Consider the following 57,138-nt stretch of genomic DNA (forward strand, 5'->3'; position numbering starts at 1 on the left):
AAGAAGAAGTAAGGAGGATTTGAGAAATGGCAAGTGCAAATAATGCCAAGAAGGGCGCTAATGTCCGCATGAAGCGCAAAGAGCGCAAGAACATTGCTGCTGGTCAGGCTCATATCCAGTCTACCTTCAACAATACTGTTGTCACCATCACCGACCTGCAGGGTAATGCAGTGTCTTGGTGCTCCTCCGGCTCCCTGAACTTCCGCGGCAGCCGTAAGAGCACTCCGTTCGCAGCCCAGTCTGCTGCTGAGACCGCAGCCAAGGTTGCTATCGAGCATGGCATGAAGACCGTTGAGGTCTACGTCAAGGGCCCCGGCGCTGGCCGTGAGTCCGCTATTCGTGCGCTGCAGGCTACCGGCCTGGAAGTCACCCTGATCAAGGACGTGACTCCCATCCCCCACAATGGCTGCCGTCCCCCGAAGCGCCGTCGTGTCTGATCGAAGGAGGAAATTGAATTATGGCAAAGAATACGCAGCCTATCGCAAAGCGTTGCAAGGCCCTGGGCATTTCTCCTGCGGTCATGGGCTATGCAAAGAAGAATACCACCCGCAACTCCAATGGCAACATGCGCAAGAAGCAGTCTGAGTACGCATCTCAGCTGAAGGAGAAGCAGAAGGTCAAGTTTATCTACGGCGTTCTGGAAAAGCAGTTCCACAATGCTTACCTGCGTGCTGAGGCCCGCCCCGGCAAGACTGGTGAGAACCTGCTGCAGATCATGGAGTGCCGTCTGGACAACGTCGTGTTCCGTCTGGGCTTTGCTCAGACCCGCCGCGACGCTCGTCAGCTGGTGTCCCACGCTCACTTCACCGTCAACGGCAAGAAGGTCAACATTCCTTCTTACCAGGTGAAGGCTGGCGACGTGATCGAAGTGCGCGAGTCCAGCCGCAGCTCTGCAAAGTTTGCAAAGCTGACCGGCCCCGAGGCTCCCGTTGTTGCTCTGCCCGCATGGCTGAACCGTGAGACCGGTTCTCTGAAGGGTGTTGTCGCAAAGCTGCCCGAGCGCAGCGATATCGACTACGAAGTCGCAGAGCACCTCATCGTCGAGCTGTACTCCAAGTAATCCATTAAGAAGGCTGGGCCTTCCCCGTGGACGGCTCACTTTCGCATTCTTTTCTTTGAAAGAATTTAATAATGGGCCGGCGGCAGCGCCGGTTTGACAAGGAGGGCATAGATATGATGGAGATTGAACGTCCCAAAATCGAAACGGCAAGCCTGTCCCCGGACGGCCGCTACGGCAAATTCGTGGCAGAACCGCTGGAGCGTGGCTTTGGCATCACACTGGGCAATAGCCTGCGTCGTGTGCTTCTTTCCTCTCTGCCCGGTGTCGCCGTGACCAGCGTCAAGATTGATGGCGTGGTTCACGAGTTCTCCACCATTGAGGGCGTCAAGGAAGACGTTACCGAAATTGTCCTGAACCTGAAGGGTATTGCTGCAAAGCTGTACACCGATGGTCCGAAGACAGTGCGTGTTGAGGCAGTCGGCCCCTGTGAGGTCACCGCTGACAACATCAAGCAGGGCGACGACATCGAAATTCTGAACCCTGAGTGGCACATCGCAACCCTGGGCGAGGGCGGCAAGCTCGTCATGGAGCTGACCTTCGATAAGGGCCGCGGCTATGTGCCCGCAGAGCGCAACAAACAGGCTATCATCGAGAAGAACGATATCAACACTCTTCCCGTTGACAGCATTTACACCCCTGTGCTCAAGGTGAACTACAACGTCGAGAGCACCCGTGTTGGCCAGGCGATCGATTATGACAAGCTGACCATTGAGGTTTGGACCGATGGCACGATCAATGCGCAGGAAGCCGTTTCTCTGGCTGCCCGTGTGCTGACCGAGCACCTGAACCTGTTCGTCAACCTGTCCGATGAGGCAGCCGGCGCTGAGATCATGGTGGAGAAGACCAACGACGACAAGGAAAAGGCTCTGGAAATGACCATTGAAGAGCTGGATCTGAGCGTGCGTTCCTTCAACTGCCTGAAGCGCGCAGGCATCAACACGGTGGAAGATCTGGTCAGCAAGAGCGAGGACGAGATGATGAAGGTCCGCAACCTCGGTCGCAAGAGCCTGGAAGAGGTCATGGCAAAGCTGGATTCTCTGGGCTTCAAGCTGAACACGGATGACGATAACTAAAAATAATTAAGGAGTGAAACGGGATGCCCGGTACCAGAAAGCTCGGTAGAACCAGCGACAGCCGCAACGCTATGATGCGCGCTATGGTTACCTACCTGTTAGAGAATGGCAAGATTGAGACCACTGTCACTCGCGCTAAGGACGTTCGTTCCATGGCCGAGAAGATGATCAGCCTTGGCAAGGCAAGCGACCTGCACACCAAGCGTCAGGTTTATGCCTATATCACCAAGGAAGATGTTGCAAAGAAGCTGTTTGATGAGATCAGCCCCAAGTACGCTGACCGCAACGGCGGCTACACCCGCATCATCAAGATCGGCGCTCGCCGCGGCGACGCAGCTGAGATGGCAGTTCTGGAGCTCGTCTGATCTGCTCTGACTGTTTGATACAGCGTTCAAAAGCCCTTTCCCAGCAATGGGAGAGGGCTTTTTTTGCGTGGCATTTTCATTGCTTCTGAATGTTCCCGGGAATAGCGGGCCAAACCGCAAACATTTCAACAAGTCCACTAAAAACTCGAACCTATTTTCTAGCAAAATGCCTCTTGATATGTTGTATGGGGGGGGGGGTAAACTTAAAATGCAGACGGTGCCTTTTGGGGTGGGTGCCTGCAAAATAACAAACGAAAAGAGGAAGAGAACATGAGAAAAAAGAGTACGAGACTTCTCAGTGCAGCCCTTGCGGTGTGCATGACGGTGACTGTTCTCCCCATGAGTGCATTTGCTTCCGGGGTGGCAGAGGTAAGTCCACAGGAAACTGCCGCCGCACAGAGCGAGGAGACCGGGGACGTGACCAGGGACGTTGCGATCGACGAAGAACATTTTCCGGACTCGAACTTCCGCGAATTTGTAAAAAAGTATGACCGCGACAAGGATGGCAAACTGAGCCAGATCGAACTTGCGAAGGTCACAGATCTGAATTGCGACAAGAGTTATTCCGGCGTGACGGACGATGAAAAGATCAAAAGCCTGAAGGGCATTGAATATTTTACCTCGTTGAAGACGCTGAGCTGCCGGCGTAATCTGCTGACGGAATTGGACGTGAGCAACAATTCGGAGCTGAAGTCGCTGGACTGCGATGAGAATCAGCTGAGTGCACTGGATGTCAGCAACCATCCGGCGCTGGAGGATCTGAGCAGCTATCATAATCCGCTGACTGCACTGAATGTCAGCAACTGTCCGGCGCTGAAGACGCTGAGCTGCGAGGGTGATCGGCTGCTGAGTGAACTGGATGTCAGCAGCTGTTCGGCGCTGGAGAAGCTGTACTGCGATGCGTGTCAGCTGAGTGTACTGGTCCTGGGAAACCACCCGAACCTGATGTATTTGAACTGCAGTGAGAACCGGCTGACCTCGCTTAATATTATCGGCAGCAACGCCATCGACCAATCTCGTTACGACCGATTTCATACCTACTCTAACAGTTATGACATCGTAGTGGCTGACAACCGCTATCGACTGAGCAAGCTGCCGGGCAACTTCGATGCATCCAAGGTCGAGGAATCGCAAGGCGGCAGTTTTGATGCGGAAAGCAACATCCTGACCGTTGACCCAGATGCAACAGAGGTCACCTATACCTACAATTGCGGCACGTACGCCAGTGGTGATAGCATAAAGGCCAAATTTACGCTGAACGTGACCCACCACACCCACCACTACGGCGACTGGCTCCGTGACGAGACCGACCACTGGAAGAAGTGCACCGACTCCGATTGCCCGGAGCCGGAGGAAAGCGTGACAGAGACGAAGGCCGCGCACGACTTTGACGAGGGTGGCGTCTGCAAAGTGTGCGGCTATCAGCGGGAGACCGCCGTGCCCGATGCCCCTGCAGGCGGGAGCGGCACCGACAACATTCAGGGCGCAATCTCTGCTGTGGTCGTGGGTGCTGCCGTAGGCGTCATCGCTTACGAAGCCGGCACCGGCATCTACCGCGTCATCAATATGCCCGGCATCCCCATGCCCTCCAACCGTATCGAGCTGGCCGAGCTGCTGTGGGAGCACGCCGGGAAGCCTGAGCCTGTAAGCACCGCCCTCTACAGCGACATCGACGAGGGCGATACCGACGCACAAAAGGCCGCCCGCTGGGCAGTGGAGCAGGATCTGATGAAGGACGATGCGGACAACAATAAATTCCACCCGGCCTTCCCCGTCAGCAAGCTGCGCACCTGCCTGACCTGGAACGCCGCAAAAGAAAAAGGCTTGTTTGACAAGACCGAAGAATAAAAATCAGGACCCCAAAAGGGCTGCTGCACCAAATGTGGTGCGGCAGCCCCTTTTCTCGTTTTCGGGTGTTGGAATTGCGCCCGGCCCGTGGTATACTGACAATAGCATGTTTTCGGCCTTTGGCCGGACAAGTTTTCCACACAGAGGAGGCGCAGCGGTTGAAACATCCGAATCATTTTGGCTGGTGGTTGGCTTGCGTGCTGCTGTGCCTGCTTCTGGCAGGCTGCAGCATGCCCGGCGAACAGGTGCAGGTGGAGGAGCTTCTGCGTGCGCCCAAGCTTTCCGGCGATTACGGCGATGTGCAGACTGCCCTGAACGACTGGCTGGGGGAGAGCGCACAGCTCAAATATCCCATGCAGGGCGACCTGCTTTCGCCTTTCCTGCTGCAGGATCTGGACGGTGACGGCAGGCAGGATGCCGCCGTGCTTTACACCACCGCCCAAAGCTCCAACGTGTGCATTGCCATCCTGCAGAAGGATGATGCCGACATCTGGCATGTGCGCCAGAACGTAGAGGGCCTTGCGGACACGGTAGAGTCGGTGGGGCTGGCCCAGCTGCAGCCCGGCGATGCCACCCAACTGGTGGTGGGTTATACAGCGGCACAGGGCGACCATTATCTGGCTGTGTATTCCTACACCGACGGCGTGCTTTCCACGATCCTGGAGCAGCAGTACCAGCAGTATCTGGTGGAGGATATCACCGGCGGCGGCAATCAGGACCTGATCCTGATGTCTACGCTGGAGGACGGCGGCGTGCAGATCGAACTGCTGACCGTGGATAAAGAGGGCAGCTTCCAGCAGGTGGCTGTTATGGGCCTTTCCGCCAATCGGTTCGCCGGCTGCGCCTCGGTGGCGGCGGGTGTGGGTGCGGACGGCAGGCATTATCTGGTGCTGGATGGCTGGACCGGCATTTCCGGCAACAATCTGGCCAGCGTGCTGCTGCGTTTTGACGAGGACACGCAGCAGATGGTGCCTGCCGATCAGATCAGCACCGAAAAGCTTTACACCGCATCCCTGCGCAATGTGCCCAGTCTGGTCAGTCAGGATCTGGACGGCGACGGCATCGTGGAGATCCCCACCCAGCCGGACGAAGCGGGCCTGCTGAACATGAGCCAGAGCCGCCGCATGGATTTTATCGTGTGGATGGACTATACCAGCCCGCACCCGGAAAAAAGCTTCGGGCTGCTGGACGAAGAGACCAACTGCTATATCGAGCTGCCCATGGAGTGGGAGGGCAACCTCAAACTGACCGACAGCGAACAATATGATGGTGCAGTGGAGCTGCGCACGGTGGACGAAGACCAGCTGGTAATGACCCTGCGTCTGGTGCGCACCACCTCCAGCCTGAAGGGCTGGACCCGCCTTGGCATCGTGGCATCCCGCCAGATGCAGGCGAAGCTTGCCCCGGATGTGGAGATCCGTGATAAAAATTACCGCCTGTCCAAGGCGCTGTATCTGCTCAACTAAAGAACGGAGGAACAGTTCATGGTACGAGTGCTTGTCGTTGAAGATGAAGCCAACATCCGCGAGATGATCGCGCTGAACCTGCGCCTTGCGGGCATGGAGGCTGTGGAGGCCGAAAGCGCCGAGGCGGCTCTGCCGCTGCTGGAGAAGAAGCCGGGCTGCGATGCGGCCATTCTGGATGTGATGCTGCCGGGCATGAACGGCTTCTCCCTGTGCGAGACCATCCGCCGCACCGATCAGAAGATCGGCATTATCATCCTCAGCGCCAAGGGACAGGAGCAGGACAAGATCCGCGGCCTTTCTATTGGTGCCGATGACTATATGACCAAGCCTTTCAGCGTAAGCGAACTGCTGGCCCGTGTGAAAGCGCTGTGCCGCCGCGTCGGCCGTACTGCAGGCGGGGACGAAAAAGAAAAGGAAAACCCGCTGGGGATGCTCACCAGCGGCGAATTTGTGCTGGACGAAAACCGCCGCGTGCTGCTCAAGGCAGGCCAGCCTATTGAGCTGACGCAGGTGGAATTCCAGATCATGGAGCTGTTCTTCCGCAACCCCGGCATTGCGCTGGTGCGCGAGAAGATCTTGAAGGGTGTGTGGGGCGAGAACTATTTTGGTGACGTGAAGATCGTGGATGTGAACATCCGCCGTCTGCGCATGAAGGTGGAGGATGAACCCAGCCATCCCACCCATATCCTTACTGTGTGGGGTTACGGTTACAGATGGGAAGAATGAGAAGCGGGATCACCCGCCGGTGGCTGCGGGGCAACCTGCTCATCACCGTGCTGCTGGTGCTGCTGGCCGAAACCATGTTCCTGTACAACTACACACGCAGCTATTATAACAGCGTGCAGCAGACCATGTACCGGCGGTTCTCTTCGGTGTCCGGCCAGCTGAAAATGTACACCGGCGATACGGTGCAGAGCACGGCGGCTACCCGCAGCGTGGCCCTGCGCCGCATGGTGGAGCAGTTTGCCGATAAGGACAAATACGAGTTCATGCTGCTGGACAGCTATGGCGGGGTCATTGCGTCCTCCAGCGGCACAAATGCGGACGGCATTGTGACCGGCATCGACTTTGAGCAGGCGCAGGAGGCTTCTGATGGCCTTGGTGTGGCGGTCTACCGCACCCAGTCCGGTGAGCTGGTGATGGCCACCTGCTATCTGGTGCCCTATGCCGCCGAGGATGTGGCGGCGATGCGTCTTGTCACCAGCCTGACCCTTGTGGGAGCGCAGATCAAGAACGCCCTCGCGGTAAGTGTTGTGATCGCGGCGGTGATCCTTGCTTTCACCGTGATGTCCGGCCTGTACTTCATCCGCAGCATCGTGGTGCCGCTGGGACAGGTGGAGCGCACCGCAGCCAGCATCGCCCGGGGTGAGCTGGATGTGCGCCTGCCGGTCACTGGCAATGAGCACGACGAGGTGGACCGCCTGCGCGGCACCATCAACCAGATGGCCGAAGGGCTGGAAGAGACCGAGAAGATGAAGAACGAGTTCATCAGTTCCGTCTCTCACGAGCTGCGCACACCGCTCACCTCCATCCGGGGCTGGGTGGAGACCCTGCGCACACTGGACGACCCGGCAGACGAGAACTACCGCAAGGGCCTTGAGATCATCAACAATGAGACGGGCCGCCTGTACAACATGGTGGAAGAGCTGCTGGATTTCAGCCGTCTGCAGAACGGCCGCATCCGTATGGACTGCCGCCCGCTGGACCTTGTGGCAGAGCTGACCGATGCGGTGCTGTTCTGTGAAGCGCGCATCCAGCGCGAGGGCCTTGTGCTCAGCTACACCGAGCCGGAGGAGATGATCCCGGTCTATGCCGACCCGGACCGTCTGCGGCAGGTGTTCATCAACATCATGGACAACGCCATCAAGTACTCGGCCCCCGGCGGACGCATCACGGTCAAGCTGTGGGCGGGCGAATACAAGGCTTTTGCGGAGATCATCGATCAGGGCCGCGGCATCCCGCCGGAAGACCTTGAGAATGTCAAGACCAAGTTCTACAAGGGCAGCAATTCGGTGCGCGGCAGCGGCATCGGCCTTGCGCTGGTGGATTCCATCATGACTGCACTGGACGGCACCATGGACATCAAGAGCACGCTGGGCCGGGGCACAGTGGTCACACTGGGCTTGCCGCTGTACCATAAGGCGTGAAGATTTTGTCACAATTCTGTGGTAAAATGGTCGAGAAAAATATGATCCGATAGGAGAACCCAATGAATCAACCCAAAAAGGAACGTTTTAAGACTAGCGTCGGCGGGCAGGCGCTGATGGAAGGCATCATGATGCGCGGCCCGAAGCTCATCTGCTGCGCCGTGCGCAAGCCGGACGGCACCATTGAGACCAAGATCGACCCTGTGAAGAACCACGGCATCTGGACAAAGATCCCGCTGGTGCGCGGTGCCATCTCCATGATCGAAAGCCTGATCGTGGGCTACCGCTACATGATGTACTCGGCTCAGGTGAGCATGGGTGACGACTACGACCCCGAAGAGGAAGAGACTGCCTTTGAAAAATGGGTGGGCGACCACTTGGGCAAAAAGGCAGAGGACGCACTGCTGGCCTGTGCCGCCGTACTGGGCGGCCTGCTGGCGATTTTGCTGTTCACCGTGCTGCCCACCCTCATCGTGGGCGGTGTGAACCACTTTGTAACATTGGGCCGTTGGGCCAAGGTGGTGCTGGAAGCGGTGCTGAAAGTTGGCATCTTCCTCACCTATATGGTGGCCATCTCCAAGATGAAGGAGATCCACCGCGTGTTTGAGTACCACGGTGCCGAGCACAAGACCATTGCCTGCTATGAGGCCGGTGATGAGCTGACCGTGGAGAATGTGCGCAAGTACACTCGGTTCCATCCGCGCTGCGGCACCAGTTTCCTCATTCTGGTGGTCATCGTCAGCGTGTTCCTCTACAGCGTGCTGCCGTGGGGCAGCATCGGCCTGCGGGTGCTGTTCAAGCTGCTGCTTCTGCCGCTGGTCATGGGCATCAGCTATGAGCTGCTCAAGTGGTGCGGCCGGTCCGATAACATTGCCACCCGCATCATCCGCCAGCCCGGTATCTGGGTGCAGCACCTGACCGTGTTTGAACCGGACGACAGCATGATCGAGGTGGCCATTGCCGCTGTGACCCCTGTGCTGCCCGAGGACCCGGAGGATGGCAGATGGTAATTGCTGGTTTGACCCCGCGCGAAGCGGTGCGGGCCGTGGAAGCCCGGCTTTCCGCTGCAGGGTGTCCGGATGCCGATTACGATGCACGGGAGCTGTTCCGCGTGGCAGCCGGGCGGGATGCCCGCCTTTCCGACCGGGTGCTGACCACAGAGGAAGCGGAAAAGCTGGAAGCCCTCTGCACGCGCCGTGAGCAGCGGGAACCGCTGCAATACCTGTGCGGGATCTGGAGCTTTCTGGATTTTGACCTTGCCGTTGGCCCCGGTGTGCTCTGCCCCCGGGCAGACACTGAGGTGGTAGCGGAAGCGGCTGCCAATACCCTGACGGGCATTGCAGCGCCCCGGGTGCTGGATCTCTGCGCGGGGACCGGCTGTTTGGGGCTGGGCGTCAAGCGCTTCTGTCCGGCGGCGCAGGTGACCTGCGTGGAAAAAAGCCCGGAAGCCTTTGTTTATCTGGAAAAGAACTGCCGCTGCGCCCTGAAAGGGCAGGGCGGGCAGACGGAGGACTTGCTGGAGCCTACCGCGTTTGAGCAGGCAGATGCCCCGGCCTTTGACTGGGGGCCGGCGCTGAACGCTCTGCGCGCAAAGGCAAAGCCAGCCTATGCGGTGCAGCCGGTGGAGGGCGACCTGTTCACATACTGGCAGGGCCTGCCGGAAGGGCAGCTTGATCTGATCGTATCCAACCCGCCCTACCTCACCGCCGAGGAGATGCGGCATCTGCAGCCGGAGGTGGCGCAGGAACCGGCCATGGCGCTGGAAGCGGGGGAGGACGGCCTTGTGTTTTACCGTGCCCTTGCAGAGCATTACCAGAATGCACTGCGGCCCGGCGGAGCGCTGGTGCTGGAGATCGGCTGGCAGCAGCGGCAGGCTGTGGCGGCACTGCTGGCTGCAAACGGCTGGGCAGACATTGAGTGCCGCAAGGATTTTGGCGGCAATGACCGGTGCATGATCGCCCACAGACCCGAAAAATAAAAATGAAAATAGAAACAACTTCTTGTTGTAATATTTTGATTTTGTGGTATACTATACTGGAAAGTATACGGACAGCCCGCGCACGGCGGGCAGCAGGAAGAAAAGGAGCAGCACGCTATGGCAAAAAATCAGAACAACAACACCGTTGCCCCGGCGACCAAAAAGACCGAGCCGGAGGCCAAAAAGGATGCGCTGGCCACTGCGCTGGCCCAGATCGAAAAGCAGTTCGGCAAGGGTGCCGTGATGAAGCTGGGTGATAACGCCTCCATGCAGGTGGATGCCATTTCCACCGGCAGTCTGGGTCTGGATCTGGCTCTGGGTGTGGGCGGTGTGCCCCGCGGCCGCATCATTGAGGTGTACGGCCCGGAATCCAGTGGTAAGACCACGCTGGCTCTGCACATTCTGGCCGAAGCCCAGAAGCAGGGCGGCGAAGTGGCCTTCATTGACGTGGAGCACGCACTGGACCCCACCTATGCCGAAGCGCTGGGCGTGGATATCAACAATCTGCTGGTCAGCCAGCCGGACACCGGCGAGCAGGCCATGGAAATCTGCGAAGCACTGGTGCGCTCCGGTGCCATCGATGCCATCGTGGTGGACTCGGTTGCCGCCATGGTGCCGAGGGCTGAGATCGAGGGCGAAATGGGCGACAGCCATGTGGGCCTGCAGGCCCGCCTGATGAGTCAGGCCATGCGCAAGCTGACTTCGGTCATCGGCAAGACCAACACGGTCTGCGTCTTCATCAACCAGCTGCGTGAAAAAGTGGGCGTGATGTACGGCAACCCGGAGGTCACCACCGGCGGCCGCGCCCTGAAATATTACGCCTCGGTGCGCATCGACATCCGCCGCGTGGAGGGCCTGAAGGACTCTTCCGGCCAGTTCATCGGCAACCACACCCGCGCCAAGATCGTCAAGAATAAGGTGGCACCTCCGTTCCGTGAGGCAGAGTTCGATATCATGTTCGGCGAGGGCATTTCCAAGATGAGCGAACTCATTGATGTGGGCGTGAAGCTGGGCATCGTGCAGAAGAGCGGCGCATGGTTCAACTATGGCGATATCCGTCTGGGTCAGGGCCGTGACAACGCAAAGCAGTTCCTGAAGGACAATCCCGAGATCGCAAACGACATCGAGGGCCAGATCCGCGCCAATGCCGATAAGCTGTACGCATCCCGCCGCCCGGCAGGCAAGGGCGCTGCGGCCAAGGCCGAGGAACCTGCCAAGGCTGCAGATGCCAAGGAGCCGGTGGTCAAGGCTCCTGCCCGCAGCAGCGAGAGCGAACTGGATATCATGGTGGAGGACTAAATGTCCTTTTATAAACGCCGCCGCCCGAAGCAGGAAGAAGAAAAGTGCGCCGACCCGGCCAAGGCCCGCGCCCGCGCACTGGATGCGCTGGCCTCGCGCGAGATGTCCTCGGCACAGCTGTATGAACGGCTGTGCTATGGCTTTACCGAGCAGGCTGCAGCGGCTGCTGTGGCTGAGATGGTGGAGCTGGATTACGTAAACGATGACCGCTATGCCGAAGCCCGGGCACACAGCCTGCTTGCCGCCCGCAAGAGCCGCCGTGCGGCGGCCCAGAACCTGCGGCAGAAGGGCCTTTCCGGCGCGCAGATCGAGCAGGCGCTGGAAAGCGTCTATGCCCCGGACGCAGACGGCGAAAGCCCGGAGCTGGAAGCTGCCGCCGCTCTGGTGCGCAGCCGCTACATGAAAAAGCTGGCCGATGGCCGCCGCGACCTTGTGGTGGCTGCCCTGCAGCGCCGCGGCTTTGCGTATTCGGTCATAAAAGAAGCGATAAAAAGAGCGGAAGAAGAATAAAAAGCACCCCTCAAAAGAGAAAGAGAGTATCATCCCCTATGAAAATTGCGTGTATTTCCCTTGGCTGCCCCAAGAATCAGGTCGATCTGGATGTGATGGTGCACATCCTGCTGTCTGCCGGCCACGAGACCGTGGCCGATCTGGCCGAAGCAGATGTGATCCTTGTGAACACCTGCGGCTTCATCGAGAGCGCCAAGACCGAAGCCATTGAAAACATTCTGGAAGCCTGCTCCTACAAGCAGCAGAACCCGGAGCTGAAGGTTATCGTCACCGGCTGTCTTGCCGAGCGCTACCGCAGCCAGATCGAGGAAGAGATCCCCGAGGTGGACGCGGTGGTGGGCTGTGCCTCCAACAAGGCCATCGACACCATCGTGGCCCGCCTGTTCCATGGTGAGGACCATCTGGAAAGCTACGGTGCCAAAAAGGACTTTCCGCTGGGCGGCAAGCGTGTCATCGGCACGCCTGCCCACTATGCGTACTTAAAGATCGCTGAAGGCTGCAACAACCGCTGCCACTACTGCGCCATCCCCGGCATCCGCGGCCCGCTGCACAGCCGCGATATGGCCGACTGCGTGGCCGAAGCCCGCTGGCTGGCCGGTGAGGGTGTGAAAGAGCTGATCGTGGTCGCACAGGACCCCACCGCTTACGGCGAGGACTGGGGCAAGCCCGGCAGCATCTGCGAGCTGCTGGATAAGCTGAACAAGGTGCCGGGCCTCGAGTGGATCCGCATTATGTACGCTTACCCGGAGCGCATCACGGATGAGTTCATTGCCGCCATGAAGCGCAATGAGAAGGTGGTGCCCTACCTCGATCTGCCCATCCAGCACTGCAATGACACCATCCTCAAGAATATGAACCGCCGCTCCAACCGTGCCGAGCTGCTGGAGGTGATCGGCAAGCTGCGCCGCGAGATCCCCGGCATCACCCTGCGCACCACTCTGATCGCAGGCTTCCCCGGCGAGACCGAGGAGCAGTTCGAGGATCTGTGCAATTTTGTCAAGGAAGTAAAGTTTGATCGTCTGGGCTGCTTTGCCTACTCTGCCGAGGAGAACACCGTTGCTGCCAAGATGGACGGCCAGATCGATCAGGAGACCAAGGACAAGCGCGCCGAACTTGTGATGCAGATCCAGACCGGCATCATGGCCCAGAAGCAGGCCGAAAAGGTGGGCCAGACCGTGCATGTGCTTTGCGACGGCATCGACGAGGAGAGCGGCCTGTATCTGTGCCGCACTACCGGCGATGCTCCTGAGGTGGACGGCAATGTGTGTGTTTCCAGCGAGGAACCGCTGTACCCCGGCCAGTTCTACGATGTTCTGGTGGACGACAGCGACCTTTACGATCTGTATGGTACTGTTGCAAAATAACAAATTGGAGGAATCTGTATGAATCTGCCCAATAAACTTACCCTGACCCGCATCCTGCTGGTGCCCGTGTTCATGATCTTTGCGTCCCTGACCGGTCTGAGCGGCATCGCGGATGGCTCCTTCCAGCCGATGTATTACCTGATCGCAGGCATCGTTTTTGCTGCCGCCAGCTTTACCGATTTTCTGGACGGCCATCTGGCCCGCAAGTGGAACATGGTGACCGACTTTGGCAAGTTTGCCGACCCGCTGGCCGACAAGCTGCTGACCACCGTGGCCTTCATCTACATGATGCGGGACGGCGTGTGCAGCCCGGTGGTGCTGTGCATCATTCTGGCCCGCGAATTTGCCGTGTCCGGCCTGCGCATGGTGGCTGCCGGCGCCAAGGACGGCAAGGTGATCGCTGCCAACATGTGGGGCAAGGTGAAGACTGTGCTGCAGATGCTGAGCATCATCTTCTACTTCTTTGGCATGGCGATTGCGGCGAATGTGTCCTGGGATGCCACGGTCATGGTTGTGGGAGCCTCGGTGGTGCTGTGCTGGCTGGTGGCTGCCGTGACGGCCATTTCCGGCATCAAATACCTGTGGGACAACCGCAGCTTCATCAACACCGCAAAATAAAGCGTTTTTTGAAAAAGGGCAGGGAGACCTGCCCTTTTTCAAATTTTCGAGGAAATATTACAAGACGGAAAGGCTTTCCATGAAAAAATTTGCTGATACGGCGCGCCGCCTGCTCTCCATCGCACTGAATCTGTTCATCGTCTGGGCGGAGCCCATTGCCCTGCCCATGAGCTGGGATTGGGGCAAAGAGCAGATGTTCATTTTCTACACGGAGGATTCCAATATCCTTTCGGCCTGCATCTGCGCCATGGTGGCGGTGAGCCAGCTGGTGTGCATCTTTACCGGCAGGGAACTGCCGCGCTGGCTGCACACCCTCAAGTATATCGCCACCTGCTGCCTGACCATGACCTTTCTCACGGTGGTGTTCGTGCTGGGTCCCATGTATGAGGACGGCAACGGCTGGTACATCATGCTGTGCACCAGCTCCATGCTGTACCATCACCTGCTCAACCCGCTGGCGGCCATCTTCTCCTTTGTGCTGCTGGAGCGCACACCGCGCCTGCCCCGCAGCACGGTCAAGTGGGCGCTGCTGCCCACGGTGCTGTATGGCGGCATCATTTTGTGGCTGAACATCCAGCGCGTGGTGGATGGGCCGTATCCCTTTATGAAGGTGTATGACCAGAGCGTGCAGGCATCGGTGCTGTGGTGCATCGCCATCCTGCTGATGAATTACTTCTATGCATGGCTGCTCTGGAAGCTGAACGGCGGAAAGAAAGAGATAGCCTGACGATTTGAAAATGCCCTCCGCTCCGCTCTGGGCATAAATAGCGGAAATACTATTTTTTATTAGAGCAATACCGGACAGACTGCGGTCTGTCCGGTATTGCTTTTTCCCAGAAGGGGCCGCAAAGAAAAACAGCATCTGAAAGCTCCGACCCTTCCTGTGAAAAAAGCAGCTCCGAAAAGCCCGCAGGCTTTTCGGAGCTGCAAATGAAAGATAAATTTTCCTCTAAATATGCCCAGAGCGGAGGGCATTCTAAATGGTTCCTGTGTTTTTACGCTACAGTGGAATTCTCTTCCAGCCAGTCCAGCACACAGGACTGCAGGGCGTTCAGGTGCGCACGGTTCTCACCGTAGGTGTCGGCATAGGTGCTGCTGGCGTCGTCCAGTTCTTCCTGCGTGGGAGCAAGGCTCTTGGCTTCGGCCACGGCCTGAAAGATCAGATCCTGCTTTGCCAGATGCTCAAAGTAGGCATCCGAAGCGGCCAGCATGGCATCGGCATCGGTGTAGCCCTGCGTCTGGGCAAAAGCATTCAGATCCATGCCGTAGGCGGTGGCGTACTGGTTGTAGTAGTTCAGGAACATGCGGATGTAATAGTTGGTGATCTCGCTGGGCAGCTCCTTGAAGGTGGAGTTCGACATCAGGTAGTCCACGATGGCGTTCTCATAGTTGGTGGCATACAGCGCATCGTTAAAGTAGCTGCGCAGGGCATCGACGGTGTGCAGATCATCGCTGGTGCCAAAGTTGGAGTCCACCCACTCGTCGGTCAGCTCGGGGGTCACGCTTTCGGAAATGGAGTTCAGGGTCACGCTGAACACGGCTTCCTTGCCGCTGAGGGTGATCGTGTTGCCCTCGGCATCGGTGGAATCGCCGTAGCCGTCCGGGAAGGTGACGGTCACATCAAAGGTATCGCCCACATTGTGCCCGATGATCTGGTCCTCAAAGCCATCGATGAAGGAACCGCTGCCAAGGGTCAGGTCGTAGCCGGTGGCAGTGCCGCCGGTAAAGGCCACGCCGTCTACGGTGCCGGTGTAATCAATGTTGGCAACATCTCCGCTCTGGGCGGAACGGCCGGTAACGGGCTGGGAAGAGGTGTACTGGTTCAGCAGGTTGTCCACCTGCTGCTGCAGTTCATCTTCGGTGGGGGTCAGGTCGTTCTCCTTCAGGGCGATGGAGCCGAAGTCCTCCGGCAGGGTCACATAATCCAGCGCTTTGATGCCGCTCCAATAGCCGTTTTCGTCCAGACCATCGCTGTAATCAAAGGCCTCGTAGTCGAAGTCGGCAACAGAGCCAAACTGCGAGACGGATGCGGCAGCTGAAGAAGCGCTGTCGGTCTGCTTGTGCTTTGTCAGCATGAAACAGGCAAAAATGACGCACACCGCTGCGGCGATGGCCAGCAGGATGCACAGGAGTTTTTTGGTGTTGTTTTTCAAAAGAAATACCTCCATAAAAATCGGCCTGATGCACAGCAAAAGACCGGTACAGGCAGAACAGATACCCATTTATTATATACGTTCTGACGGCAAAAGGAAAGTTCTTTGCAAAATTTCCACAAATCCTGCGGCGGGTTTGTATCACTTTTGCCCGTCTATAGGCGCAAAAGTGACCAAAACCGGTGGAAATGGGCGGGCGGTTCTGTTACAATAAAAATAAGTGAGCCTTCCCGGGAATATAAGGCCCCTCCCTGAGGGGGTTGTCGAGCGTATGCGAGACTGGAGGAGTTCCTCCTTCCGTCATCGCTGTGCAATGGAGAGGGCGAGGACGGTAAGATATTGGAGGAAATTCAAATGGATTACAATAAAGCTGCTCTGGAAATGCACGAGACCCACAAGGGCAAGGTGGGCATCGTAAGCAAGGTGGAGGTCGCCACCCGCGATGACCTGTCCACCGCCTACACTCCCGGTGTGGCCGAACCCTGCCGCAAGATCAAGGAAAACCCCGACGACGTGTATAAGTACACCTTCAAGGGCAATATGGTGGCAGTCGTTTCCAACGGCACCGCCGTGCTGGGCTTGGGCGATATCGGCCCGGAAGCCGGTCTGCCGGTCATGGAGGGCAAGGCGGTGCTGTTCAAGGAGTTCGGCGGCGTGGATGCCTTCCCCATCTGCATCGATGCCCACGACGCTGCCAGCGTGATTGCAGCCTGCAAGGCCATTGCGCCCACCTTTGGCGGCATCAATCTGGAGGACATCAAGAGCCCCGAGTGCTTTGAGATCGAAGAAACACTGGAGCGTGAGCTGGACATCCCTGTGTTCCACGATGACCAGCACGGCACTGCTATCGTCGTTACTGCTGCCCTCATCAACGCCCTGCGTGTGGTGGGCAAGAAGATGGAAGATGTGCACATCGTGCTGAACGGCCCCGGTGCTGCCGGTACTGCCATCATCAAGATGCTCATGACCGCCGGTGCAAAGGACATCATTGCAGTGGACCAGTTCGGCACCCTGTACAAGGGCTGCAACAGCGCCGAAGCCCACAAGAACTGGCTGGGTGAGGTGACCAATCCCCGTCAGGTCAAGGGCGGCCTGAAGGAAGCACTGGAAGGTGCCGATGTGTTCATCGGCGTTTCCAAGCCCGGCATCCTGACCACTGAGCTGTGCAAGACCATGAACAAGGATGCCATCGTTTTTGCCATGGCCAACCCCACCCCGGAGATCATGCCGGACGAGGCCAAGGCCGGCGGCGTGCGGGTGATGGCCACCGGCCGCAGCGACTTCCCCAATCAGGTGAACAACGTGCTGTGCTTCCCCGGCCTGTTCAAGGGCGCACTGAGCGTCCGCGCCCGGGACATCAACAATGAGATGAAGCTGGCCGCCGCCTACGCTATCGCCGACCTCATCACCGATGCCGACCGCAGCGAGGAGAACATCATCCCCGGTGCGTTCGACCCCCGCGTGGCCGAAGCTGTGGCAAATGCCGTGGCAAAGGCTGCCCGCGAGACCGGCGTTGCCCGTCTGTAAGCGGAGGAAGCGTTTATGAGAACCATTTCCGCACAGGAGATCACGGATACCGTTGCACGGCTGTGCATCGAAGCCAACACCCGCCTGCCGCAGGACGTGCAGGCGGCGCTGGACAAGGCCCGACAGGAAGAGCCGTGGCCGCTGGCAAAGAGCACTCTCGACCTTTTGTGGTCGAACCTTTCCGCCGCAAAAGAAGAAAACCTGCCCATCTGTCAGGATACCGGCATGGCCTGCGTGTTTGTGGAGCTTGGCACCGATGTGCACATTGACGGCAGCTTTGAAGCTGCCATCCATGAGGGCGTGCGCCGGGGTTACACCGACGGCTACCTGCGCAAGAGCATCGTGGCAGACCCTTTGCGCCGGGGCAATACCGGCGACAACACCCCGGCGGCCATCACAGTGCATCTGGTGGACGGCGAGGGCTGCCGCATCACGGTGGCACCCAAGGGCTTTGGCAGCGAGAACATGAGCCAGATCAAAATGCTCAAGCCCGCCGATGGCGTGGAGGGCTTCAAAAAGTTCGTGCTGGACACGGTGAAGCTGGCAGGCTCCAACCCCTGCCCGCCCATCGTGCTGGGCATCGGCGTGGGCGGCAGCTTTGACAAGGTGGCGTATCTGGCAAAGAAGGCCCTGCTGCGTCCGCTGGATGTGCCGAACCCCGACCCCTATTACGCACAGCTGGAGCAGGAGCTGCTTGCCGCCATCAACGAGCTGGGCATCGGCCCGCAGGGCTTTGGCGGCAGGACCACCTGTCTGGGCCTTGCCATTGAGCAGATGCCTACCCATGTGGCGGGCCTGCCTGCGGCGGTGAATATTTCCTGCCATGTGACCCGCCGTGCAAGCGCGGAACTGTAAGGAGGGGCAAAGATGGAATACAGACTGACAACTCCCTGCACGGCCGAGGACCTTGCCCCGCTCAAGGCGGGCGACACCGTGCTGCTTTCCGGTGTGGTGTACACTGCCCGCGATCAGGCCCACAGGCGGATGACCGAAGCACTGGAAAAAGGCGAACCGCTGCCCTTTGATCTGACCGGCAGCGCCATCTACTACGTTGGCCCCACGCCGGAACGCCCGGGCCAGGTGATCGGCTCGGCGGGACCCACCACCAGCGGCCGTATGGACGCCATGAGCCCCCGTCTGCTGGACCTTGGCAACAAGATCATGATCGGCAAGGGCAAGCGGGACGATGCCGTAAAGGCGGCTGTGGTGCGCAACGGGGCTGTGTATCTGGCAGCGCTTGGCGGGGCCGGTGCGCTGATGGCAAAAAGCGTGCAGACGCTGGAAGTGATCGCGTGGCCGGACCTTGGCTGTGAAGCCGTGCGCCGCCTGATTGTGAAGGATATGCCGCTGACGGTGATCCTGGATGCCCACGGCGGCGACCTGTACCAGTCCGGCCCGGCGGCATATCTGGAAGCAAAATAATTTATCGCCTTTGCACAAAACGCGGCCGACTAAAAAACGGCAAAACAGCAGATTTGCGCAGGATAAATTTGGTTTGTTTTAACAAACTTCCGCGAATTGCTTGCACATCGGCAAAAAGTGTGATATCTTGTACTATATGAAACCGTGGTGCTTTGCATCCCGGCACAGACAGGAGGCAAACATACCATGCAGATCCACCAATCCGCAGAAGATTATCTTGAAACGATCCTTATGCTCACCCAGCGGATGGGCCGTGTGCGCTCCATCGATGTGGTCAATGAGCTGGGCTTTACCAAAGCCAGCGTCAGCATTGCCATGAAGAAGCTGCGCGAGAACGGCTATATCGCGGTGGACGGCGAGGGCAACCTGACCCTGCTGGCACCGGGCCGCGAGATCGCAGAGCGCATCTATAGCCGTCACCGTCTGCTGACCCACTTCTTTATGCAGCTGGGCGTGGACGAAAAGACCGCTGCCGAAGATGCCTGCAAGGCAGAGCATATCCTCAGTGAGCAGACGCTGGAAAAGATCCGTGAGCGCGCCATTGAGACGGATGCTGAGCTTGGCAAGACTGTCAAGTGATCCCCGCAGCATTCCAAGATCGTAAAATGATCCCGTTCCTGAAAAGGAGCGGGATTTTTTTGTATGGAAATTGGGCGGCAGATCCCTCTTGCATCCGGGGTGCGGGTGCGGTATTCTTATAAGATAAGAAGGTTTTACAGCCAAACCGGGAGGAAACAGCCATGGATGCAGACGAGATCCGCACGCTTTTGGGCGACAACATTTTTGAGCGGGCCAAGAAATACCGCAAGCGCATCCAGCAGAGCACCTGCACCGTGAACGCCGATGGCGTGCGGCATATTTCGGCCATGGTACAGGGCAGCGGCGGCAGCTATTACTATACGCAGGCATGGCTGCGGGAGAACGGCAGCTTTGTCAGTGCGTCCTGCAGCTGCCCGTATAACCAGAACGGCGAGGGCACCTACTGCAAGCATATCGGCGCATTGCTGCTGGACGATGCCGAAAAGAATGCCCCTGCACCGGCGGCAAAGCCGGATGCGATTCCCGGTGTTGTGCGCGGCGCGGCGGGCCTTGCCCCGGAACCGGCCCGGCGGGACAGCTATGCCTCCGGGCTGGAAATGCTGTTTGGAAAAAAGTGGCACGGCGAAATGCCGGTGTCGGATCACGAGGCCCGCAGGCTGCTGGATACCTACAAGGAAGCAGCCCTTGAAAACCTTGGTGTGGACGAGACCGCCCAGCGCACCGGCTTTGCCCATCTGGAACCGGAGCTGACCCTCGTGCCCGGCGCACAGCCATGGCTGCGGCTGCGCATCTCGGACGGCGGGCGGCAGTATGTGGTAAAAAGCATCCCGAACCTGATGGAAGCCGTCGAGATGGGCAAAAGCGTCAGCTACGGCAAGGCACTGGCTTTTGTGCACCGGTGGGATGCCTTTGATGAAGAGTCCCGTGCACTTTTGCAGCTGCTGCGCCGTCAGGTGAACGCAAGGCAGAGCATGGACAAAGCCGCCGTGCGGGTGTACGGCGGGGCCGAACAAGGCCCGGCGGGAGGCATGATTCTGACCGGCGAGATCTTTGATGACCTTGTGCAGCTGTACGAGCATACCGGTTTTTTGGGCGGGTACGAGCTGCGGGAAGGTCTGCCCGTCATTACCATGACCGTGGAGCGCCGCCGCGGCGGTGTGCAGGTGGAAGGCAGCCCGGCCCTTGCCAGCGTGCAGGGCCTTGACTATGATTACCTGTTCAGCGAGGATACGCTCTGGCGGCTGCAGCGGCCCGGGTGCACCCGCATCCTGCCCGCATTGCAGGCGCTGGGCGGCAAAAGCCTGTTCTTTACCAGCGCAGATGCCACGGCCTTTTGCAGCTATGTGCTGCCGGAGCTGGGCAGCAAGCTGAACATCGTGGACCCGGAACGTCTGCTGCTGAACCAGATCCCGCTGGAACCGGTGGTGCAGTTCTATCTGGACGCACCGGACAGCTTCCGCATCGAAGCACACGCGGAGTTTTTGTACGGGGAGGATAAGGTCACGCCGTTTGTGCCGTCTCCGGCAGGGCTTTTGCGGGATGTGCGCGCCGAGAGCCGGGCAAAGCGGCTGCTGGCCTCTTATCTGCAGCCCGGTGTGGGCGGCAGAGAGGAAGTGTACGGCACCGCTGACGAGGACGAGATCTACCGCATGTTGGAGGAGGGCGTACCGGCCCTGCTGGCCGAGGGTGAAGTATACCTGACGGATGCCTTCCGCAGCCTGCAGGCCGCGCCGCCTCGCATCACGGTGGGCGTTTCGGTGCACGGCAGTGTGCTGGATCTGGAAGTGGATACCGGCGAGTTCCCGGTGGCAGAGCTGAAAGACCTGCTGCGCTCCCTGCACCAGAAAAAGCGCTACCACCGCCTGCGGGACGGCCGTCTGCTGCGGCTGGACGACAGTCTGGAAGGGCTGGATGAACTGAACGATACACTGGAACTTTCCGGGGCCAAGCTCAAGAGCGGCCACGCCGAGCTGCCGCTCTACCGTGCACCCAGTCTCGACTGGGCGCTCTCGGGCCAGAACGGCCTGCGTTTCAACCGCGACGATGCGTTCCGCCGCATCAGCCGCAGCTTTCACGCCGTGAAGGACAGCGAGTATACTCCGCCGGAAAGCCTGCACAATGTGCTGCGCAAGTACCAGCGGGATGGCTATCGCTGGCTGCGCACGCTGGACGGCTACGGCATGGGCGGCATTCTGGCCGACGATATGGGCCTTGGCAAGACTGTGCAGGTGCTCAGTTACCTGCTGGCCATGAAGGAAAGCGGCCAGCGCCTGCCCAGCCTCATCGTCTGCCCGGCATCGCTGGTGCTCAACTGGCAGGAGGAATGCCAGAAGTTCACGCCGCAGCTTTCCTGCGTGGCTGTGGACGGCGACGCTGCTCACCGGGCAGAGCTGGCAAAGCAGTGGGCGGAAGCCGACCTTGTGGTGACCAGCTATGACCTGATGCGCCGGGACGAGGAGCTTTACAGCGGGCAGCAATTCTACGCCTGCATTCTGGACGAAGCGCAGGCCATCAAGAACCACACTACCCAAAAGTACAAGGCGGTGTGCGGGGTGAACAGCAAAGTGCGGTTTGCCCTTACCGGCACCCCGGTGGAGAACCGCTTGGGCGAATTGTGGAGCATCTTCTCCTTCCTGATGCCGGGGTATCTGCCGTCCTACAAGACCTTCTGCGCCCGGTTTGAAAAGCCTATCGTGCAGGAGGACGACAAAGACGCACTGCGCCGTTTGAACCAGCTCACCGGGCCGTTCATCCTGCGGCGCATGAAGTCCGAGGTGCTCAAAGAGCTGCCCCCCAAGACCGAGAATCTCCACCGCATCGAGCTGGACGAGCAGCAACGCAAGCTCTACCTTGCCGCTGTGGTGGACGCGCGGGAAAAGCTGCGCGCTGCAAAGCCGGAGGATAAAATGGCGGTGTTCGCAGTGCTCATGCGCCTGCGGGAGATCTGCTGCGACCCGCGCCTTGTGGCAGACAACTGGGACGGCGGCAGTGCCAAGCTGGATGCCTGCATGGAGCTGGTGACGGCTGCTGTGGAGGGCGGACACCGCATCCTGCTGTTCAGCCAGTTCACCTCCATGCTGGAACTGCTGGCAAAACGGCTGGACGAAGCGGGCGTGAGCCACTTTACCCTGCAGGGCTCCACCCCAAAGCCGGTGCGTGCAGAGCTTGTGCGCCGGTTCAACAGCGGCGAAGCGGATGTATTCCTCATCTCGCTGCGGGCGGGCGGCACCGGCCTGAACCTGACGGCGGCAGATATCGTCATCCACTACGACCCGTGGTGGAACGTGGCTGCGCAGAATCAGGCCACCGACCGCGCCTACCGCATCGGCCAGCGCAATCCGGTGCAGGTGTACAAGCTCATTGCGCAGGACACCATTGAAGAAAAGATCGTGGAGCTGCAGCAGGCAAAGCAGAACCTTGCCGAGACGGTCACCGGCTCGGCAGACGGAGCGATCCTGTCCATGAAACCAGAGGAATTGCTGCAGCTGCTGCAAGAGGAATAAAGAGGAGAAAACATCATGAAAGTCTGGGATCTGCACTGCGATACCCTCAGCGAGCTGCGCAAAGCCGAACATGCGGGCCGGCCCAAGAGCTTCGCGCAGAACGATCTGCATATCGACCTTGAAAAATTACAGAAAGGCGACTATCTGCTGCAGTGCTTTGCAGCATTCGTCAATCTGGGTGATAAGACGCCCGGAGCGGACCCGCTGGTGACAGCGCTGGAAGAGATCGACCAGTTCAAGCGCATCATGGCGGCATACCCGGAAAAAATTGCTCCGGTGTACACGGCGGCGGACATCCGCCGGAATGCTGCGGCGGGAAAGATCAGCGGGATGCTCACCATCGAGGAAGGCGCCTGCTGCAAGGGCAGCGCGGGGGTGCTGCGCCGGATGTATGAGCTGGGCGTGCGCATGATGACCCTGACATGGAACCACGAAAACGAGCTGGCAAGCCCGCAGCGGAACCCCGGCGGGGTGCTGGTGCCCCAGACCGAAAAGGGCCTGACCGGGAAGGGCTTTGAATTTCTGGCCGAGATGGAACGGATGCACATGATCGTGGATGTGAGCCACCTTTCGGACAAGGGCTTCTGGGATATCGTGGAGCACGGCACCCGGCCTTTTGCGGCCAGCCACTCCAACTGCCGTGCACTGGCACCCCACACCCGCAACCTGACCGATGAGATGATCCGCGCCCTTTCGGAGCGCGGCGGCATTGCGGGCCTGAACTACTATGCGCCCTTTCTGGACGCCGACCCCACCCACCCGGAAAACTGCCGCAGCACGGTGGAGCTGATCGCGAAGCATGCGGGCCACTACAAACAGGTGGGCGGTGCGCAGATGATTGCTCTTGGCAGCGATTTTGATGGCATCGATGGCCCCCACCAGCTGGAAAATGCTGCCTTCCTGCCGCTGCTGGCGGATGCCCTGCGCGAAGAGGGCTTTACTGAGGACGAGGTGGAAGGCATCTACTACCGCAATGCCATGCGCTTTTTTGAGGAAAACCTGTAATAACAACGGAGAATATGCCGATATGGATAAAAACATGACGCTGGAAAAGCGCATTGCTGCGGAGCTGTACTGCTATCAGGGCAAAATGAGCGTGTTCGTGGACGACCTGCAGGGCCATACCGTGGAGGTTGGCGCGGACGAAGAATTTGAGACGGCATCCACCATCAAGGCGTTCATTCTCGCTGCATTATATTTGCAGGCGCAGCGCGGCAAAGCAGACCTTGCCGAAGAGATCACCTATGAGCAGAGCCAGTTCGTGGACGGCAGCGGTATGCTGCGCGCGCTGGGCGTGGGCGCAAAGCTCAAGGTAAAGGACACCGCCACCATGATGATCATTTGCTCGGACAACATCGCCACCAATATGATCATCGACTATCTGGGACTGGATACCATCAACGCCTGCATCCGGGAACTGGGCTTTGCGCATACTGTGCTGCACAATCCGCTGCACTTTGACCGCTACCGCCGGCTTGGCACCACCACGCCGCGCGACTACGCGGCGCTGTTCGCCCGCATTGCAAAAGGGGAGCTTGTCAGCCGGGAAGCCAGTGCCGAGATGCTTTCCATCCTGCGCCAGCAGCACTACAACACCATGCTGACCCACGACTTCCCGCAGTATTACCTCGACTGCGAGGAGACCGGCGCGCCGGAGCTGATCTGGGTAGCCAGCAAGAGCGGCAGTATGAACGCCTGCCGCAACGACGGCGGCATCGTCCACACCCCCTACGGCGAGTATGTCATCGTGCTGATGAACAAGGACTTTCACGATATCATCGAGTACAATGAACACCCCGCCATGGTGTACGGTGCCCGCGTCTCGCGGATGATCCTGGATCAGGTGCTGGCCTGTGAGGGACGGCTGTTCCTATCCTGAAATGCACGTGCAAAAAACTGGAAAAATAAAAGGAATTATAACAATGGGGATCACGCTCTCGCCATGGATGATGGCGTTTCTCATTCTGATGACGGGCTTTGCAGGCTTTGTGGATTCGGCAGCCGGAGGCGGCGGTCTTATCAGCCTGCCGGCCTATCTGTTTGCCGGGCTTCCGCCCCACTACACCTATGCTACCAACAAATTCAGCGCCGCCTGCGGCACCACTTTTGCCACAGCCAACTTTTTCAAAAACGGTGCAATGAACCTGAAGGTGGGCATCCTTGCAGCCATTGGCAGCTTTGCGGGCAGTGCACTGGGGGCACATATCGTGCTGCTGCTCAGCGATGAGCTGCTGCGCACCATGATGTTCCTCATCCTGCCAGTGGCGGCGGTGGTCATTTTGTGGCAGCGCGACCTGCCGGACCAGAACCGGGACGACGGCACCCTGAACCTGAAAAAGATCCTGCTGGCGCTGGGCATCGGCTTGGGCATCGGACTGTACGACGGCATCGTGGGCCCGGGCACCGGCACCTTTGCCATCATTGCCTTTACCACCCTGATGGGCTTTGACTTGCGCACCGCCAACGGCAACGGCAAGGTGCTGAATCTTGCCAGTAACTACGCCAGCCTGTTCACCTATCTGATGAACGGTCTGGTGGTGTTCCACATCGGCATCCCCTGCGCCGTCAGCAACATTCTGGGCAACATGCTGGGGTCCCATTTCGCCCTGAAAAAGGGTGCGCGCTTCATCCGTCCTATGATGCTGGTGGTGCTGGTGCTGCTGCTGGGCAAGCTCATCTCGGACGCAGTGCTGTGAGCGCCGGGCGCGCCAGAGGCTCCCTCTCCGAGGGAGCTGGCAAAACCGTCAGGTTTTGACTGAGGGAGTTTGCGCCCGTTTCCCGCTGCAAAAAATAAGCCGGGCAGCCCGCAGGCTGCCCGACTTTGCTCGGATGATCTTTTTTCGGTGGTCGCTTATTCCAGCACCAGCCCTTTGTCAAAGAATGCCAGACCAAATGCACCGGGGCCTGCGTGGGTGCCGATAACGCAGCCGATCTGGCGCACCAACGGTTCGCTCATGTGCAGATTTTCACGGAAGTAGTTCTCGATGGGCTGCACTTCCCGCAGGCTGGAAGAATAACCGGCAACAGCGGCAAAGTCCGGGCTGATGCCGCCCAGCTCTTCGATCTTCTTGAACAGGGCCACATAGGCACCGGGCAGGCCGCGGGCCTTACCGGCCATGGCTACCTTACCGTCCTTGATGGTGATGAGGGGCTTGATGCCCAGCATCCCGCCCGCGACGGCCACAGCGGCAGGCAGACGGCCGCCCTTGCGCAGATACTTCAGATCGTCGATTGCGGCAACCAGATGCAGGTGCTCCTTGGCGTGCTCCAGATCGGTGGCGATCTGCACCAGCGTCTTGCCTGCGTCACGCAGCTGCACGGCCAGACGCACCAGCAGCGATTCGCCCAGACACACGGTGGCACTGTCCACAAACAGCACGTTATCTACATTGGCGAGGTCTGCGGCCAGCTTTGCGCACTGCCATGTGCCGGACAGCTCGTGGGACAGGAAGATGCCCAGCACTTCGTCCCCGGCGGCAGCGGCTTCCAGATAGAACTTCTCGAACAGCTCCGGGCTGGGCTGGCTGGTGGTGGGAAGCTTGCGGCAGCTGGCCAGATGGGCATAGTACTCGGTGGGGGTCATGTCGATGCCATCCCGCAGGATGCTGCCATCCTCCAGCGTCACGTTCAGAGGGATCACGGTCACGCCCAGCTGCTCGGCTTCGGCGGGCAGGATGTCGGACGCAGAATCGGTGAGAATACGGATCATAAAATACCTCCGGATTTCCGGTAAAAACAAATTCAAGTCATGTTTCCCGACGCTTTGCAACAAAACGTCGGGAAACATTATACCAGAATCCACAGGGAAAAGTCAATTACCTGAGCGAAAATTGCTTCGTCCCAGCGCAAAATACTTGCGTAAAAGCCGCTGCTTATGATAAGATAGGCGCTGAGAACTGCACGGCAGGGAGGGCAGGCCATGGAGCAAAAGGCAAAAACAAGGGCGCTGCTGGCTGCGTTCGGCTGCGCACTGACCTACCTGCTGGCAGGCAAAGTGCTGGCATTTCTGCCTGCCCCGGCGTGGGATGTGCGGGCGCTGAGTTTTGTGCACCACTGCATCGCTGCACCTGTCGTGGAGGAACTGGTGTTCCGCGGGGCCATCCAGCAGCTGGCGCAGCCCTTGGGCAGATGGCAGGCTGCGGCGCTGCAGGCGGTACTGTTTGCGGTGCAGCACGGCACCCCGGCGGGCATGGCGTGGGCGCTTGGCTGCGGCCTTGTGCTGGGCGCACTTCGTGAACGCACCGGCAGGGTATGGCCGGGGATGCTTTTGCATACATTGAATAATCTGCTGGTTTTTGCAGCAGGATAAAGGGGAACCTATGACCGATTCTGAACTGATGGGCCTTGCGCTGGAAGAAGCCCGCAAGGCGGCTGCACTGGGCGAGGTGCCGGTGGGGGCCGTGGTGGCCCGCAACGGCGAGGTGGTAGCTGTCGCCCACAACACCCGCGAGACCGAAAAAAACGCACTGCATCATGCAGAGCTGCTGGCCATTGATGCCGCCTGCAAAAAGCTGGGCGGCTGGCGGCTGTGGGAGTGCGAGCTGTTCGTCACGCTGGAGCCGTGCCCCATGTGCGCCGGGGCCATCATCAACAGCCGCATCCGGCGGGTGGTATACGGCGCGGCAGACACCAAGGCGGGCTGCTGCGGCAGTGTGACCGACCTGTTTGCAATGCCCTTCAACCACCACCCGGTGGTGGAGCAGGGGCTGCGCGCAGAGGAAGCACAGGAGCTGCTGCAGGCGTTTTTCAAGGATCTGCGGGCACGGCTTGCGGCCCGGCCGAAGTGGAAACCGCCTGTATGACCGGCATGGAATATGAAGAAACCGTAAAAAAGTGGAAGCTGCGTGAAAAAGTAGGCGGCTTCCACTTTCTTTTTTCGGCAAATTGTGCTATATTATTCAATGGTGTTTTGTCGAAACCCATCTTATGCAGCTGTCTGCCGCGCCGAGCACCGGACTTTGACCGGATAAGAAATGGACGCTGAACGGACGGCGATGGGCCGCACAGACATCTCCTGCACGGCATACCTTTGCAGTGCAGAGATCACGACAGGAGGACTATACTCTTGTACGAAGATGAATTTGAACTGACGTTCAATCTGTCGGGTGAGGAGCCGCAGCCGGAACAGGCTGCACAGGAGCCGCCCGTACCGCCAAAGCCAAAGGCGGCAGCACCCGTGGTGGACGAACCCACCCGGGTGATGGTGCTGGAAAAGCCCCAGCCTGCGCCGCAGCCGGAAATGCCGGAGCCTGTGCAGGAAGAGCCGGAGAAAACACCGGCACCTACCGTGCAGGCAGCAGCCAGTGGCCGCTGTGTGCTGATCTCCGGCGGCGACCGCGGCATTGGTGCCGCTGCGGCCCGGGCGTTCTATGCGGCGGGCTACCGCGTGGCGGTGCTGTACCACAGCAATGTCAAAGCCGCTGCAGAGCTGGAAAAACAGCTGCCCGGCATCACCGCCGTGCAGTGCGATGTGGCATCCCGCGCCAGCTGCGAGCTTGCGTTCCGCACCGCAGAACAGGCACTGGGCCGTGTGGATGTGCTGGTGAGCAATGCGGGCATCGCCCAGCAGAAGCTGTTCACCGACATCACCCCGGAAGAGTGGCAGCATATGCTGGACGTGAACCTGACCGGTGCGTTCCACCTGTGTCAGCTGGCGCTGCCGGGTATGATCCGCCGCAAGGCCGGACGCATCCTGACCGTGAGCAGCATGTGGGGCCAGACCGGCGGCAGCTGCGAGGTGCATTACTCTGCAGCAAAGGCAGGCCTGATCGGCCTGACCAAGGCTTTGGCCAAAGAAGAAGGCCCAAGCGGCATCACAGTGAACTGTGTTGCGCCCGGGGTCATTGATACCGATATGATGGCAGCATTCACCGCCGAGGATAAGGCCGCGCTGGCCGAAGAGACCCCTGTGGGCCGTCTTGGCAGCGCAGACGAAGTGGCGCAGCTGCTGGTGTTCCTTGCCGGCGAGGGTGCGGGCTACATCACCGGTCAGGTGTTCGGCGTGAACGGAGGACTTGTGATCTGATGCGCAGGAACACTTTATTACAGGATTTCCCCCGGCGGGAGCATCCCCGGAGCAAGAAGGAGAGAGCAAAATGGGCATGACTTTAAAGGAACTGTTGACGAAAGGCGAAGGCACCATTTCGGCCAAGGAGGCCAAGGCGCTGGCTGCACAGTGCAGAATGGATGAGGAAACGCTCTACACCCTTCTGGAAGAACGCGGCATCAAGGTTCTGGAAGAGGATGCAGAGCCTACGCTGGATGTGGACAGCATCATGGCCGAGGTCGAGAATGCCGAGAACAACAACGATGATATGGGCATCAGCGAGGACGAGGAAGAGCAGAGCGAGGAGAACCCTGCAGACCTGAAGGCTGCCATGGACGAACTGCTGGACGACCCCGTTAAGAACTACCTCAAGCAGATCGGCCAGATCCCGCTGCTGAGCGCGGAGCAGGAGGTGGAGCTGAGCCGCCGCATCCATGCCGGTGCCGAGGCGGCGCACATCCTGCAGGCCGACCGCCAGAAGTACGGCGGGCCGGAGTACATCAAAAAGAACAGCGCCCGTTTCTCGTTTGAAGAGGATGAGAACAGCCGCAGCTATACCGAAGATCTGGACGAGGAGGGCAACGAGAAGCCCAGCGAGGATGCCGAGGAAAAGGCTGCCGAAGAGGAAGCTATGGAGGCTGTGGAGAACGGCCCCCTGAGCGACGAAAAGCGCGCTGAGCTGCTCAAGACCCGCCGCGATGGCCTGAACGCCCGCCGCAGCCTGAGCGAAGCAAACCTGCGTCTGGTGGTGTCCATTGCCAAAAAGCATGTGGGCCACAATCTGGCATTCCTGGATCTGATCCAGGAGGGCAACATCGGCCTGATCAAGGCTGCCGAGAAGTTCGACTGTGACCGCGGCTTCCGCTTCTCCACCTATGCAACCTGGTGGATCCGTCAGGCCATCACCCGTGCCATTGCGGATCAGGCCCGTACCATCCGCATTCCGGTGCACATGGTGGAGACCATCAACCGGATGCGTCAGGCCACCAACCAGCTGGTGTACCAGAACGGCCACGAGCCGACCCCGGAAGAGTTGGCAAAGGCCATGGATATGAGCGTGGAGCGTGTGCGCGAGATCCAGCGCATGGCACAGGAGCCGGCAAGTCTGGAAAGCCCCGTGGGTGAGGAAGAGGATTCCTCTCTGGGCGATTTCGTCGCAGACGAAAACGCCGAAGCCCCTGGCAAGGCCGCAGACCGCGCCATGGTGGCACAGCAGATCAATCTGGCTCTCAAGAGCCTGACCCCTCGTGAAGAGAAGGTCATCCGCCTGCGCTTTGGTCTGGACGATGGCCGTCCCCGTACGCTGGAAGAGGTTGGCCGTGACTTTGGCGTTACCCGTGAGCGTGTGCGCCAGATCGAGGCAAAGGCGATCCGCAAGCTGCACAGCCGCAAGTGCCTGTCCCTGCTGAACGGCCTGATCGAGTGATAAAGTAAAACTCCCTCAGTCATCGCTGCGCGATGCCAGCTCCCTCAGAGAGGGAGCCCTTGGCAAAACCGGAAAGTTGTCCGTACTGCCAAAGGCCCCATCTCCGAGGGGGCTGTCTGTGTAAGCAGACTGGGGGAGTTCTTTCGTAAAAAACGACTTTTTTGCAAAAATCCAGATTTTTTTGCAAAAACCTCTTGCCAAACGGTGGAAACTGTGGTATTATAACTGAGCTGTGATTGCGCTGCTATAGCTCAGTTGGTAGAGCGCATCCTTGGTAAGGATGAGGTCTCCAGTTCGAATCTGGATAGCAGCTCCAGCTCAGATGCCCTGAAGTCGAAAGATTTCGGGGCGTTTTTCTTTTGTAAATCGTTTCTGCTGTGCGGGTCCGGAACAGGGCAGAGCGGGCTTTGAACGGCTCTTTCAGGCTTTTTTGCGTTTTTCGTAAATTCATGCTTGACAAGCGGACGCTTTTTCGATATAATAAAGCACGTTCCGGCGGTAAGCGCCGCGCGAAACTTGAGCGATCATGGCCCGGTAGCTCAGTTGGTTAGAGCACCAGCCTGTCACGCTGGGGGTCGTCGGTTCGAGCCCGATCCGGGTCGCCATTTGCTGCTATAGCTCAGTTGGTAGAGCGCATCCTTGGTAAGGATGAGGTCTCCAGTTCGAATCTGGATAGCAGCTCCACAGCAGACACCTCGAAGCCTTAGGACTTCGGGGTGTTTTTTGTTGTATGACTGCAAAAGCAGGCTGACGGAGTGCGGATTGCTTTGAGTACAAAAACAAAACGCACAGGCTCCGAAGAACCTGTGCGTTTATGGCAGGGGTAGTAAGTTTCGAACTCACGGCACGCGGTTTTGGAGACCGCTGCTCTACCAGCTGAGCTATACCCCTATAGGCATTCGCTGAATGCTTTGTTATTATAGCCGATGCAAAGGCGAATGTCAAGCATTTCTTTCAAGATTCAGGCATTTTTCGTGCCGCAGCTGCAACAGCCTTCTTTTTTATCGGATGCAGGCAGCTGGCTGGAAAGCTGTTCCAGCGTTACGCTGTCGATATACTGGTTGATCACCTCATCAAGGCCGGTCCAGAAGGGCAGGGTGAAGCACTGCTCCCACATGGGGCACTCGTTGGTCTCGCTGCCAAGGCAGGGAATGGGTGCCACGCTGCCCTCAATGGCGCGCAGGATCTCGCCGGCGGTGTAGTCGGCAGGGGCTTTGGTCAGGCGGTAGCCGCCCTGACTGCCGCGCTCGCTTTTTACAAGGCCCACACGGGCCAGCGGGGTCACGATCTGCTCCAAATATTTCAGGCTCAGGTTCTGCCGCTCACTGATCTCCTTCAGGCTCACGGTGGTGCCCGGCGCATAACGTGCCAGCTCGGCCATCAGGCGCAGGGCATAACGGCTTTTGGTCGAAAATTTCATGGCGATCCTCTCCTTATTGCTTCCTATAGTATAGCACGTTGCTCGGATTTTGCAAAGGTATCCTCTTGTGCAAACAAAAAAGGTCTGTTATCATAGGATGGATAAGAGGATATTATAAGGAGTGAGAGTATGAGTGAGAAGATCACGGCTGCCGATGCCATCCGTCTGCTGGATGCACACGAGGCGGCTGCTGTAGATGTCCGGGAGCCGGACGAGTTTGCCGTGGGCCACATCCCCGGCGCAAAGCTGCTGCCGCTGGGTCAGGTGCTGAGCCGTGCGGCTGAGGTGCTGCCAGATAAGAACGCTGTATGGCTGGTCTACTGCCGCACCGGCCGCCGCAGTGCCGATGCCGTGCGCAAGCTGGAAAGCCTTGGCTACACCCGCCTGTACGATCTGGGCGGCATCCTGAGCTGGCCCTATGAGATCGAGGGCGACTTTGAAGGGCATTTTTAAAAAGAAAGAAGGATAACTCCATGTCGTTCCACGCAAAAGATTTTGCCGGCAGTCACTGCGGCTGCCGCTACCAGCAGGACTACCGCCCCACCTTGGGCCGCGACGGCAAAAAGGAATCCGGCACGCTGGAGGTCATCAAGTTCTATTACGATGGTGCCATCCGCTTTGAGCAGCACTGCTACGGCGAAGCCGCAACCTTCGTGTTCGGCGTATGGGCGTCCGGCATGGACAAGGACGGCACCCTGCACTGGGTGCTGCCCGACCGCCGCAAGAGCTACTACGACGAGGCGTATCTGCCCAAAAAGCTGGACCGCGTGGACGAGACGGGCAATCTTTACTTTGACGGCAGCAATTTTCCGTGGAAGCTGGCGGACGATTTTGCCGAGGATAAGCGCTGGGGCTACCCCAAGTGGAAGGTGGTACTGGGAAAACTGACCGGAAAGGGCAAAAAAGGTGACTGAATCACGAAAATCCAGTATTCATATTGACATACTAGGGAATGATATGGTATAACTTATCCGTTGAAAGGATTCCGCATCTGCACAGGGCATTCAAGGCTCCCGCAGACGCGTTCAATAAGAAAGGATCATTCCTATGGAAAACATGGAAAAAGTGGTTTATCTGGATAATGCTGCCACCACTCCCTGTGCTCCCGAGGCACTGGAAATGATGGTCAAAGCCCTGAGCGGTGCCTGCGGCAACCCCAGCAGCCATTACAGTGTGGGCTATGAGGCTAAGGAATTCGTGGACACCGGTCGTGCGCAGGTGGCAAAGGCCATCAATGCAAGTCCGGCTGAGCTCTTCTTTACCAGCTGCGGCTCCGAGGCCGACAACTGGGCCGTAAAGGGCACCGCCTTCACCAAGGCACGCCAGAACAAAAAGCACCTCATCACCAGCGCTTTTGAGCATCATGCCATCATGCACAGCATGGCTGCACTGGAGCGCATGGGCTTTGAAGTGACCTATATCAAGCCCACCGCCGAGGGCTACATCCGTCCCGAGGACGTGGAAGCTGCCATCCGTCCCGATACCGCGCTGGTCAGCATCATGATGGCCAACAACGAGATCGGCACCATCCAGCCCATCAAGGAGATCGCCGAGGTCGCTCACAAGCACGGTGTGTGGATGCACACCGACGCGGTGCAGGCTGTGGGTGCCATCCCCGTGGATGTGAAGGAACTGGGCGTGGATATGCTGTCCATGAGCGCCCACAAGTTCAACGGCCCCAAGGGCATGGGTGCCCTGTACTGCCGCAAGGGCGTATGGCCCCAGAACCTGATCGATGGCGGCAGTCAGGAGGCCCGCCACCGTGCAGGCACCGAGAACGTGGCCGGCATTGCTGCCATGGGCAAGGCACTGGAGATCGCCACGGCGCATCTGGATGAGCGCATGGCCCACGAGAGCGAGCTGCGCGATTATGTCATCGACCGCGTCCTCATGAACATCCCGGAAGCCCGCCTGAACGGCGGCCGCAGCCCCCGTCTGCCCAACAATGTGAACATCAGCTTCCCGGGTCTGGAAGGCGAGACCATCCTGCTGGATCTGGATATGCACGGCATCTGCGCCTCCACCGGCTCTGCCTGCAACTCCGACAGTCTGGACCCCAGTCACGTCCTGCTGAGCATCGGCGTGCCTGAGGAGATCGGCCACGGCTCCATGCGGTTCACCTTTGGCCCGCAGAACACCATGGAAGAAGCAAAATATCTGTGCGACGTGCTGGAGGAAGTGATCCCCCGCCGCCGTGCTATGAGTTGTATGTGGCTGCAGGGCCAGAACACGGCCCGCCAGTTCAGCCTGAAGGGAGAGCAGTAATTATGGCAAGCATGTATAGCGCAAAGGTCATGGAGCATTTTGCAAATCCGCACAATGTGGGTGAGATCCCCGACGCAAACGGCGTGGGCGAAGTGGGCAACCCCAAGTGCGGCGATATCATGCGCATGTACCTGAAGATCGAGAACAACGTGATCGTGGATGTCAAGTTCCTCACCTTCGGCTGCGGTGCCGCCATCGCCACCAGCAGCATGGCCACCGACCTCATCAAGGGCAAGACCATCGACGAGGCTCTCAAGCTGACCAACAAGGCCGTTGTGGAAGCTCTGGAAGGTCTGCCTCCCATCAAGGTGCACTGCTCTGTTCTGGCCGAGCAGGCCGTCAAGGCTGCTCTGTCCGACTACTACCGCCGTCAGGGCATCGATCCGGAACCCATCGTGGGTAAGCTCGAAGAGGACTGCGACCACTGCGAGAGCTGCGGCCACTGATCCCCGCAAAGGACGCTTCAGGGGGACACCGTTTTGTGCGGTGTCCTCTTTTTTTGCAAAAGACTGCACTGTTGTATCCTATCCAAAATGTAATAAAGCAAGTGTAAAATATTATTTGTTTACAAAAATACCCTGAATATGCACTCGTTCATGAAAAATTCATATATTGTTCAGAATGAGTTCACCACTTTTCGGTATAAGTAGGGCAACACAGGCGCAAAGAGCGCCGAACTCCCACGGAAGCGGACGAAGAACAGGGCAAAGAACGGTTCGCGGCACGCACTGCAATGCAGGTGCGTCGGCCCCGGAAAACGTCCCGCCGCACAGGAAAGGAAACGAGTTAGTATGAAAATTGGTTTTTGGGAACTTGTCGTCATCGTGATCGTGGCGTTCGTGTTCATCGGCCCGGATCAGCTGCCTGTCTACGCAAAGAAGATCGGCAAGATGCTGCGTGAACTGAAAAAGTACACCGGCGCTGCTTCTGAGGAGATCCAGAAGAACGTTGTGGAGCCGCTGAATGAGATCCAGGCTCCCCTGAAGGAAGCTGTTGCCCCGCTGACCGATATCAAGAAGGATATCGACAACAGCGTCAAGGATGTGACCAAGAGCTTTACCGGTATCGGCAAGACCAGCAAGGAGGAAGCTGCCAAGGCAGAAGCCGCCGAGGAAGTGACCGAGCTGACCGAGGAGCCGGTGGAAGAGCTGGAAGAGGACGCTGCGCCTGCCGCCAAGGCAGAGGAGAGCGCTCCCGCTGAGGAGACCGCTGCACCTGCCGAGAAGGCCGAAGAACCCGCCGCCCCGGTTGAAAAGGCTGAGCCTGCTGCAGAAGCGGCTCCCGCACAGGAAGCTGCCGAGGCTGCTCCTGCGGCCGAGCCGGTGGAGGAAGACCCTCGTCAGAATGATGTTCTGCCGAAGGACTGATTACTTACTGGATGCACCCGCGCCCGCGGTTGCCTGATACATGCAATAAGCCCGCCACGCGGCGCGGCAAAGTAAAAAGGAGATTTTTATTATGCGTATTGGTACTAACGAACTGCTGATCATCCTGGTCGTCGCTCTGCTGATCTTTGGACCCAAGAACCTGCCGAAGCTGGGCAAGATGTTCGGCAAGACCATCAACGGCTTCAAGAAGGGCATGGAGGACGAGGAAGGCTCCGATGATTCCGAGGAGAAGACCGAGAAGCAGGTTTCCAAGAAGGACGAAGACGAGGAGTAATTGTGGCTACGAACGTTAAGCGCAAAAAGAAAAAAGCCGAAGTCATGGCAGAGGACGGCAGCATGACGCTGACCGGCCATCTGAAAGAACTGCGGAACAGGCTGATCATCTGCGCGGTGGTGTTCGTGGTGGGTGTTGTGGTTTCGCTGGCATACGCCGACCGTCTGATCGATCTGCTCACTGCCATGGGCCGCGACTATTACGAGTTTGTTTCCATTGCCCCGCAGGAAAAGCTGATGCAGTATTTCCGCGTCTCCATTCTGGCAGGCGTGGTGGTCACTGTGCCGGTGGCGTTCTACCACATCTATGCATTTGCAAGGCCGGGTCTGAAACGGAGCGAGAGCACCTTCTTCAAGCTGGTCATGCTGCTGGGCCTTATCCTGTTCTGCGTGGGCGTGCTGTTCGCCTACAAGCTCATGATGCCCTTCATGCTGCGTTTCCTCAGCACCGGCATCGAGGGTGCCGAGTACATCCAGACCACCACCAGTATCGAGAGCTATGTCAACCTCTGCTTGACCATGTTCATCATTTTTGGCTGCGTGTTTGAGATGCCTCTGATCACCATCATCCTGTCCAAGATGGGCATTATCAACCCGCAGCTGCTCAAGCAGGTACGCGGCGTTGCCATCGTGATCATCTTCTTCATCGCGGCCGTTGTCACCCCGCCGGATATCGTGTCTCAGTGCATGGTGGCCGGCCCCATGGTGCTGCTGTACTTCATCAGCATCCTCCTGAGCGGCATCTTCTATAAGCCGAAAGAGGACGATGATGACGAAGATGACGAGGATGAGGGCGAGGACGAAGAGTAAGCTCTGACTTCTGGTTTTCTGTTTTATCATTGCAAAAATAAAGGCTGCTGCGCCATTTGGTGCAGTAGCCTTTTTGTATGTGGCTTTTTTGTATGTAGCCTTTTTGTATGTGGTCTTTTTGTATGTGGAAAATGCTTCCGGTGCAGAGCGTAATCGCGTGGGGCCGTGGCCAGCAGACGCTGGGTGCCACAACTCGTCCAAAGCGAACGCGGCGGCAATTCCAAATCGTTGCTGCTCAGTCTATACAAGCCACCCGCCCTGTGCTAGAATGAAACCAACAAATCAAAGGCGGTGAAACCATGCACCCACTCCCGGAATATCCTCGCCCGGCCATGCGCCGGGACAGCTATGAGAACCTGAACGGCCTGTGGAAGTACGCCATTACTCAGACAGCAGAATACCCCGCTGCGTGGGACGGCAGCATTCTGGTGCCCTACTCTCCGGAAACAAAGGCCTCCGGCGTGGGCCGCACCCTGCAGCCCGGCCAGTGGCTGCACTACCACTGCACCTTTGCTCCCCCTCCGGGAGAAGGGGGCCGGGTGCTGCTGCACTTCGGCGCGGTGGACGATGCCTGTGCGGTGCAGGTGAACGGCCATCTGGTGGGCGGCCATCGGGGCGGCTACTGGCCCTTCACGCTGGATGTCACCGCCCAGCTCAACGATACGGGCCGCAACAGCCTGTGGGTGGCCGTGCAGGACCCCACGGACAGCGGCACGCAGGCCCGGGGCAAGCAGACCCTGAAGCCCGGCGGCATGTTCTATCCGGCCCAGAGCGGCATCTGGCAGACGGTCTGGATGGAGCGTGTGCCGGAAAACTACATCCAGTCGCTCACGGTCACGCCGGACTACGATGCCCGCACCGTGACCGTGAAAGCCCATACTTCCATGCCCGGAGGTGCAGTGAACCTGTGGGCCGTGGTGCGGGCCGGGGGCGTGACCATTGCCGAGGACTGGGGCAGCGACGAAGCGGACCGGGACGGCGAGGTGACGCTGAACATCCCGGAGGAACATTTCTTTCCGTGGAGCCCGGATACCCCGTTTTTGTATGACCTGACCGTGGGCACCACGCAGGGAGGGGAGGAGCAGTTCGACACCGTGCACAGCTACTTTGCCCTGCGCAAGTGGAGCTGTGAGCCGGATGCGCGGGGCGTGCTGCGCTTCTGCCTGAACGGAAAGCCCATCCTGCTCAACGGCCTGCTGGATCAGGGCTACTGGCCGCAGGGCCTGTATACCCCGCCTTCCGATGCGGCGGTGGAGCGGGAGCTGAGCGAGGTGAAAGCGCTGGGATTCAACCTGCTGCGCAAGCACGCCAAGATCGAGCCGCAGCGCTGGTACTACCACTGCGACAGGCTCGGCCTTGTGGTCTGGCAGGACATGGTGAACGGCGGCAGCAGATACAACCTGTGGTTCGTCACCTACCTGACCAATGTGCTGCAGCCCCTTGTGCGCCGCCTGCCCGACGCAGAGCCGCTCTGGGGCCTGCTGAGCCGCGGAAAAGCATCCAGCCGGGAAACATACCGCAAAGAGCTGCAAGCCACCGTGGAAGCCCTGCGCTGCCATCCGTGCATCGGCTGCTGGGTGCCCTTCAACGAAGGCTGGGGCCAGTTTGATGCGGCCGGGGCAGTGCAGGCCATCCGCACGCTGGACGATACCCGCCTTGTGGACGAGGCCAGCGGTTGGTATGATCAGGGCGGCGGAGATGTGTGCTCCATCCACAACTATTTCTATCCGCTGCATGTAAAGCCCGGAAGCCGTACCGTGGCCCTGAGTGAATACGGCGGCATTGCATGGCCCATGCCGGGGCACGAAGCACCGGGCAAAACCTACGGCTACGGCACGGCCAAGAGCCGCGCAGACCTGACCGCCCGCTGCAAAAAGCTGCAATTGGGCACGGTGCTGCCGCAGCTCAAAAAAGGCCTCTCGGCGCTGGTGTACACCCAGCTGACGGATGTGGAAGATGAGGTGAACGGTCTGTTTACCTATGACCGGGCCGAGATCAAGCCGGATGCCAATGCCGTCCGCTCGGTGAATGCTGCCCTTGCCGCAGAGTTCGCAAAAGTGACGCGGTGAAAGAAAAAACTCCCTCAGTCATCGCGCAGCGATGACTGAGGGAGTTTTATGTTACAGCAGCTCTCAGCTGTTGGCGCTGTTGTTCACGATCTTTTTGGCGGGCAGTTTGTTCATGGCAGAGCTGTCCAGATCGTGTGCCAGCTCTGCACCGCCTGCGGCCAGTGCGTCGTCCAGCTCGCCGCCCTTCATATCGCTCAGGATCTGGCTGCGCAGGTCGTCCAGCGAAGAAACGCTCAGCGGGTCTACACGCACCATCAGGAGCAGGGTGTTGCTGTTGATCTGCACGGCAGCGGCCTCGCCGTAGGAAAGGCTGCGCAGAGCATCGGCAGCACCGTCCTGCGTAAAGGCCGAAGCAACATCGCTCTCGGTCAGCAGCTCGGTCTGGACGCTGGCGCTGTCGTCGGAAGTTTTGCCGTCCAGCACAGCGTAGATGTCCGGCAGGGCATTCTGTGCGGCCTCATGCAGGGCACTCACCTGATCCGAGACCGTCTCGCCGCCTGCGGCGTTGACACTGTCGGCAGCGGCCTGTGCCAGCTTGAGCATCTCGGCCTTCTGGTCATCGTCCGCAAAGGCGTAGGTGCTGGTATTGTACAGCGGGATGCTGATGTAGCAGATCTCATACATGCTGTCGTCCAGATGGCTGGTCAGCTCGTCGTCCTCCACTGGGGTCTCGCCGTCCGGGCCGTAGACCATATCCAGCAGGGCGGTGTGCTCCACCTGCAGACGTTCATATGCCTTGACGGTCTCCAGACCAATGCCGTTGGCGGTGTAGGTGTCGCCGTACTGGTCCATCATCTGCTGGGCATAACGGTCGGCAGTGGAAAGCTGCTCTGCAGTCAGCTCACCGCCCAGCGCCTTGAAGCGGGCATCCACAGCGGCCAGCGTTTCCAACGTTTCCTGTGTTTTCTGGGCCACATAGTCGCTCACAACTGCGGTCTCGCCGCTGTCAGAGTCGGTGGTGATGGTCTCTTTCAGGAAGGCTTTTACGTCGGTGGTGTCCTGATCGGTGCCGGCAAGCTGGGCGGCCTGCTGGTAAGCACTGTACTGTGCCAGCAGATACATGCCGGAGGTGATCTCAAAATCACCGATGCTGCCCACGGCGTCCGGGGCGGAAATGGTGCAGCCCACAAGGCTGAACACCAGTGCAAGTGCGCAGATCAGCGCGAGAAGTTTCTTTTTCATGGCAATGCTCCTATGATGTTTATTTTTGCTCGGCGGAGGCAAGGATCTCTGCCATCGCCTTGAGGATGCTTTGCAGCAGCTCCAGCGGCTTTTCGTCGGGCTGCAGCGTGACCGAGAGATAGGGCCGGTTGCCTGCACCGGCGGTGACGCGGCCATTGAAGGCTACCAGCAGGCCCCGGATCATGGGCAGCTCCAGACTTTCCAGCTGCAGGGTGAGGGTGTCCTTTTTCTGGGTCACTTCGGTCACGCCCACAGTGCTGGCCTGCACGCGTACCAGCGACACGTTCACCAGATCGCTCACCGAGGGCGGCGGGTCCCCGTAGCGGTCGATGAGCTCGTCCAGCACATCGGCGGCATCCTCTGCCGTCTGGATGGCGGCAATGCGTTTATAAGCTTCAATGCGGCCCGGGCCGTCTGCGATATATTTCTCCGGGATGAAGGCATCCACCCGCAGGTCCACAAGGCATTCGCTCTTGTCCCGCCGGACAGGTTCGCCCTTGGCCCGGGCGATGGCCTGCCCCAGCATCTTCACGTAGAGGTCGTAGCCCACGGCCTCCATGTGGCCGTGCTGGCTGTGGCCCAGAAGACTGCCCGCACCCCGGATCTGCAGATCCCGCATGGCGATGCGGAAGCCGGAGCCGAAGGCCGTGAACTCCCGGATAGCGGAGAGCCGCTTCTGGGCGATATCGGTCAGGGTCTTGTCCCGCCGGAAGGTGAAGTAGGCATAGGCCTTGCGGCCGGAGCGGCCCACCCGGCCTCTGATCTGGTACAGCTGGGCAAGGCCCATGCGGTCGGCATCCTCGATGATGAGGGTGTTGCAGTTGCGCACGTCGATGCCGGTCTCGATGAGGGTGGTGCACACCAGAATATCGATCTCGCCGTTCAGCAGATGCTGCCACACGGGGTTCAGCTCTTCCTCGGTCATCTTGCCGTGGGCAATGCCGATGCGTGCGCCGGGCACCAGCTTGCTCACATGGGCGGCGCAGGCTTCGATGTTGTCCACCCGGTTGTGCAGGTAGTACACCTGCCCGCCCCGGGCAAGCTCCTTCTTCATGGCTTCGGCAAGGATCACGTCGTTGTATTCCAGCACAAAGGTCTCCACGGGCTGCCGCTCGATGGGCGGCTGCTCGATGGTGGAAAGGTCCCGGATGCCGCTCATGGCCATGTTCAGCGTGCGGGGGATGGGAGTGGCCGACAGGGTGAGCATGTCCACCCCGATGAAGTTCTCCTTGAGCTTTTCCTTGTGCTTCACACCGAAGCGCTGCTCTTCATCGATGATGACAAGGCCGAGGTCATGGAACTTCACGTCCTTGGACAGCAGCCGGTGGGTGCCCACCACGATGTCCACACTGCCCGACTGCAGGCCCCGGAGGGTCTCCTTCTGCTGTTTTGCGGTGCGGAAGCGGGACATCATCTCCACCTTTACGGGAAAAGCTTCCATGCGGGAAAGAATGGTGTTGTAGTGCTGCCACGCCAGCAGGGTGGTGGGGGCAAGGATGGCGCACTGCTTGCCGCCCATCACGCACTTGAAGGCGGCGCGCAGGGCCACTTCGGTCTTGCCCACGCCCACGTCGCCGCACAGCAGGCGGTCCATGGGCCAGCCCTTTTCCATGTCCTGCTTGATCTCGGCGGTGGCGTTCAGCTGGTCGTCGGTCTCGTCGTAGTCAAAGCGGGTCTCAAAGTCCCGCTGCCAGTCGCCGTCCGGCGGGAAGGCATAGCCCGTGGCCTGACGGCGGCGGGCGTAGAGCTCGATCAGTTCCTGCGCCATCTCCTCGGTGGCTTTTTTTACCTTGGCGCGGGTGCGTTGCCACTCGGCACCGCCCAGCTTTGCCAGCTTTACCTTTTCCTCGTCGCCGGGGGCGGTGTAGCGGCTCAGCAGGTCCAGCTGGGTCACCGGAACATACAGCACGTCCGAGCCGGAGTACTGCACCTTCAGGTAATCTTTCGTGGCACCCTGCACTTCCAGCCGCTGGATGCCCGCATACATGCCGATGCCGTGGCTCTGGTGCACCACATAGTCCCCGGGCTTGATGTCCGAAAGGCTGGAAAGAGCGTTCTTGTTCTTTTTGCGCTTCTTGGTCTCGGCGGAGGTCTCTTCCTCCAGACCGTGCCTGCGGCTGGACAGCACCGCCGCATGGGCAAACGGAAAGGTGCACCCGGCGGTCAGATGGCCCGGCAGCACCTGTACGATGCCTTTTGTGGGCCGCACATCCCGGCTCATGCTCACGGAGTAGCCCTTGTCGGCAAGGTCGCGGGTGAGGGCGGCGGCACCCTTGGGCGTTCCGGAAAACAGGGTGACGGCATAGCCCTGCGCAATGAGCGGGTCAAGGTCTTCTCGCAGGGAGACAAGGTCGCCGTTCCAGTTGGGGGCGGCAAAGGCCTCGGCGTTGATGAGGTCTTTCAGCTTAAATTCGTTCATGCCGCGCAGGAAGTTCTCGCACAGCAGGGTGCTCTGCTTCTGGGAGGCAGCGGCAAGGTCGTCCATGGTCTGGTAGAGTACATCCAGCCCGGGGCAGAGCACACCCTCTTCCAACAGGCCGGTCAGCTCTTCGCTGCGACGGAACTCGGTGGCCTTCTGGGCATCCCGGATGCCGCCCACCTCGTCCAGAATGAACAGCGGTGTGTCCAGATGATCCAGCAGGGTGGCCGGGCTCGGATAGCGCAGGCCGTAGTATTTATCCATGGCTTCCGGCATCAGGCCGGAGTCCAGCTGAGCAAGGTCGGCTTCCGTGGCCTTTTCCAGTGCGGTGCGGTGCCGGCCGCGTGCCTTTTTGATGGCGGAACGCAGGGCCTCGGCAGTCTCGGCGGTATCGCCGAACAGCACCTCGCGGGCAGGGGAAAGATAGATCTTTTCCAGTGCGCTGTCCCGCCGCTGGGTGAGCAGGTCGAAGGAAGAAATGGAATCGATCTCGTCGTCCCAGTACTCCACGCGGGCAGGCTGGCGCATATCCGGCGCATAGATATCCACGATATCGCCGCGCACACTGAACTGTCCCGGGCCGTCCACCTGACTGCGCCGCACATACCCGGCGGCGAACAGCCGGGCCACAAGCCCCTCACGGTTGTACACCATGCCGGGCTTGAGGGTGAGGGTGTTTTTCAAAAACTCATCCCGGGGCACGGTGTACTGCAACAGCGCTTCGGCGGGCACGCAGACCGCATTCAGCCGCCCGCCTGCAAGGGAGCCCAGCACCGAAAGGCGGCGGTACTCGTACTCGCGGCCCGCGCCCTCCACTGGGCGCAGCATAAAGTCCCGGGGCGGGAACACCGCAGCGGCAAGCCCCAGTGCCTTGAGGTCGTCCGCAAAGTGGGTGGCCTCGGCCTCGCCGGGGGTCACGATGCACAGCACCCGGCCAAGGTCTTTTTGCAGCGCGGCGTACAGCAGGGCACGGCCTGCGGGCGGCAGACCGAACAGCGCGGCAGGACCAGGCTTTGCAAAGCTGGCCGCGATCTTCTGATATTCCGGTGTGGCCTTGAGTAAGGCTTCGTACATGAAAAAACCTCCTTTCCTGCTGGGATGACGATTTGAAATTGCCGCCGCAGACGGGTTGCGGCACCCAGCATCTGCTTCACGCCTTGAGCGGCGCTCGCATCTTGCTGGCCGCTGCCCCAACAACTCCTCCCTGTTTCCGCCACTGGCGGCGGTCGTCGCTGTTGCGCTTTGGCAATGGCAGAGGAATGATTATTTTTTATTTGCAGCAGAGAAAAGCCCGCAGGCTTTTCTCTGCTGCTTTTTCACGAGAGGGGGCGTGACCTCAAAATGCATCAAAGAACATAAATGCAGCTTGCCAGTGCTGCCCCACTCGGTGAAAATGTGTTTGGAGCGGCCCGCAGGCCGCGACAAACACAAACAATAAAAATAAAATTCCGCTGAAAATGCCCAGAGCGCAAGCGGAGGGCGTTTTAAATGGGGCTCTTACCCGTTATACTTGCTTTGTGCCAGACTCAGCTTGCCGTCCATGATGAGCTTTGCGGCGGCCTCAAGGTCGGGGTAGCGGCTGCTCAGAGCCTTGGCATCCTCTGCCGGGAACTTGCCCAGCACCCACGCGGCAAGGTCGTAGTCCGGGTGGGGCTTGGCACCCACGCCGATGCGGATGCGGGGGAAGTTCTCCCCGCCCAAGCGGACGATGATGCTCTTCAGGCCGTTATGTCCGCCTGCGGAGCCGGAGGGCCGGATGCGCAGCTTGCCGGGGTTCTGGGTGATATCGTCGCACAGAACGATGACGTGGTCGGCAGGAATCTTGAAAAAGCCCGCCGTGGGGGCGATGGAGTCGCCCGAAAGGTTCATGTAGGTCAGGGGCTTGAGCAGCACCACCTTGTGGCCGTCCACTTCGCCCTGACCCCACAGGCCTTCAAATTTGGTTTTGCTGACCGAAATGCCCCACTTGTCGGCCAGATAGTCCAGCGCGGCATAGCCCGCATTGTGGCGGGTGCCGTCGTATTTTGTTTCCGGGTTGCCAAGACCGGCAATCAGCCAGATGTCATTTGTATTCATGAGTGTTATATTTTCCTTTTTGTGATAAATTGTCCGATGCAAGTCCTAAGTATAACATACGCGCGTGTAAAAAGATATACATTATAAGCGAAAAAGATGCACCTGCAAACAAAAACCGCCGCGCAGGGCCATCCTGTGCAGCGGTCTGTACGCGAAAAACGGACAGCTTACTTGCTCTGCTCGTCTTCCAGCTTCTTTTTTTTGGCAATGTAGGCTTCCATCTTGGGCTCTGCCCAGCCCTCCAGATTGGTCTGGCGCTCCCGGGCGATGCCCAGTGCCTGTGCGGGCACGTCCTTGGTGATGGTGCTGCCGGCGGCGGTATAGGCACCATTGCCCACCTTCACGGGGGCCACAAGGTTCGTGTTGCAGCCGATGAAGCAGTAATCGCCGATCTGGGTGCGGAACTTATCCTTGCCGTCGTAGTTGCAGGTGACGGTGCCGCAGCCGAAGTTGCAGTACTTGCCCACATCGCTGTCGCCGATATAGGTCAGGTGGCTCACCGTGTTGCCCCGGGCAAAGTTGGAGTTCTTGGTCTCCACGTATGCACCCAGATGCACGCCGTAGTCGGTGACGGTGTTCACCCGCACATGGGTGAAGGGGCCGATGTTGTTGTGAGGGCCGATGTGGCTGCTGTATACCTGACTGGCGTTGACGGTGCTGCCCTCGTCTACGATGCTGTCCTCAATGAGGGTGTTGGGACCGATGATGCAGCCCGCACCGATGACCGTTCTGCCGCGCAGGATGGTACCGGCCAGAATGACGGCACCCGGGGCGATGACCACGTCCGGTGCGATCTGCACGGTGCGGCTGTCGATGATCACGCCGTTTGCGATGTGCTGCAGCAGAATGACCTCGCGGGCGGCTTCGGCGGCATCCAGCTGCTCACGCGCTGCATTCAGCGCAGCAGAAGAAACAGAATTTTCCATACGATAGATCTCCCTTCCGGCACGGCGGCTCCCGGCGGGTGGATGATAAGGCCCGACCCGGAAAAATGATGCATCCATATCCAAAGATGGATACAACAGAAGCTTTGCGCCGACAAAAAAGAAAAAGCTGAAATTACAGGGATAGAAAGTTGTATCCAACAGACGGATAATCCGCATCAGAAAACGAAAAACCTCTCGAACTTTCTCCCATTCTATACTACCTTAAAACTTGGCAAATTTCAAGGGATTTGCATAAAAAATAACAGACAAATTCGGGATTTTGCATGGTGGAAAGGAATGGATTTTCTGGTATAATAGTTTAGCATTCACAAACAATGTTCATCGGTCGAGTTTTTAAGACAAGGCAAACGATGAGACTGCGGTGCGGCTGTGCTGCAGTCACGAATGGGAGGTAAACAACGCATGAGCAAAAAGTATCTGTACTACTTCAGCGAAGGCAATGATGCTTTCGGCGGCGACAAAGTCACCATGAAGAATACTCTGGGCGGCAAGGGTGCTGGTCTGGCAGAAATGACCGCAGCCGGTATGCCGGTGCCGCAGGGTTTCACCATCACCACCGACGCCTGCACCCAGTATTATGCAGACGGCCGTCAGATCAATGACGAGATCACTGCTGATATCTTTGAGCACCTCAAGGGTCTGGAAGAGATCACCGGCAAGAAGTTCGGCGATAACCAGAACCCCCTGCTGGTCTCCGTCCGTTCCGGCGCACGTCAGTCCATGCCCGGCATGATGGACACCATCCTGAACCTGGGCCTGAACGACGAGGCTGTTGAAGGTCTGGCAAAGAAGACCGGCAACGCCCGTTTTGCATACGACTGCTACCGCCGCTTTGTGCAGATGTTCGCGGACGTCGTTATGATGGTCCCGAAGAGCCTGTTCGAGGTCGAGATCGACAAGATGAAGGAAGCCAAGGGCGTCAAGAACGACGTGGACCTGACTGCTGATGACCTGAAGGAACTGGTCGGCACCTTCAAGAAGATCTACGAGGAGAACGAAGGCCGTCCCTTCCCGCAGGATCCCCGTGATCAGCTGATCGAGGCTGTCAAGGCCGTCTTCCGCAGCTGGGACAACCCCCGCGCAAATGTCTATCGTAAGATGAACGAGATCCCCTACGAGTGGGGCACCGCTGTCAACGTGCAGCAGATGGCATTCGGCAACTCCGGCGACCGCTCCGGCACCGGCGTTGCATTCACCCGTGACCCCGCCACCGGCGCTAAGAAGCTGATGGGCGAGTACCTGATCAATGCACAGGGCGAGGACGTTGTGGCCGGCGTGCGCACTCCTTCTCCCATCAGCCACCTGAAGGATCAGATGCCTGAGGTGTACGATCAGTTTGTCGAGATCGCTACCCGTCTGGAGAACTACTTCCGCGATATGCAGGATATGGAGTTCACCATCGAGGACGGCCATCTGTACATGCTGCAGACCCGTAACGGCAAGCGTACCGCTCAGGCTGCTCTGCAGATCGCATGTGATCTGGTGGACGAGGGCATGATCACCGAGCAGGAAGCTGTCCTGCGCGTGGAGCCCAAGCAGCTGGATACCCTGCTGCATCCCCAGTTCGACGCCGCTGCCCTGAAGGCCGCCGAGGTCGTCGGCAAGGGTCTGGCAGCTTCTCCCGGTTCTGCCTGCGGCCAGATCGTCTTTACTGCTGAAGAGGCAGAGGAGATGGTCAAGTCCGGCAAGATGAAGAAGGTCGTTCTGGTTCGTCTGGAGACCAGCCCCGAGGATATCGTGGGCATGCAGGTTTCTCAGGGCATCCTGACCGTCCGCGGCGGCATGACCAGCCACGCAGCTGTTGTTGCCCGTGGTATGGGCACCTGCTGTGTCTCCGGCTGCGGCAATGACAACGAGGTCAAGATCGACGAGGAAGCAAAGACCTTCGAAATCAACGGCCACAAGTTCGCCGAGGGCGACTGGATCTCCATCGACGGCTCTACCGGCAACATCTACGGCGAGCAGGTCGCTACCGTGGCCGCTACCGGCAATAAGAACTTCAACCGCTTCATGGGCTGGGCAGACGCTGCTCGTCAGCTGCTGGTCATGACCAACGCTGATAACCCGCGCGACGCACAGCAGGCAGTGGATCTGGGTGCTGAGGGCATCGGCCTGTGCCGTACCGAGCACATGTTCTTCGCAGAGGATCGCATCAAGGCTGTGCGTGAGATGATCTGCGCACGTACCGTGGAAGAGCGCGAAGCTGCTCTGGCCAAGGTCGAGCCGTTCCAGCAGGGTGACTTCGAGGCCATGTACCGCATCATGGGTGAGCGCCCGATGACCATTCGTTATCTGGATCCGCCTCTGCACGAGTTCCTGCCCACCAAGGACGAGGACATCAAGGAGCTGGCTGCCGATATGGGCATGACCTTCGATGATCTGAAGAACGTGGTTACTTCTCTGCACGAGTTCAACCCCATGATGGGTCACCGTGGCTGCCGTCTGGCTGTTACCTACCCTGAGATCGCTGCGATGCAGACCCGCGCTGTGATCAAGGCTGCTCTGAACGTCTCTGCTGAGACCGGCTACATGATCACCCCGCACATCATGATCCCGCTGGTCGGCGAGGTCAAGGAGCTGAAGTTCGTCAAGGACGTTGTGGTCAAGGTCGCAGACGAGCTGATCGCTTCTGCAGGCGTTGAGATGAAGTATCAGGTCGGTACCATGATCGAGATCCCCCGTGCAGCCCTGACTGCCGGCGAGATCGCCAAGGAAGCCGAGTTCTTCAGCTTCGGCACCAACGACCTGACCCAGATGACCTTCGGCTTCAGCCGTGATGATGCCGCCAAGTTCCTGGGCGCATACTACGAGAACAAGATCTACGAGAGCGATCCGTTCCAGCATCTGGATCAGATCGGCGTTGGCAAGCTGGTCAAGATGGCTGCCCACGACGGCCGCGAGACCCGTCCCGATCTGGGTCTGGGTATCTGCGGCGAGCACGGCGGCGACCCCACGAGCGTGGAGTTCTGCCACAATGTCGGTCTGGACTACGTCAGCTGCTCTCCCTTCCGTGTGCCTATCGCACGTCTGGCTGCTGCTCAGGCTGCTATTAAAAACCCGAGAGCATAAGAATTTTATAGCGAATTATCGTTAAAAATCAAGCATAAAATAAGGCTCACCGTCAATTTTGGCGGTGGGCCTTATTTATTTGCTCACGTATGAGGTGAATTGCGTTTAACACAGGGCTGCTTTCCAGAAGCATCACAGATACACCTCCACAGTCAGGTCGGTCCACGCTGCACGGCGGAACTGGTGGGGCATCTTGTTGGCTTCCCGGTAACGTTTGGCGGTTTCAAAGTCGATGGTGAAGGTGAGGATGGGCTTTTCCGACACAGCCACCAGACCGGTGCGCTCCTCTTTGGACTTCTTGCAACCGGTGTTCAGCTTCCAGCGGTAGGAGTAATCGGCAATGGGGGTGACCACTTCAACGAACTGGTCGATCAATTCGGGAGCAAGACGGGCACCGTGCACATCGACCTTCTGAGAGAGAAAATCGTAGATCGCTTTCATGTCCGAAGAAACCGTCTGTGGTTCAGGTACAGGGGAGAGGGCTTTCAGCTCTTGCTCCAAGTGTGCAATCTCGTCATCTGCCTGTTTGCAGAGGGTTTGATATTCTTCTCGTGGCAGTTCGCCGTCTGCACGCATGGCAGCGTAGTTCAGCTTGCGTTTTTTGATTTTTTCGATCTGGCCCTGAATCGGTGCAGCGGACATTCGTGTGGCGGCTTTTCCGTTCTGGCAGCTTTCGATCATCTTGCAGGCACGAAGGATGGCTTTGTTCTGATCGCCCCAGACCTTTTCAAAGATCTTCTTCGCCATCAGTTCCAGCTTCCACTCCGGGATGGAAATGGCATCACAACTGAGCTGCTGGGTCATGTTGTGCTCCAGAACGAAGGAACGGGTCGGATTGACGGTTCGCATATTGCATTGGTAGCCAAAGACCGGCGTTCCGTCCTTCAGTTTACGCCAGTTGAAAATGCGGTAGGAAGAACCGCAGCGGCAACGAAGTTTTGCGACCCATAAATATTTGGTGCTGTCAATGCCCTTGCGTCGTGTTTCTCCATCAGGAAGACGCAGATTGACAATACGGCTTTTACGGATGCGCTCACATTCATGCCAGAGGGCTTCTGATACGATGGGTTCGAAGTTGCCTTTTACATAGACGAAGGAAGTTTCGTCCAGATTGTTGATGCGCTTCTTTTCAAGATAGTTGTTGACCTTGGACTTGTTGTAGCAGACATAGCCCATATACGTTGCGTTACGAAGGATACGGCTGATCTTTGTACAGGACCAACTGACGTTTCCGTGCCCATCCTTGCGGCCCAGCCGGGAAAGTTCAGTGACGATCGCCTTTTCCCCGTAGCCCTGCGAATAGAGCGTGAAAACCATCCGTATGGTTGCAGCCTGTTCCTCGTTGATAACGTATGTACGGTTGACCTTGTCCCGGTCATAGCCGATGATGTTGCCGCTGCCGTAAAGCACACCGTTCTGCCGACTTATCTTCTGCCCAGCAAGAACACGCTCTGAGATCTTGCGGCTTTCCTCCTGCGCCATGGTTGCCATGATGGAAAGCCGGAGTTTGCCATCGCCGTCCATCGTCCAGATGTTGTCGGATACGAAAAAGACCTCTACGCCGAAATTACGGAGTTCACGGGTGAGCTGAAGGGTATCGACGGTGTTGCGGGCAAAGCGGCAGACCTCACGCGTAACGATCAGGTCGAATTTTCCGCACTTGGCATCGGAAATCATTTTCATAAAGGCCGGGCGCTTTTTGGCGGAGGTTCCGGTGATGCCCTCGTCGATGTAGCGGTCAACGACCTGCCAGTTGGGATGATACCGAAGCTGGTCATCGTACCATTGCATCTGATTGCCAAGCGCATCGACCTGCGCTTCATGCTGGGTGGAAACACGACCGTAAAAGACAACGCGGCGATCACGGTCTTTGTCCAATGGGAATTGCCCAAAGTACATTCTTTGTGTGATGTTCATATCGCTGTACCTCCTTTGCCCGTAGTATAGAAGATTGCGAAGGGAATATGTAGGATGTCGCCGGTGTCAGCGACATCCTTGACATTACGCAGAATATCTGCTAAGGACCTGATGATAGACCTCAGCAGAGATCAGGTTGTTGTCAAATAAAATAGAAATCAGCTTCAGTGCAGTTGCATCGATGCTGAAAACATCGGGAGGAACAGCGGGGGAAGGGGGAGAGTAGGCGTTTTTGTTGATATTATCGACCTCCGTTCAGATCCAGACTGTTCATCAGGGCTTCGTTGATCTGGTACATTTCGTCCGGCGTAGTCTGCCCCAGGAGCCGCTGGATGCGTTCTTTATCAATGGTGAAGATCTGCTCCAGCAGCACCATAGAGGGTCTTGAAAACGCTGGATTTCGTTCAATGAGAACATGGGTGGGCTGGTTTGGCTTTTTGGTGACTTTTGAGGTCACAGCAGCCACGATCACGGTCGGTGCAAATTTATTTCCGGTATTATTTTGTATCACAATAACAGGGCGTTTACCTCCCTGCTCAGAACCATAGTGCGGGTCAAGGTCTGCAAAGTAGATCTCGCCCCGGAGAAAACCAAAGTCTTTTGTTACATATACGGTGGCAGTCAACCCCCTTTTGCTTATGTAGGCAAAAGCCGCCCCTGCGGACGGCTTCTGCGATGTGAAAGGAGACCTACATGAAGAAGTAAGATCACTGCTTGATGGGCAGATTGAAGCGGCGGCTGGAGCCGTTGTAGGTGCGAAGGATCAGCATCATATACTTGTAGCTGACGGTGCCGCTCAGGGATTTCTCATCCCGCACCAGCGTCATAGGGTGAATGGCTTGCAGACGCTTCACCAGACGCTCCGGGTCATACTCGCCCTGATACAGAGCCACAAAGCGAACCATGCCCTGCAGGATGCCGGAGCGGAGGGAATCAGGGTCACCCTCCCAGCCCTTTGCCAACATGGTCAGGGCTTCTTTGTAGAGGTCTGCGCCGTAGGCTTTGTACTCCTTGAAAGCCGTGCGGATGCAGATGATCTTCCACGGGGCACGGTAGCTGTCCAGACCAAGCTGCAGACCTGTGCTTTCGGTGGCTTTCACGAATGCGAGAGATTCCGGGTCTTTGCCCACCAAAGCGGCGCGCAGCTCTGCGCCAGCGGTCAGCGGCGTGGAAACGCCCGTCTGCCGGGAAAACAGCATGGCTTCTTCTTCCTCTGTCAGTCCCTCGTACACTTTGCAGATGATCGGAAGATCCTGCCCGCCGTTCATCGCCCGACGGGTCACGATGGTATGCTGACCGTCAAAGACGAAGTAGTGACCGTCCCGGTAGCTGACCTTGGGCGGGTTGGCAATCAGCTCGGTGAACTCTGCCGACATCTTTTCGACATTGGGAATGTTCAGCTTGCGCTGATATTCCGCAGGGATTTCGAGAAAGGCACTGTTGATGACCTTTTCTTCGTAAGGCCGCTGAGCGAAAAGGGCTTCGATGATGGCTTCATCCGTGATTTCGGGCATGATCTCAGGCATGGTGCTGACACAGTTCATATTCTTCATAGCAGTTCCTCCATCTTATCTTCCAAATTTTTCAGGTAATCTCTCAATTTCTGAATCGTTCGTCCTACGGATGCACGGTTCTCTGCATCGGATAGAATATCGGGATATTCCCGGAAAACGCTTTCCCAGCGGCGCATCATACTGTTGGCGGCTCCCGATACCTCACAAAGCATCGCCGCACCATTGGCAAGCTGCTTGACATGGTAGCGATTGTTTGCGATTTCAAGAATCTGCTGACGGTCAACTTTCAACGGTTCATTCTCCTTTTGTGGAAAGATCGGCTCGGATGGAGCAGGAGTGGACGTTGGTTCTTCGTCAGGCGCTTCTTCATCGGATGTACTGGCATCGGGCAACGGTGCGGCTACGGCTGGGGGATTTTTCTGTTTTGGTGTGGTCGGCTTTTGTGGCTTTGGCTTTTTCGGTTTACAAATCTCAGCTACCAGTGCTGGGCGTTCTTCGGGAGGGGCACGGGCAACGGACGCAATCTCGGAGGCGGTCGGTTTGACTTCGCCGGAAAGCACTTTCTGCCGTGTACCGGGTACAGCTTCTTCGGCAGCGTCCAAACCTTTAGCATAATGTTCGGCTTCAATCACATACGTTCTTCCTACACCGCTTTCCGCAGCGACTTTATAACAGGTTTTGGGTGCACCGATCAGGTTACGCTTTCCGTAACCTGATTTTGCAACAGGACTTTTTCTGTCACCGCCGTTGGCGCATTTCTCAGCTTCATACTGCTTACCGATAAGGTATTTCTTCTGTTCCGGGGTAAGGTTGCGTCGCCCCAGCTGGTTTTTGCAGATCCAGATGATTGCTTCATAGCGGCTGGCGAACTCTTTCTCGTGAACGGTGAAAGGAATCTCCGGGTGCTTCTTGGCGATGGTGTAGCGGTTGTGTCCATCTACGATCAAGCCCTGCCATACGATGATGGGATTGATGATACGGCCATCTCGCAGGATGTTGGCTTCGAGCTGGTTCAGTTCCTCAAAGGTCAGCGGCGGAATCTTGCCCTGAAACTCCGGGTCGATCTTAAGCGCATTCAGATTCATCATCGAACCGTCCCTTCTTAAAGTAGGTGGATTTCGGGCTGGTGGGCTGGATGTAGTAGTCGTAGCCGAAGTTGGTCTGGCAGTAGGTGCAGGGTTCCTTGGTGAGCTGATAGGGGTCTGCACGGCGGACACGGATGCCACGCGTGTTCCGAAAGGCATTCAGGCAGCGGGGGCAGAGAGTGGTCAGGGTCGATTCGTCGGTAAAAGTACGGCTCATAGTCATTACCTCCGTGTCATCAGAATGAATATTCGGTATGGAAAAAGCCCACTGCCTTGATTCAGAAGAATCCCGGTGGTGGGCTTTGAAGTTTTTGTTTTAAGTGTCCCACCCTATTTGTCCTCGACGCCCGGTGGGGTTGGAATACACCTCGGTGAGGGGGATCGCACCCTTCCTCTCATTGGCTTTTCAGCCACCCCGCCTTCTTTATGGCCGGGCCGCGAATTACGGAAGTTTCATTGTTTTGTCCGAGGGAATGATATTCAGTTTTCAAGGTACGGCGTCCAACTTCGGGCTTCTCCCCATCTGGGGTGTTGCCCTTGCTGTGACCATAGTGTACCTGAAAACTGAATGTTTTTTTAGGACGCATTACGTCCTATTTTTGAGAAAAAATGAGTCTTTTTTATAAAGAAACCGGACATCCTATGTCCTGTTTTTCGTAGGAGCGTCAGAAAAATACGCAAAAAAGAAGCCGAGAATCGCTTCTCGGCTTCTGGGAGATAAACTTATGCAATTTCTGTTTCAGTCAGTTCTGTTATCAGAGTATTCAACCCGTCTTTGAACATCCGAATCGTCTTGTTCTGTTTTTTGATATGTGCGATAAGGTCCCTTTCTCTTGGGGTTTCAGTCACACCAATAATCAAAAAATCCAAGTTGGCTTTTAGCAGAACCACTACTTCCACCATGAGATCTATGGAAGCAGCACATTCACCTCTCTCAATTCTTCCTAGGTGACGGTCGCTGATGTTCAGTCGGATTGCCATTTCTTCCTGCGTCATACCGTTTGCTTTACGCAGTTGCTGGATGCGCTTGCCGGTGGCATAAGAATCAAAGTACATAAGCCAGCCCTCCGACCAAGCAAAGGGGCAGCCACAAGCTGCGCCACAGGGTCGGAGTGCAGGGATGCAGTCGGCGGGGCAGGTTCTGTTTGCCGGGACTTGGTTTGTACTCGATGATTCTCCTTTTCATGTTTTTGTCCTTTCGCTTTCAATGGTGGAAGGCGGGCAGAGCGCAAAAAGCGCGGTGCATCTTTAATAACAGAGAAAAATCTCTATGTTATAGGGCAAGAAGAAAAACGTCAGGGCTATAATGCAGGCATTGATAAATAGCAGCGGCTTCGTACAATGCTGGTGCATTTCCAATAGGGTACATAAACCGATGTCAATGTGTTATTTATCGGATTTCCTGATCGATTGCAGTGAAAATCGAGGCATTAAAAAAATCTACAAGCGTAATTCCAAGGCCATCACACAGTTTTTTGACGGTTGGAACGGTGACGCTCTGCTGGGAGGAATCAAGCATACTGTAAACGGTGGACGGAGTGACACCGGAACGGACAGCAAGGGCATTGGGACTTATGTTGCGTTCCTCGCAAAGCTCTTTGAAACGTAATGCAACAGCATCTTTTACTTTTGTATCTTCATCGGTCGCTAATATCATATGTTTGTTCTCCTTTTTTGTAGATATTAGCGGAAATAGGTTGTTTTTGTGTACGGTGCGCCGTATACTCAGAAATGATAATTCCGAAGATTTGACACGAAAATCAACCGACAGAAAGATAAGAAAAGGTATCCTCCATACGGTCAATGGAAGAAAACACTCAATAAACTACGTTTTATCGAAATCTTTTTGGATATGTGACCACCAATCACCCCTTAAAAGTTTTCGAAAACACGATTTATTTCTCGTCGTTTGCGTTTCATATCAGAATGAACATATTTTTTTAACGTGACTGCTGCATCTGAATGACCTAACAGTTCGCTCAAGGTTTTAATGTCGCAATGCGCTTGCAAGCAGGTGGTTGCAAAGGTATGACGAAGCGCATGAGGGTGCGCCTGATGGACGCTGGCCTTTTTCAGATAGCCGTGAATGCTCTTACGGTAGCATCGAGGTTCAACTGGCTTTTCCTCATTGCCAGAAAGAAACCAAGTTCCGCTGCTGAAATCTTTTGACAGCTTCTTCAGAACACGAAGCAGCGATTTTGGAAGGGGGATCTCACGATGGGAATTTTGGGTCTTGGGAGATTGAACGACGACTTTTGTGTGGCCATTTCCACAAGAAATCCGAGTCACTGTTCGTTGGATCGTCACCACTCCTTCTGATAAATCAAAATCTCCCCATTTCAGTCCGCAGATCTCGCCGATACGCAGCCCCAACTGAAACCCAAGCAGCAGACCGATTTTCCGGGACGTAGGCGATTCCATTACAAACGTCTGCAATTTCTTTTGTTCTTCTGTAGTAAACGGCAGCGGTACTTTGTGGGATTTTTGCGGCAGTTTTACCATAATTTCAAAAGGGCGAATGAGATGAAAGTGCGCTGCATACTTGCAGATGCGCCGCAGCATCGATAAACACTCCCGTGCCATGGACGGCCCCAAAGGCTTTTGCGTTCCACCGGTTGGAGTTATCACGGTCAAAAGGCCCTGCTCCAAAATTTGCTCGCTTAACGTGTTTATCTTGAAATCCCCGAAAACAGGCTGGAGATAGTGCCGCAGAGTATACTGGTAGTGCGAGAAAGTTGACTCTTTTACACCCTGCCGGACAGAATATAACCATTGCTCTGAAATTTCCGAAAAAGTAATATCGGTACTATTCAGGTTATAAATGCCACACTCTGCCTTTTTGCGAGCAGAAATTGCTCGTACTTCGGTATAAGTTGTCCCATATACATACCCCCAGCAAGGCTTGCCGTCCGCAGAACGACCTTTGATATATCGGCCCTCCCATCGTCCATCGCTGCGTTTCCGAATGTTTTCACCACGTCTTGCCATACAAATCCTCCTGCTGACACCTTATGGACCACTAATTGCCTAAAAATCGAATTCGTGGCCGATTTTTTGAACAAATTGGACAACAAATCAAAAAAAGATTAAGTATATCGCCGAAATTTCTCTGGTAAAGAGTGCCAAAGTCTATTGCCTATCATGCGATTCAATGTTAGAATAGAACAGTGAGAATGACAAGATCGTCCAACACATGGTATCTTCCATTGACCGTATGAGAGATACCCCTTTATTGCGGAAAGGGGTGAACAAGGTGGCATTGCGCCTGTTTGAGCACAATGAGAAAGCGTATCGTGCGGCAGTCCGGATGATGGAACAGTATGGCAAGGCTGCCATTGTCCATCCCACCGGCACCGGAAAGAGCTACATTGCGTTCAAGCTGATCGAGGACAACCCGGAGAAGGTTGTAATCTGGCTTTCTCCCAGTAAATATATCTTCAAGACCCAGCTGGAAAGCCTGAAAAGGAACGACCCGGATTTTCCGTTGGCAAACATTCACTTTTATACCTACGCCAAACGGATGTGTTGCACGCAGGCACAGCTGGACGAAATAGCAGCGCAGAAGCCTGCCTATATTATATTCGATGAATCCCACCGTGCTGGTGCTGAATGTTGGGGCGAAAGCACGGTGGCTTTATTAAAGTTATGCCCGGATGCAAAGTTTCTGGGGCTGACGGCAACAAACATCCGATATCTGGATAATAACCGTGACATGGCTGAAGAACTTTTTGATAGCCGTGTTGCGAGCAACATGACCCTTGGCGAAGCAGTCGTCATGGGTATTTTGCCTGCCCCGAAATATGTGACCACGGTCTACCAGTACCAGAAAGCACTTGCAAAGTATCAGGCGCGGGTAGATAACCTGCGAACACCGGGCATTCAGGATGTGAATCAGAAATATCTGGACGCCCTGCGCCGCGCTTTGGAACAAGCAGACGGTCTGGACAAGGTCTTTGCGGACTTCAAAACGGACACCGGTGACCGGCTGAAGCTGCTGTTCTGTATCGATATGCTTAACGAGGGCGTCCATGTAGAAGGCATTTCTGGCGTGATCCTGTTCCGACCAACGATTTCGCCCATCATCTACAAGCAGCAGATCGCACGGCTGGACAGCATTGGCATGGTTTGGGGCAATCGCAATGACCGCCAGTGGAACCAAGGATATCAGGAAGCAAAACGTTATTTTGAAGCCCACGGGGATCTGAGGGTCCCGGTCAACTATGTTTCGCCGGAGGGATATGCCCTCGGTAAATGGGTCAAGCGGCAGCGGTATACCCGCCAGAATCCTGAAAAAAGCTGCGGCGCACTGACAGAAGAACGGATGGAGCGGCTGGACGCCATCGGGATGATTTGGAACAA

At 57.7% G+C, this 57,138-nt stretch carries 53 protein-coding genes and 4 tRNA genes (2 of these 57 cut by a window edge); 41 read left to right on the top strand and 16 right to left on the bottom strand.

The genetic code is table 11. From position 1 onward, the window contains the following. The 16 genes from rpsM to GKG34_RS11985 form a co-directional block, all read left to right on the top strand. Window positions 1-12 carry the end of a 30S ribosomal protein S13 gene (rpsM, locus tag GKG34_RS11910; RefSeq protein WP_005937976.1) on the top strand. Its footprint begins 360 nt before the window's first position, so only the last 12 of its 372 coding nucleotides appear in the window; its start codon lies off the left edge, out of view; its stop codon occupies window positions 10-12. A 14-nt stretch (window positions 13-26) separates the two neighbouring features. After that, window positions 27-437 (top strand): 30S ribosomal protein S11, encoded by a 411-nt coding sequence (rpsK, locus tag GKG34_RS11915; protein ID WP_005934894.1) that lies wholly within the window; start codon window positions 27-29, stop codon window positions 435-437. Between the two features lie 20 nt (window positions 438-457). After that, window positions 458-1,060 carry a 30S ribosomal protein S4 gene (rpsD, locus tag GKG34_RS11920; RefSeq protein ID WP_005937973.1) on the top strand — a complete coding sequence of 201 codons (603 nt, stop codon included), beginning with the start codon at window positions 458-460 and terminating at the stop codon, window positions 1,058-1,060. A 113-nt stretch (window positions 1,061-1,173) separates the two neighbouring features. Then, window positions 1,174-2,133, top strand: coding sequence for a DNA-directed RNA polymerase subunit alpha (locus GKG34_RS11925; RefSeq protein ID WP_044953267.1), 960 nt, complete (start codon window positions 1,174-1,176; stop codon window positions 2,131-2,133). 23 nt (window positions 2,134-2,156) lie between these two features. Further along, window positions 2,157-2,498 (top strand): 50S ribosomal protein L17, encoded by a 342-nt coding sequence (rplQ, locus tag GKG34_RS11930; protein ID WP_005921819.1) that lies wholly within the window; start codon window positions 2,157-2,159, stop codon window positions 2,496-2,498. A gap of 270 nt (window positions 2,499-2,768) precedes the next feature. Continuing rightward, window positions 2,769-4,346, top strand: coding sequence for a leucine-rich repeat domain-containing protein (locus GKG34_RS11935; protein ID WP_154256317.1), 1,578 nt, complete (start codon window positions 2,769-2,771; stop codon window positions 4,344-4,346). Between the two features lie 158 nt (window positions 4,347-4,504). Beyond that, a complete protein-coding gene (locus GKG34_RS11940) occupies window positions 4,505-5,812 on the top strand; it encodes a hypothetical protein (RefSeq protein ID WP_243139260.1) in 1,308 nt (435 codons plus the stop codon). A gap of 18 nt (window positions 5,813-5,830) precedes the next feature. Beyond that, window positions 5,831-6,538: a response regulator transcription factor gene (locus tag GKG34_RS11945; RefSeq protein WP_005937958.1), complete on the top strand. Its 708-nt coding sequence runs from the start codon at window positions 5,831-5,833 to the stop codon at window positions 6,536-6,538. Then, entirely contained in the window at window positions 6,535-7,959 is a 1,425-nt protein-coding gene (locus GKG34_RS11950; protein ID WP_154256320.1) for a HAMP domain-containing sensor histidine kinase, read from the top strand. The genes GKG34_RS11945 and GKG34_RS11950 overlap by 4 nt, the downstream gene beginning before the upstream one ends. 62 nt (window positions 7,960-8,021) lie before the next feature. Further along, window positions 8,022-8,969: a DUF1385 domain-containing protein gene (locus GKG34_RS11955; RefSeq protein ID WP_005937952.1), complete on the top strand. Its 948-nt coding sequence runs from the start codon at window positions 8,022-8,024 to the stop codon at window positions 8,967-8,969. Beyond that, window positions 8,963-9,937, top strand: a complete 975-nt coding sequence (locus tag GKG34_RS11960) for a HemK/PrmC family methyltransferase (RefSeq protein ID WP_154256322.1) — start codon at window positions 8,963-8,965, stop codon at window positions 9,935-9,937. The genes GKG34_RS11955 and GKG34_RS11960 overlap by 7 nt, the downstream gene beginning before the upstream one ends. 117 nt (window positions 9,938-10,054) lie before the next feature. Next, window positions 10,055-11,236 carry a recombinase RecA gene (gene recA, locus GKG34_RS11965; RefSeq protein WP_005937946.1) on the top strand — a complete coding sequence of 394 codons (1,182 nt, stop codon included), beginning with the start codon at window positions 10,055-10,057 and terminating at the stop codon, window positions 11,234-11,236. Then, entirely contained in the window at window positions 11,237-11,746 is a 510-nt protein-coding gene (locus GKG34_RS11970) for a RecX family transcriptional regulator (protein ID WP_097774405.1), read from the top strand. A gap of 38 nt (window positions 11,747-11,784) precedes the next feature. Then, a complete protein-coding gene (gene rimO / locus GKG34_RS11975) occupies window positions 11,785-13,110 on the top strand; it encodes a 30S ribosomal protein S12 methylthiotransferase RimO (RefSeq protein ID WP_097774406.1) in 1,326 nt (441 codons plus the stop codon). A gap of 18 nt (window positions 13,111-13,128) precedes the next feature. Further along, on the top strand, window positions 13,129-13,728 hold the full coding sequence (gene pgsA, locus GKG34_RS11980; protein WP_154256324.1) for a CDP-diacylglycerol--glycerol-3-phosphate 3-phosphatidyltransferase: 600 nt from the start codon (window positions 13,129-13,131) through the stop codon (window positions 13,726-13,728). A gap of 79 nt (window positions 13,729-13,807) precedes the next feature. Then, window positions 13,808-14,455 carry a hypothetical protein gene (locus GKG34_RS11985; protein WP_154256326.1) on the top strand — a complete coding sequence of 216 codons (648 nt, stop codon included), beginning with the start codon at window positions 13,808-13,810 and terminating at the stop codon, window positions 14,453-14,455. Window positions 14,456-14,723: 268 nt separating this feature from the next. Here GKG34_RS11985 and GKG34_RS11990 read toward each other — a convergent pair whose 3' ends face one another. Continuing rightward, on the bottom strand, window positions 14,724-15,881 hold the full coding sequence (locus tag GKG34_RS11990; protein WP_243139261.1) for a trigger factor: 1,158 nt from the start codon (window positions 15,879-15,881) through the stop codon (window positions 14,724-14,726). Window positions 15,882-16,235: 354 nt separating this feature from the next. On the opposite strand from GKG34_RS11990, the gene GKG34_RS11995 reads away from it, so the two are divergent. From GKG34_RS11995 to GKG34_RS12030, 8 genes are all read left to right on the top strand, one after another. After that, window positions 16,236-17,408, top strand: a complete 1,173-nt coding sequence (locus GKG34_RS11995; RefSeq protein ID WP_005937919.1) for a malic enzyme-like NAD(P)-binding protein — start codon at window positions 16,236-16,238, stop codon at window positions 17,406-17,408. A 15-nt stretch (window positions 17,409-17,423) separates the two neighbouring features. After that, window positions 17,424-18,263 (top strand): fumarate hydratase, encoded by an 840-nt coding sequence (locus GKG34_RS12000; protein ID WP_097774411.1) that lies wholly within the window; start codon window positions 17,424-17,426, stop codon window positions 18,261-18,263. A 12-nt stretch (window positions 18,264-18,275) separates the two neighbouring features. Next, window positions 18,276-18,830, top strand: a complete 555-nt coding sequence (locus GKG34_RS12005) for a Fe-S-containing hydro-lyase (RefSeq protein WP_097774412.1) — start codon at window positions 18,276-18,278, stop codon at window positions 18,828-18,830. Window positions 18,831-19,016: 186 nt separating this feature from the next. After that, complete coding sequence (locus tag GKG34_RS12010; RefSeq protein ID WP_005937910.1) at window positions 19,017-19,409, top strand: metal-dependent transcriptional regulator; 393 nt, start codon at window positions 19,017-19,019, stop codon at window positions 19,407-19,409. Between the two features lie 161 nt (window positions 19,410-19,570). After that, window positions 19,571-22,873 (top strand): DEAD/DEAH box helicase, encoded by a 3,303-nt coding sequence (locus GKG34_RS12015; RefSeq protein ID WP_154256330.1) that lies wholly within the window; start codon window positions 19,571-19,573, stop codon window positions 22,871-22,873. 15 nt (window positions 22,874-22,888) lie between these two features. Further along, the gene (locus GKG34_RS12020) at window positions 22,889-23,878 is read left to right on the top strand and encodes a dipeptidase (protein ID WP_154256332.1); all 990 of its coding nucleotides are present in this window, start codon (window positions 22,889-22,891) and stop codon (window positions 23,876-23,878) included. A 22-nt stretch (window positions 23,879-23,900) separates the two neighbouring features. Next, entirely contained in the window at window positions 23,901-24,752 is an 852-nt protein-coding gene (locus GKG34_RS12025) for a serine hydrolase (RefSeq protein ID WP_154256334.1), read from the top strand. 43 nt (window positions 24,753-24,795) lie between these two features. Further along, the gene (locus GKG34_RS12030; RefSeq protein ID WP_154256336.1) at window positions 24,796-25,569 is read left to right on the top strand and encodes a TSUP family transporter; all 774 of its coding nucleotides are present in this window, start codon (window positions 24,796-24,798) and stop codon (window positions 25,567-25,569) included. Between the two features lie 155 nt (window positions 25,570-25,724). Here GKG34_RS12030 and GKG34_RS12035 read toward each other — a convergent pair whose 3' ends face one another. After that, on the bottom strand, window positions 25,725-26,582 hold the full coding sequence (locus tag GKG34_RS12035; protein ID WP_154256338.1) for a DegV family protein: 858 nt from the start codon (window positions 26,580-26,582) through the stop codon (window positions 25,725-25,727). Between the two features lie 210 nt (window positions 26,583-26,792). Between GKG34_RS12035 and GKG34_RS12040 the strand changes: the two genes are divergently transcribed. From GKG34_RS12040 to GKG34_RS12070, 7 genes are all read left to right on the top strand, one after another. Then, entirely contained in the window at window positions 26,793-27,182 is a 390-nt protein-coding gene (locus tag GKG34_RS12040) for a CPBP family intramembrane glutamic endopeptidase (protein ID WP_005937890.1), read from the top strand. A 10-nt stretch (window positions 27,183-27,192) separates the two neighbouring features. Further along, a complete protein-coding gene (locus GKG34_RS12045; protein WP_154256340.1) occupies window positions 27,193-27,675 on the top strand; it encodes a nucleoside deaminase in 483 nt (160 codons plus the stop codon). Between the two features lie 263 nt (window positions 27,676-27,938). Continuing rightward, a complete protein-coding gene (gene fabG / locus GKG34_RS12050) occupies window positions 27,939-28,898 on the top strand; it encodes a 3-oxoacyl-ACP reductase FabG (protein ID WP_243139262.1) in 960 nt (319 codons plus the stop codon). Between the two features lie 70 nt (window positions 28,899-28,968). Further along, on the top strand, window positions 28,969-30,345 hold the full coding sequence (locus tag GKG34_RS12055; protein WP_005937878.1) for a sigma-70 family RNA polymerase sigma factor: 1,377 nt from the start codon (window positions 28,969-28,971) through the stop codon (window positions 30,343-30,345). A 240-nt stretch (window positions 30,346-30,585) separates the two neighbouring features. Next, window positions 30,586-30,661: transfer RNA gene (locus GKG34_RS12060), tRNA-Thr, on the top strand. A gap of 212 nt (window positions 30,662-30,873) precedes the next feature. Next, window positions 30,874-30,950: transfer RNA gene (locus GKG34_RS12065), tRNA-Asp, on the top strand. A 3-nt stretch (window positions 30,951-30,953) separates the two neighbouring features. Next, window positions 30,954-31,029 (top strand) — tRNA-Thr (locus GKG34_RS12070). A 131-nt stretch (window positions 31,030-31,160) separates the two neighbouring features. Here the strand turns inward: GKG34_RS12070 and GKG34_RS12075 are convergent. Then, window positions 31,161-31,236, bottom strand: a tRNA-Trp gene (locus GKG34_RS12075). 70 nt (window positions 31,237-31,306) lie between these two features. Further along, complete coding sequence (locus GKG34_RS12080) at window positions 31,307-31,765, bottom strand: Rrf2 family transcriptional regulator (protein WP_005937871.1); 459 nt, start codon at window positions 31,763-31,765, stop codon at window positions 31,307-31,309. Between the two features lie 129 nt (window positions 31,766-31,894). Here GKG34_RS12080 and GKG34_RS12085 point away from each other — a divergent pair, with 129 nt between their 5' ends. From GKG34_RS12085 to GKG34_RS12120, 8 genes are all read left to right on the top strand, one after another. Next, window positions 31,895-32,218 carry a rhodanese-like domain-containing protein gene (locus GKG34_RS12085; RefSeq protein ID WP_005937868.1) on the top strand — a complete coding sequence of 108 codons (324 nt, stop codon included), beginning with the start codon at window positions 31,895-31,897 and terminating at the stop codon, window positions 32,216-32,218. Window positions 32,219-32,238: 20 nt separating this feature from the next. After that, on the top strand, window positions 32,239-32,679 hold the full coding sequence (locus GKG34_RS12090) for a hypothetical protein (protein ID WP_154256342.1): 441 nt from the start codon (window positions 32,239-32,241) through the stop codon (window positions 32,677-32,679). A gap of 133 nt (window positions 32,680-32,812) precedes the next feature. Next, the gene (locus GKG34_RS12095; RefSeq protein ID WP_154256344.1) at window positions 32,813-34,030 is read left to right on the top strand and encodes a cysteine desulfurase family protein; all 1,218 of its coding nucleotides are present in this window, start codon (window positions 32,813-32,815) and stop codon (window positions 34,028-34,030) included. Window positions 34,031-34,032: 2 nt separating this feature from the next. Continuing rightward, window positions 34,033-34,476: a Fe-S cluster assembly scaffold protein NifU gene (gene nifU, locus GKG34_RS12100; protein WP_005937858.1), complete on the top strand. Its 444-nt coding sequence runs from the start codon at window positions 34,033-34,035 to the stop codon at window positions 34,474-34,476. 345 nt (window positions 34,477-34,821) lie between these two features. Next, window positions 34,822-35,397: a twin-arginine translocase TatA/TatE family subunit gene (locus GKG34_RS12105; protein WP_154256346.1), complete on the top strand. Its 576-nt coding sequence runs from the start codon at window positions 34,822-34,824 to the stop codon at window positions 35,395-35,397. 91 nt (window positions 35,398-35,488) lie between these two features. Beyond that, complete coding sequence (gene tatA / locus GKG34_RS12110) at window positions 35,489-35,692, top strand: twin-arginine translocase TatA/TatE family subunit (protein WP_005937852.1); 204 nt, start codon at window positions 35,489-35,491, stop codon at window positions 35,690-35,692. A 2-nt stretch (window positions 35,693-35,694) separates the two neighbouring features. Next, window positions 35,695-36,501, top strand: a complete 807-nt coding sequence (gene tatC / locus GKG34_RS12115; RefSeq protein ID WP_120079805.1) for a twin-arginine translocase subunit TatC — start codon at window positions 35,695-35,697, stop codon at window positions 36,499-36,501. 299 nt (window positions 36,502-36,800) lie between these two features. Continuing rightward, window positions 36,801-38,570, top strand: coding sequence for a sugar-binding domain-containing protein (locus GKG34_RS12120; protein ID WP_154256348.1), 1,770 nt, complete (start codon window positions 36,801-36,803; stop codon window positions 38,568-38,570). 63 nt (window positions 38,571-38,633) lie between these two features. Here the strand turns inward: GKG34_RS12120 and GKG34_RS12125 are convergent, their stop codons facing one another. From GKG34_RS12125 to GKG34_RS12140, 4 genes are all read right to left on the bottom strand, one after another. Next, window positions 38,634-39,752: a foldase gene (locus GKG34_RS12125; RefSeq protein WP_154256350.1), complete on the bottom strand. Its 1,119-nt coding sequence runs from the start codon at window positions 39,750-39,752 to the stop codon at window positions 38,634-38,636. Window positions 39,753-39,771: 19 nt separating this feature from the next. Further along, window positions 39,772-43,245, bottom strand: coding sequence for a transcription-repair coupling factor (mfd, locus tag GKG34_RS12130; RefSeq protein ID WP_154256352.1), 3,474 nt, complete (start codon window positions 43,243-43,245; stop codon window positions 39,772-39,774). A 423-nt stretch (window positions 43,246-43,668) separates the two neighbouring features. Then, window positions 43,669-44,247 (bottom strand): aminoacyl-tRNA hydrolase, encoded by a 579-nt coding sequence (gene pth, locus GKG34_RS12135; protein WP_154256354.1) that lies wholly within the window; start codon window positions 44,245-44,247, stop codon window positions 43,669-43,671. 167 nt (window positions 44,248-44,414) lie between these two features. Next, window positions 44,415-45,173, bottom strand: coding sequence for a UDP-N-acetylglucosamine diphosphorylase (locus tag GKG34_RS12140; RefSeq protein ID WP_154256356.1), 759 nt, complete (start codon window positions 45,171-45,173; stop codon window positions 44,415-44,417). A gap of 423 nt (window positions 45,174-45,596) precedes the next feature. On the opposite strand from GKG34_RS12140, the gene ppdK reads away from it, so the two are divergent. Next, complete coding sequence (gene ppdK, locus GKG34_RS12145) at window positions 45,597-48,263, top strand: pyruvate, phosphate dikinase (RefSeq protein WP_154256358.1); 2,667 nt, start codon at window positions 45,597-45,599, stop codon at window positions 48,261-48,263. Between the two features lie 132 nt (window positions 48,264-48,395). Here ppdK and GKG34_RS12150 read toward each other — a convergent pair whose 3' ends face one another. The 8 genes from GKG34_RS12150 to GKG34_RS12185 all read right to left on the bottom strand — a co-directional run bounded on the left by GKG34_RS12150 (window position 48,396) and on the right by GKG34_RS12185 (window position 55,767). After that, complete coding sequence (locus GKG34_RS12150) at window positions 48,396-50,180, bottom strand: recombinase family protein (protein ID WP_005937826.1); 1,785 nt, start codon at window positions 50,178-50,180, stop codon at window positions 48,396-48,398. A 241-nt stretch (window positions 50,181-50,421) separates the two neighbouring features. After that, on the bottom strand, window positions 50,422-50,805 hold the full coding sequence (locus GKG34_RS12155) for a type II toxin-antitoxin system PemK/MazF family toxin (RefSeq protein ID WP_005937824.1): 384 nt from the start codon (window positions 50,803-50,805) through the stop codon (window positions 50,422-50,424). A gap of 82 nt (window positions 50,806-50,887) precedes the next feature. After that, complete coding sequence (locus GKG34_RS12160; protein WP_005937822.1) at window positions 50,888-51,733, bottom strand: DUF6551 family protein; 846 nt, start codon at window positions 51,731-51,733, stop codon at window positions 50,888-50,890. Further along, window positions 51,730-52,782 carry a hypothetical protein gene (locus tag GKG34_RS12165; RefSeq protein WP_005937820.1) on the bottom strand — a complete coding sequence of 351 codons (1,053 nt, stop codon included), beginning with the start codon at window positions 52,780-52,782 and terminating at the stop codon, window positions 51,730-51,732. The genes GKG34_RS12160 and GKG34_RS12165 overlap by 4 nt, the downstream gene beginning before the upstream one ends. Continuing rightward, window positions 52,760-52,996, bottom strand: a complete 237-nt coding sequence (locus GKG34_RS12170; RefSeq protein WP_005937818.1) for a hypothetical protein — start codon at window positions 52,994-52,996, stop codon at window positions 52,760-52,762. Before GKG34_RS12170 ends, GKG34_RS12165 begins: the two co-directional genes overlap by 23 nt. A gap of 506 nt (window positions 52,997-53,502) precedes the next feature. Further along, on the bottom strand, window positions 53,503-53,835 hold the full coding sequence (locus tag GKG34_RS12175; protein WP_005937813.1) for a helix-turn-helix transcriptional regulator: 333 nt from the start codon (window positions 53,833-53,835) through the stop codon (window positions 53,503-53,505). 334 nt (window positions 53,836-54,169) lie between these two features. Then, window positions 54,170-54,436: a helix-turn-helix transcriptional regulator gene (locus GKG34_RS12180; protein ID WP_005937808.1), complete on the bottom strand. Its 267-nt coding sequence runs from the start codon at window positions 54,434-54,436 to the stop codon at window positions 54,170-54,172. A gap of 215 nt (window positions 54,437-54,651) precedes the next feature. Continuing rightward, window positions 54,652-55,767: a site-specific integrase gene (locus GKG34_RS12185; protein WP_044953261.1), complete on the bottom strand. Its 1,116-nt coding sequence runs from the start codon at window positions 55,765-55,767 to the stop codon at window positions 54,652-54,654. Window positions 55,768-56,032: 265 nt separating this feature from the next. Here GKG34_RS12185 and GKG34_RS15925 point away from each other — a divergent pair, with 265 nt between their 5' ends. Continuing rightward, a protein-coding gene (locus GKG34_RS15925) for a Helicase associated domain protein (RefSeq protein WP_347563459.1) crosses the window boundary here: on the top strand, window positions 56,033-57,138 show its 5' portion. The gene runs 13 nt beyond the window's last position; only the first 1,106 of its 1,119 coding nucleotides appear in the window; the start codon lies at window positions 56,033-56,035; its stop codon lies beyond the right edge, outside the window.

Origin of the sequence: Faecalibacterium sp. BIOML-A4 (assembly GCF_009679665.1) — a bacterium.
Classification (GTDB): Bacteria; Bacillota; Clostridia; order Oscillospirales; family Ruminococcaceae; genus Faecalibacterium; species Faecalibacterium taiwanense.

Bases quoted from the DNA above. Each gene is read 5' to 3' on its own strand.
- nifU (WP_005937858.1), top strand. From the start codon at position 34,033: ATGGCAAGCATGTATAGCGCAAAGGTCATGGAGCATTTTGCAAATCCG.
- GKG34_RS12170 (WP_005937818.1), bottom strand. From the start codon at position 52,996: ATGAGCCGTACTTTTACCGACGAATCGACCCTGACCACTCTCTGCCCC.
- GKG34_RS12080 (WP_005937871.1), bottom strand. From the start codon at position 31,765: ATGAAATTTTCGACCAAAAGCCGTTATGCCCTGCGCCTGATGGCCGAG.
- GKG34_RS11950 (WP_154256320.1), top strand. From the start codon at position 6,535: ATGAGAAGCGGGATCACCCGCCGGTGGCTGCGGGGCAACCTGCTCATC.
- rimO (WP_097774406.1), top strand. From the start codon at position 11,785: ATGAAAATTGCGTGTATTTCCCTTGGCTGCCCCAAGAATCAGGTCGAT.
- GKG34_RS11935 (WP_154256317.1), top strand. From the start codon at position 2,769: ATGAGAAAAAAGAGTACGAGACTTCTCAGTGCAGCCCTTGCGGTGTGC.
- GKG34_RS12140 (WP_154256356.1), bottom strand. From the start codon at position 45,173: ATGGAAAATTCTGTTTCTTCTGCTGCGCTGAATGCAGCGCGTGAGCAG.
- GKG34_RS12020 (WP_154256332.1), top strand. From the start codon at position 22,889: ATGAAAGTCTGGGATCTGCACTGCGATACCCTCAGCGAGCTGCGCAAA.
- rplQ (WP_005921819.1), top strand. From the start codon at position 2,157: ATGCCCGGTACCAGAAAGCTCGGTAGAACCAGCGACAGCCGCAACGCT.
- GKG34_RS12095 (WP_154256344.1), top strand. From the start codon at position 32,813: ATGGAAAACATGGAAAAAGTGGTTTATCTGGATAATGCTGCCACCACT.
- GKG34_RS12015 (WP_154256330.1), top strand. From the start codon at position 19,571: ATGGATGCAGACGAGATCCGCACGCTTTTGGGCGACAACATTTTTGAG.
- tatA (WP_005937852.1), top strand. From the start codon at position 35,489: ATGCGTATTGGTACTAACGAACTGCTGATCATCCTGGTCGTCGCTCTG.
- GKG34_RS12030 (WP_154256336.1), top strand. From the start codon at position 24,796: ATGGGGATCACGCTCTCGCCATGGATGATGGCGTTTCTCATTCTGATG.
- GKG34_RS11985 (WP_154256326.1), top strand. From the start codon at position 13,808: ATGAAAAAATTTGCTGATACGGCGCGCCGCCTGCTCTCCATCGCACTG.
- ppdK (WP_154256358.1), top strand. From the start codon at position 45,597: ATGAGCAAAAAGTATCTGTACTACTTCAGCGAAGGCAATGATGCTTTC.
- GKG34_RS12120 (WP_154256348.1), top strand. From the start codon at position 36,801: ATGCACCCACTCCCGGAATATCCTCGCCCGGCCATGCGCCGGGACAGC.
- GKG34_RS12105 (WP_154256346.1), top strand. From the start codon at position 34,822: ATGAAAATTGGTTTTTGGGAACTTGTCGTCATCGTGATCGTGGCGTTC.
- GKG34_RS12055 (WP_005937878.1), top strand. From the start codon at position 28,969: ATGGGCATGACTTTAAAGGAACTGTTGACGAAAGGCGAAGGCACCATT.
- GKG34_RS12085 (WP_005937868.1), top strand. From the start codon at position 31,895: ATGAGTGAGAAGATCACGGCTGCCGATGCCATCCGTCTGCTGGATGCA.
- GKG34_RS12090 (WP_154256342.1), top strand. From the start codon at position 32,239: ATGTCGTTCCACGCAAAAGATTTTGCCGGCAGTCACTGCGGCTGCCGC.
- recA (WP_005937946.1), top strand. From the start codon at position 10,055: ATGGCAAAAAATCAGAACAACAACACCGTTGCCCCGGCGACCAAAAAG.
- GKG34_RS12000 (WP_097774411.1), top strand. From the start codon at position 17,424: ATGAGAACCATTTCCGCACAGGAGATCACGGATACCGTTGCACGGCTG.
- pth (WP_154256354.1), bottom strand. From the start codon at position 44,247: ATGAATACAAATGACATCTGGCTGATTGCCGGTCTTGGCAACCCGGAA.
- GKG34_RS12175 (WP_005937813.1), bottom strand. From the start codon at position 53,835: ATGTACTTTGATTCTTATGCCACCGGCAAGCGCATCCAGCAACTGCGT.
- GKG34_RS12025 (WP_154256334.1), top strand. From the start codon at position 23,901: ATGGATAAAAACATGACGCTGGAAAAGCGCATTGCTGCGGAGCTGTAC.
- GKG34_RS11960 (WP_154256322.1), top strand. From the start codon at position 8,963: ATGGTAATTGCTGGTTTGACCCCGCGCGAAGCGGTGCGGGCCGTGGAA.
- GKG34_RS12165 (WP_005937820.1), bottom strand. From the start codon at position 52,782: ATGATGAATCTGAATGCGCTTAAGATCGACCCGGAGTTTCAGGGCAAG.
- GKG34_RS12010 (WP_005937910.1), top strand. From the start codon at position 19,017: ATGCAGATCCACCAATCCGCAGAAGATTATCTTGAAACGATCCTTATG.
- GKG34_RS12035 (WP_154256338.1), bottom strand. From the start codon at position 26,582: ATGATCCGTATTCTCACCGATTCTGCGTCCGACATCCTGCCCGCCGAA.
- GKG34_RS12185 (WP_044953261.1), bottom strand. From the start codon at position 55,767: ATGGCAAGACGTGGTGAAAACATTCGGAAACGCAGCGATGGACGATGG.
- GKG34_RS11955 (WP_005937952.1), top strand. From the start codon at position 8,022: ATGAATCAACCCAAAAAGGAACGTTTTAAGACTAGCGTCGGCGGGCAG.
- rpsD (WP_005937973.1), top strand. From the start codon at position 458: ATGGCAAAGAATACGCAGCCTATCGCAAAGCGTTGCAAGGCCCTGGGC.
- GKG34_RS12160 (WP_005937822.1), bottom strand. From the start codon at position 51,733: ATGAAGAATATGAACTGTGTCAGCACCATGCCTGAGATCATGCCCGAA.
- GKG34_RS12150 (WP_005937826.1), bottom strand. From the start codon at position 50,180: ATGAACATCACACAAAGAATGTACTTTGGGCAATTCCCATTGGACAAA.
- mfd (WP_154256352.1), bottom strand. From the start codon at position 43,245: ATGTACGAAGCCTTACTCAAGGCCACACCGGAATATCAGAAGATCGCG.
- GKG34_RS12125 (WP_154256350.1), bottom strand. From the start codon at position 39,752: ATGAAAAAGAAACTTCTCGCGCTGATCTGCGCACTTGCACTGGTGTTC.
- GKG34_RS11995 (WP_005937919.1), top strand. From the start codon at position 16,236: ATGGATTACAATAAAGCTGCTCTGGAAATGCACGAGACCCACAAGGGC.
- GKG34_RS11970 (WP_097774405.1), top strand. From the start codon at position 11,237: ATGTCCTTTTATAAACGCCGCCGCCCGAAGCAGGAAGAAGAAAAGTGC.
- GKG34_RS11925 (WP_044953267.1), top strand. From the start codon at position 1,174: ATGATGGAGATTGAACGTCCCAAAATCGAAACGGCAAGCCTGTCCCCG.
- GKG34_RS12005 (WP_097774412.1), top strand. From the start codon at position 18,276: ATGGAATACAGACTGACAACTCCCTGCACGGCCGAGGACCTTGCCCCG.
- GKG34_RS12180 (WP_005937808.1), bottom strand. From the start codon at position 54,436: ATGATATTAGCGACCGATGAAGATACAAAAGTAAAAGATGCTGTTGCA.
- rpsK (WP_005934894.1), top strand. From the start codon at position 27: ATGGCAAGTGCAAATAATGCCAAGAAGGGCGCTAATGTCCGCATGAAG.
- pgsA (WP_154256324.1), top strand. From the start codon at position 13,129: ATGAATCTGCCCAATAAACTTACCCTGACCCGCATCCTGCTGGTGCCC.
- GKG34_RS11945 (WP_005937958.1), top strand. From the start codon at position 5,831: ATGGTACGAGTGCTTGTCGTTGAAGATGAAGCCAACATCCGCGAGATG.
- GKG34_RS12040 (WP_005937890.1), top strand. From the start codon at position 26,793: ATGGAGCAAAAGGCAAAAACAAGGGCGCTGCTGGCTGCGTTCGGCTGC.
- GKG34_RS12045 (WP_154256340.1), top strand. From the start codon at position 27,193: ATGACCGATTCTGAACTGATGGGCCTTGCGCTGGAAGAAGCCCGCAAG.